Below are 54,656 nucleotides of genomic sequence, written 5' to 3' on the forward strand. Positions count from 1 at the left end.
GAAGGACGAGTACAACCACCACCGCCGGCACTCCTCGCTCGGCTACCTACCCCCAGCCGAGTACGCTCGACAGTGCACCCATCAAATGGAAACCGACGACTCACAGAGCGTCCGGACCGAATGAAGGGGGCGGCTCACCCGGAATGCCGGCGGTGCCGAAGAACAGCGCGTACAACGACCACAGCAGCGCCACTGATGTTCCCATCGAGATGAGGGTGTCCATCGTGGCAGCTCCGTGTCGGAGGTTGATCCACGCTGCTTTGTGGAACGGCCACGCACCCCAGACGATCACGGGGCCGGCAAGCGCCAACGAGGCCCACTGCCAGTACGTGAACTGCAGCACGGGCACCATGGCCATCGCGATCACCGGGACGGTCAGCACGATCGACCCGATCAACCTGCGGCGCAGCGACACGAGCTCGGGGTCGTCCGCAAGGCGGTCGCCCTCGGATGCGTCCCGCCGCGGCTCAGGTGCAGGGACGATCGCGGTGTAGCCCGCGCTCTCCACTTCAGCGATCAGAAGCGCAGGGTCGTACCCGGCAGGAACGCTGACCTTGGCTTTCTCAGTGGCGTAGTTCACCGTCGCCTCGACGCCTTCAAGCTTGTTGAGCTTGCGCTCAATGCGATTCGCGCAGGAGGCGCAAGTCATCCCGCCGATCGCGAGCTCCACACCGCTGTCGTTCGCCGATTGCGCAGAGGCATTCATCGCCGTTCGCACCTTTCCTTGCTCAGTTGTCATCGGGCATTCCGCGCCCTCGCCGTTACCTGTTGCGGCCCAACTCGTCAGCGCTGATCCGGGTGCTCCCCCTGAATCGGCACGGAGCTACTGTCTTCCCAGTGAGATACGAAGCCGTCGGGGACGAACGCTCCGGCCGCGTAGAACGCAACTCCGAACACTGCTGCCAGCGTCGCACCGTAGAGCGCAATCCTTCCACCGGCTCTCATTAGACCCGCGCTGCTGAGTAGCCTGCCTCTTCGACCGCCGAGATGACGGCAGAAGCACCGATCTCAGTCGCAGCGTGCACGACGAGGCGTCCGGTCTGGGCGTCGACCTCGACGCTCTCAACGCCGGCGATGCCGCCGACTTCCTCCCGGACTGACATCTCGCAGTGTCCGCACGTCATTCCGGTCACCTTGTACTCGCTGGTAGCCATCGTGATTCTCCTTCTGCTTTCGATACCCCCGGTGGGTATCTGGTAACGTGAACCATATACCCCCTGGGGGTATTCCCACAAAGGGGCCGACGCCAGCCGCGTCGAGTACAGTGACGAGCACAGAAACGGAGCCCGCATGACTCGCACAACACGTCTGTGCGACGGCATGACGCCGCCGCGGCGCGTGGCGTTGGCAGTGCTGGTCTCCCTGCTCGTCGCGTTCGGACTGCTCGGCATGCACGCGCTATCGGTCGGACACAGCGTTCCGTCCCTCAGTGCTGCGACGTCAGAGCAAGTTCTCGCCTCGCACGGCACGCACTCCGTCGAGCCAGAAGCGCATACAGACTCCGAGACAAAACATCTGAACACTTCACCACCGGATTGTGCCGACGAGGCGTGCGGGAGTTCTCACCCGGATCACTCGATGGTCATGACGATGTGCGTGATTGCGCTGCTTGCCGCCCTTCTGGTTCTCGCCGCGCCGGCGAGGACCGGCGGATGGGTATCCCCTCGCCCGCACTTCTACGCCGGCGGCATCGATTTTCTGCTGACCAAGGCAGAGCCGCGGCCCCCTTCCCTGCATTTCCTGTCGATCAGTCGAACGTGAGCTGACGCCTGCTCGCGAGCGTGCCCGTGTGCACGCCGACGGCCCTGCCGTACCCGAGCACTGCTTCATTCCTATTTCGCCACTGAAACGACAAGGACGCATACTCATGCGAATTCGCACTACTGCTCTGTTCACCGCCGCGCTCGCTGCGACTCTCGTGCTCGGAGGCTGCTCGGCCGCCAGCGAAGAAGCCACGCCGGACGTGGACCACAGCACCCACGGAGACACCACAGCTTCATCGGCCCCCGTCGGCACTGCCAACGCCGCTGATGAGACGTTCGCGACGATGATGATTCCGCACCACGAACAAGCCGTGGAGATGGCGGACATGATCCTCAACAAGGACGGCGTGGACACGCGGGTGACGGAACTCGCCCAGCAGATCAAGAACGCGCAGGCTCCGGAGATCGAGACGATGACGGGCTGGCTCAGCGAGTGGGGCGTCTCGCTTGACTCGGGTATGGCCGGTCACGACATGGGCGATGACGGGATGATGGATGAGTCGGCGATGACGGCGCTCGACGACGCGGACGGTGCGGACGCCGCTCGATTGTTCCTCGAAGGCATGGTCATGCACCACGAGGGTGCGATCGACATGGCCGAGACGGAGCTCGCGGACGGACAGTTCCCTGACGCGCTCGAACTCGCACAGCAGGTGATCGACGGGCAGAGCGCCGAGATCACGACGATGAACGACATCCTCGACACGCTCTGACTCGACGACAGCGGGTGCGGGGCATGAGTGCCCCGCGCCCGCGCCGATCCCGAAGGACAACACGATGAATAACAACCATGTGACCGCTCGCCGCGCGAAGGTCCTCACTTCTGTCGGAGCCATGCTGATGGCGGCGAGTGTGCTCGTCGGTTGCTCCGCGAATTCGTCTCCGACGTCGCCAGCGCCCGAAGCGGAAGCTCCGCTCACTGTGACGATCGAGGGAGCCGATGATCTTGCAGGCCTCGATGCCCGCACGATCATCGACAGTCTGGACAGCACGCCCATCGCGGACCGCCCGACGGATTTCACCGCACAGGTCCACCCGGACGCGCTCGTCATCACCGACGATTCCGGCGAGACAGAACTCCCGATGCCGGACGATCAGGTCTACGTCGCGATCGCTCCGTATGAGCAGCAGACGCACGACTGCTACTTCCATGCACCGGTCAACTGCATCGGAGAGCAGAGCGATACCGACTTCGAGGTGACCGTCACGGACTCCGACACCGGCGACGAATACGTCGACCAGTCGATCCGGACGTTCGACAACGGCTTCCTCGGCATGTGGCTGCCTCGTGGCGTCACCGCTGAGGTCGTCATCGAGAAGGATGGCCGCACTGCGACCGGCACCGTATCGACTGTCAATGATGATGACGCCACCTGCATCACCACGATGCAGTTGACCTGAGCCGTCTGGTTGCCCCTTTCGTCGCCGCGGCGCAACAGAAAGGGGCAACCACAGCTCTATCCCTGGCGCACCAGGTCTGCGGCGAGCCCGCGAACTTTCTCGGCGATCAGATCCCGGATCGCGCGGGTGCGGTTACCACCACCGTTGTCGGAAGCGTCCTGGTCTGCGAAGGTCCAGGTCTCAATCACACCGGCCATGCCGTCGACCGGGGCGACCTTCGCCTCGTCGCCGAGCACGATGACCCGATCCACGCTGCGGAGGATCTCCGGGTCGATGGGCTTCGGGTAATCGCCCTCCATCGACGCGCCGACCTCGATGATCGCTTCCTCGGCGAGAGCACTGAGCTTGTCGCTCGGCGCGGTGCCGGCCGAGTACACGGTGATCGCGTCGCCGGCATGCTGGCGCATGAGGGCTGCGGCCATCTGCGACTTGCCGCCGTTCTTCTTGCAGACGAACAGCACCGACGCGCTCATGCGCCGGCCGCCTTTGCCGCTGCGGGCTCGAGCGACGCGATGAGCTCTTTGATGCGGCGGCGGATCTCGTCACGGATCGGGCGCACCGACTCGATGCCCTGCCCGGCGGGATCGTCGAGCTTCCAGTCCTCGTAGCGCTTACCGGGGAAGAACGGGCAGGCGTCGCCGCAACCCATCGTGATGACGACATCCGAGTCCTGCACCGCCTCCGTGGTGAGCACCTTCGGCGCCTCGCCCCGGATGTCGATGCCCTCCTCGAGCATCGCTTCGACGGCCACGGGATTGATCTGGTCGGCGGGGATCGAGCCGGCCGAACGGACCTCGATGCGACCTGCGGCGAGATGACGCAGGTAGCCGGCGGCCATCTGGGAGCGGCCGGCGTTGTGCACGCAGACGAACAGGACGCTGGGCGTGGTGGTGGTCATGATCGGAAGTCTTCTTTCTCTCAGTTCTTCACGAGGGTGTCGATGAGGCTTCGGACGCGTGCTTCGATGTCGTCGCGGATGGCGGCGACGCCTTCTTCGGAGGCGAGGGCGGGATCGCCGACCGCCCAGTCGTCGTAGGTCACGCCCGGGATGACCGGGCAGACATCGCCGCAACCCATGGTGACGACGACATCCGCCGCGCGGACCGCGTCGTCGGTGAGCGGCTTCGGGAACGCGGCCGCGGCGTCCTGCTCGCCTTCGATGTCGGCGAGGATCGAGCGCACGTGCGGGTGCACCTCGGATGCCGGCGTCGAGCCGGCGGACCGGGCGACGACCGCGCCGCCGGAGAGCTGGTTCACCAGGGCGGCGGCGAGCTGCGAGCGGCCCGCGTTGGCGACGCAGACGAACAGCACCTGCGGCTTGCCTGCCTCGCGGTCGCGGGCGATGTCGGCGAGGCGCTGGCGGGCGAACCGCTCGGTGAGCGGGATCATGTGGGTCGTGAGCTTCGCCGAGCGGACGAGACCGGCGAACGATTCGCGCACGATCGTGATGACGAGATCGCGGTTCAGGTGCGGCATCTCGTCGGCGAGCTCGGCGGCGAGGTGCTCGACCTTCGCGTCGAGCGCCGCGAGCGCCGCCGCGCGGTCTTCCTGCTCGGCCTGCGCGTCGGCGACCGCGGCGGGCGCGAACGCGTCGAGCAGCGCGGTGACGGCCTGCCTCCGCGACGGCAGGATGCTGTAGTACACCCAGGTGCCACGCCGCTCGGAGGCGAGGAGCCCCGTGTCCTTCAGCTTCTTCAAGTGATACGAGACGGTCGGTTGGGAGACGTCGGCGAGCTCGGCGAGGTCGCACACGCAGGCCTCGCCTCGCGGGTCGGTCGCGATCGCAGACAGCATGCGCAGCCGGAACGGATCGGCGAGCGCCTTGAGCGTCGTCGCGACGGCGTCGGCGGCGTCCTCGCCGATCGCGTGCGTCGGAGTCGGAGTACAGATCTCGGTGGTCATGATGCCCTCGATTCGGTGGCAGCGGGAACAGCATACGGATCGGTGTCGAACCACTTCCGCGCCGCCCACAAGGAGACGTAGACGAGGCCCACGAGCACGGGAACTTCGATGAGCGGGCCGACGACGCCCGCGAGGGCCTGGCCGCTGGTGGCTCCGAACGTGCCGATCGCGACGGCGATGGCGAGCTCGAAGTTGTTGCCCGCCGCGGTGAAGGCGAGCGTGGTGGAGCGGGCGTAGTTCAGGCCGATGCCCTTGCCGAGGAGGAGGCCGGCGAACCACATGATCGCGAAATAGGCCAGCAGCGGCAGCGCGATGCGGGCGACGTCCCACGGCCGCGAGGTGATCGCCTCGCCCTGCAGGGCGAATAGCAGCACGATCGTGAACAGCAGGCCGTAGAGCGCGAACGGGCCGATCACGGGGATGAACTTCGCCTCGTACCAGTCGCGGCCCTTCGCCTTCTCACCGAAGAAGCGAGTGAGGAACCCGGCCGCGAGGGGAACGCCGAGGAAGACGAGCACGTTGATCGCGATCTGCCCGATCGAGACGTCCAGGCCCTGGGAGTCGAGGCCGAGCCAGCCCGGCAGCACGGTGAGGTAGAACCAGCCGAGCAGTGAGAACGCGACGACCTGGAACACCGAGTTGATGAACACCAGCACGGCGGTCGCCTCGCGGTCGCCGCAGGCCAGGTCGTTCCAGATCACGACCATCGCGATACAGCGAGCGAGCCCCACGATGATGAGTCCGGTGCGGTACTCGGGCAGGTCGGGCAGGAAGATCCACGCGAGGGCGAACATCACCGCAGGTCCTGCGATCCAGTTCAGGATGAGCGAGGAGACGAGGAGCTTCTTGTCTCCGGTGACGGCGGCGACCTTGTCGTAGCGGACCTTCGCCAGCACGGGGTACATCATGATCAGCAGGCCGAGGCCGATCGGCACGGAGATGCCGCCGACTTCCATGTGCGCGAGCACGTCGGACAGCGCCGGGATAAACCGGCCGAGAAGGAGGCCCGCGACCATGGCGAGCCCGATCCACAGCGGCAGCCACCGGTCGAGGGTGGAGAGCTTCGCGGGCTTTGCCCGGGTTGCAGTGGCGGTGCTCATGCGATCAGCTCGTCGATCTTGCCCGCGATGACGGGCTTCGGGTTCGCGCCGATGAGCACGTCGACGCGCTCACCGCCGCGGTAGAAGCCGAGGGTCGGGATCGACGTGACCCCGGCAGCCATCACGGTTTGCGGGTTGGCGTCCGCGTCGAGCTTGACGATCTTCACCCGGCCGTCGTACTCGCCGGCGAGATCCTCGAGGATCGGGGCGATCGCCTTGCACGGGCCGCACCAGGTCGCCCAGATGTCGACGAGCACGGGGATGTCGGACTGCAGCACTTCGGCCTCGAACGTGGCGTCGGTGACGGTGACGGTCGCGCTCATGCGGATGCCTCCAAAAGATCGGTCTCGGTCTCGTCAGCGGGCAGGCCGGAGAGGAAGTGCTGGGCATCGAGGGCTGCGGCGCAGCCGGTGCCGGATGCGGTGATCGCCTGACGGTAGCGGCGGTCGACGAGATCACCTGCAGCGAAGACGCCCGGCAGGTTCGTCGCGGTCGTGGGGTGATCGACGAGCACGTAGCCCTCGTCGTCGAGATCGACCTGCCCGGTCAGCAGCTCCGAGCGTGGGTCGTGGCCGATCGCGACGAACACGCCGGACACGGGCAGGACGCGCTCAGCACCGGTGACGGTGTCGCGCAGGCGGAGCGCTTCGACGGTGTTCTCGCCGACGAGCTCGGCGACCTCACTGTTCCAGGCGATCTCGATCTTCGGGTCGGCGAGCACGCGCTCGGCCATGATCTTAGATGCCCGGAACTCGTCGCGGCGGTGCACGATGGTCACCTTCGACGCGAAGCGCGTGAGGAACAGCGCTTCCTCCATCGCGGAGTCGCCGCCGCCGACGACAGCGATCTCCTTCTCGCGGAAGAAGAACCCGTCGCAGGTTGCGCACCACGACAGGCCGTGACCGGAGAGCCGCTCCTCTTCGGCGAGGCCGAGCTTGCGGTACGCGGAGCCAGTGGTGAGGACCACGCTGCGTGAGCGGAACGTCTCGCCCGAGCCGGTCTCGATCGTCTTGACGTCGCCTGCGAGATCGAGGCGGGTCGCATCGTCGTAGAGGATGCGCGCACCGAAGCGCTCGGCCTGAGCGCGCATCGCCTCCATCAGCTCCGGGCCCTGCACGCCGTCGGTGAAGCCCGGGAAGTTCTCAACCTCGGTGGTCGTCATGAGCGAACCGCCGGCGGTCACCGCGCCAGCGATCACGACGGGAGCGAGCCCCGCCCGAGCCGCGTAGACCGCGGCTGTGTATCCCGCCGGGCCGGACCCGACGATCACTACCTGTTGCATCGACATGTTTCTATATTGATGCACTTCTAAACAGTCGGCAAGTGGAGCAGGCTGGTTCAGGGAGTTGTTCGCCGGATGTTCATCCGAACCAATCTGCTTCTCGCGACGCGCACGACGCGAGAAGCGGATAGCTCACCTGCGAAAGCAACCGCTTCGTGAGATCCTTCAGACGTCGGCATGGGTATCAGGTATCGGTACGTCCGCTGTCGCGCCGCGCATCTTTCGTATTGCCGCCCTCGAGCGATGCGAGGTACTCGTTGTACGCTTCCAGATCGATCTCGTCCTGAGTCTGTCGGCGCGACGCGAGCTTCGCATCCCGTTTGCTCCATCGCGACAGCGTAACGATGAGCACGATGAGCAACGGCAGCTCCGCGTACGTCCACATCATCGTCCCCGCGACGATCTGGTCTCGCATCGGATCGATCGCCCAACCGTCGCGTGTCACGTCGTATGCGCTGAACAACGGGGCAGCGGAAAGCAGCATCACCAGGCCCAGCACAGCGTGGACTTGAATCTCGACGACGACCTCAACCAGGCGGCCGGCGAACGACGGCGGCCTCGGCACGGGGTCTGAGGACCAGAGCGGAACCGCGGCGACGACGCCCAACGCGAATATCGCCAACAAGAGGACTTCATGGCCGAGGGGCACACGGACGAGCAGGCTCACCAGATCGGTGAGGTAGAGCCCCGGGTACAGCAGGATCGCAATCAGGATCGCGATGCCCGGTCGCACCAGAACTCGGCTGACAGGGGACCTCAAGCCGCCGAGTGCGAGCCGGAGCGCGGTTCTGCCGACCCCCCGATGGGGCGTCGCATGCAGCAGCAGACGGCCAGGCGTCCCGAGCACCAGCAATGGCGCAACGATTGTCATCAGGGTGATCTGCTGGAACAGCAGCGCGGAGATGAGAACCTCGGCGTATGCGTGTACGCCGAGACAACCTGTCGCAGCCAGCAGCGCGCATCCGAGCAGGAACGCGATCGATCTGCCGATCGGCCAGCGTCGGCCGGCGCGCCGTAGCCGAATCACTCCGAGCAGGTACAGAACCGCCCCGATCCCGGCGATGACGACGAGAATGGACACTCCGTTGGGCGAGAACGAGACCAGAGACGGCCACGTTGGAGCCGGTAGATTCTGCGCGTCGATGTTCATCCTGTTGGTGTTACTCCTCGTCAGGATCGTCCCCGGCATCACGCCGGGACTTCGTGTAGGAACGGAGCACAAAGACCAGCGCGATCAGGATGAGTACAACGATGAAGCCTGCAAATACGAACAGCCCGCCCATACCGGTGCCCGTGTCGGCGCTGGATTCCTCTTGAGATTCCCGGGCACCATTGCGAGGGGCCTCCGTGGTCGGTATCGGAGCGGCTTCCTCCGGCGTCTCTGCATCAGGAGCCGTCGTCTCCTCCTGATCAACGTCTTCGCTGCCCGGCTGCACGCGCTCATCCTCATCGTCGCAAGCGGGGAGATCCCATCCCAGTGCCGGAGTCCCGCCTGAGACAGGCTCATAGTCGAAGTCGAAGGCTTCCGAGACCGGGTGGCCGTCGCTCGACACCGCGTTCCACGTCACTGTGTAGGTCCCGGCTTCACCGAGCTCAACGGGAGTGGAGAGTACGTTCCGTTCGATCGTCGAGCATGCGGTCTCGTAGTAGAGACCATCCGGCCCCTCGACCTGCGCAAAACTCGCCTGACCGAAGTCGATCAGCTCGCCGCTGAAGGTAAGCGCGACCTCATCAAGAGTCGACACCGTCTCTCCGTTCGCGGGGGTCGACTCGAGCATCGTGTCGTGTGCCGAAGCGGCCTGCGTCGGGATGAGTACCGCAGCGGCAAGCACTGCGCCACCCACCAAGGTTCGTCCGAGCGTGAGTTTCATCGCTTTCCTTCCACTACTGCTTTTCCTGTGTCGATCTGTTCCTGAGCGCCTCGCGCAGGTGAGCGCGATGAGCGAAGCATGACGGGAGCGACGAGCATGACGCCCCCACCGAGGAGGAATGCCACCGCGGCGATATCCTGATCCGCTACCGGCTCCGGCCCCCATGCCCGCCCCATCGCGCCGAACCATTCGGCAGCGATCAGCCCTTGTTGGAAGCCGACCCATGCCGCGAAGCTCAGCAATGCGACCAGAGCGATACCGATCGCGGCCAGTCGCTGACCGGCTTGCTCCCGACCGCTCCCGGACGCGTTCAGCGCCGCCATAATCAGTGCTCCGCCGACAAGCGATACGACGATCATCATTTGATGTCCGAGCTGGTTGGACAGAGTCCAACGGAAGATCCCCGGCGCCGCGCCGCCCCAGACGATGGCGGCGAACACCAGCGCCGCAACAATCGGCGCAGAGAGCGCGGTGCGCACTCGAGAAGCACCGAGCCGCATGATTGCCTCGCGCGGACCGAACGAACCGTCTGACCGAGGAAAAATCGTGCGGATCGCCAGCTCGTACGGCGCCGCCGATGCGAGGAGAAGCGGAACCGCGGTGAGAAGCAGCACTCGACCGAGTGCGTTCATACTGTGCATGTAGTCGCTGTAGACAGCGCTCGGACCCGACGTCACCCAGGCGAGCAGGGCGAGACCTGCCATCCACGCCGTCGTACGCCGACGCGACCATCGCGCTCCGGCTCGACGGATTCGATGAACACCGAGTGCGTAGTACGCAGCTGCTGCGCCGGCGAGCACTGCCCAAAGCAGATCCAGCTTCCATTCGCCGAGCCACGTGGTCCCGTCGATCGGCGCGGGCAGGGGTGCGTCCGTCAAGAATTCAGCTGGCGTCACAAGTACGGGAGCAGAGCTGTCCGCAGGTGCAGGTGTGCGCGAAAGGGCGGTCGCCGTTCCCATAGCGACTCCCATGATCAGCAGTTCGAAGGCCACCAGCATCCAGAAAGCCGTGCGTCGGGCGAGACGTGTGATCATGCGGCTTCTGTAGTACGCGCCGAGCACGGCGAGCCCTGCCAACGCTGCTGTCTTGATCCCGAGCAGTGCGCCGTATGGGCTCCACAAGTCCGCCAGTGCCGTGATCGACGTCAGCGCACGGGCCACCCCTGACAGAAGCACGAGCATGAAAGAGGCCAGGGCGAGAGAGGAATACCTGGCGACAACAGCTCCGATGCTCTCGCGCGGGATCAACGGTCGAACCAGGATGAGGGTGAGCAGCCCGCCCACCCATACGGCAGCGCCGACGACATGCAGGATGAGGGCCATCACAGCGGCATCGTGGTTCGCGAGGCTTCCCGCGTGCCCCTGAGTCGACAGGGGTACGAGGCATACCAGGGCGAGGATCATGAGGACGGTTTCGGCAATAGCACCGCGCGCAACGACCGCGAACGTAGAGATGATCGCCGCGCCGATCACTGTCAGCAGCCACGCGAGCCCGAGTTCCGTCTCCGTCAGGAAGCGGCCGAGCTGCTCGCCGAATCCGATGTCCAACGATAGTTCCGGAGCGAGCGTCGAGAGATACGTCAGAAAGCCGGCCCCGGTCGCCGCCGCAGTCAGGACGATCGCCGCGGCCGCGGCGATCACTTGCGACGCTTCATATGGCTTGGAACCGCGCGGCAGGGCGAAAGCGCGCAGAATGAGGGAGCCCGCCATGACGGCGCCGGCAAGGTTCACGATGAGCTTCGCGAACGGGAGCCCCCAGCGCACGAACGCTCCGGGATCGGAGACGAGACGTTCGGCGGCGCCTGACCCCAGCACCAATCCGAACGCCGTCATGAGCACTGCGAACACGAGCAGTCCCACTGGGCCGATGAGCCGCAACAGGCGGAGCGTCATGAGCTGCTCCCCTCGTCCGCATTCGCTCCTTCGCGTACATCCGCCTCCGTGCATTGCCCGGTTGACGGCAGCTGCTGAGCTGCCACAGCAAGGCGATCGAGAACGTCGTCTGCCGAGAGCACGGTTGTATCGACGACGACCTCGGCTGCCGGGTTACGACCGAACGTCGCGAGAGTCAGCTGAGGTGAACGCGACTCGTCCACGGTCCAATCGACTCCTCCGATACGAACGCATTGCTTGTCGTCCGATGCCACTGGGTCTGTCCCGCAGGTGAAGGTCACTGCCGTCGGATCGCCCCATGCCCCTGTAGCCTGGGCGTTCGTCCATCGACGGGTCTGCTCACCGATCGCGTTCGGCAACCGTACCGAGGCAGCGGCGCATTCGACCTCGTTCGCACCCTGCGCGGGGGTGAGCGGAACCGTATCGGCGCAGGCTGTGAGCGCAGCAGCGAGTGCGAGCAGGGCAATAGCCGCTCCGGTGGTTCGTGTTCCTGTTTTCATGACTTCCGTTCTGCTGCGGCCGAGCGGCTGCTCAACCGAACGAGCCCGAGTGAGATGAGCGTGCAGATCGCGAGCACCGCGAGGCCCGCGATTGGGATCGGTCCGATGACGACAGCCGGAGTCCGGCCCGCGTACAACGGAACATCCGATACCGACGCAGCAGACTCGCCCGGAGCCGCGGCGTCGATCACGGAGCCGTCCGGCAGCACGACCTGGCTCGTGCCGGTCGTCGACACGTTGACGACAGCCCTACCGGTTTCGAACGCCCGGAGACGAGCGATTGCCATCTGCTGCAGGTTCTCGTCAGTACCGCGGAAGTCTGCGTTGTTCGTTTGAAAGATATAGACCTCCGCGCCGCCTTCCGCGCCGGCTCGGATCACGTCGTCGTAGATCAGGTCGAAGCAGATCCCGACGCCGATCCGAACGCCGTCGACATCGAGCACGGGCTCAGTCCTCCCAGCCGTGTACTCGCGTTGTATGAGCCCCACCAGTCCCGGGACGAGCCGTTCGTAGAACGCACGGTCGGGCACGTACTCACCGAACGGAACGGGATGGCGTTTGTCGTAGTACTGCACGCTGTCCCCTGTGCCCCAGAGGAACGATGTGTTGTAGGTCTCGCCCGAACGTGTGACGGCGGCGTTAGCCAGCAGCGGAGCGTCTGCGGCGCGAACGACGGCGTCGAGCCTGCGCGCAGTCTGCGGGCTCTGGTACGGATCGCTGTCAACGGCTCCCTCGGGCCATACGATCAGATCTGCGCCGCGCCCGTAGAGCGCCTCGCTGCGTGCCTCGTGCAGTTCAAGGATCTCGCCGGGCGAACGGTCATCGAAGTACCCCGATGGTCCGTTCGCCTGAACCCACCCGATCGCCATCTGCCCGGTCTGTCGTGTCGGGAAGGCCGGGATCAGCGCCAGCGCACAGGCGAGCGACACAGGGAGCGCCAGCATTCTGAACCGCCGCGCCCAGAGACATTCGATCGTCAGAGCGCACACCGCAACGATCGCGAACGAGACCCCGTCGACGCCGATCCACGACACCGCCTCTGCGAACGGTCCGTTCGCTTGACTCGTCGCCACCCGCGCCCACGGGAATCCGGAATACGGCCAGGTACCCGCCACCATTTCCCGTGCAGACCACAGTCCGGCCACGAGACCGGGGCGCACCAGGAAGCGCGCGCGGACACCGAGCTTCTCTGTCCATCGATAGGCAAGGGCGATTGCGATGCTTCCCGCCGCTACGAGGGCACCTTCCAGCCCGACGAGAGCAACCCAGGGCAGCGGCCCCAGGAACTCCCCCACCCAACTGAGATGAATCGCGAAGAAGAAGACGCCGAATACGGTTCCGATGAGGATTGCGCCGAGGACACTTCGACCGCGCAGCGCCATCAGCGTCAGCATCACAGCGACGAACGCCGCCGGCCAAAGTCCTACTGCGGGGTATGCGACATCGAGCATCACGCCTGCCAGTACCGTCGAGGGTATCGCCCAGCACAATCGGAGCACGCCTGTCCGTACCGCAGCCGCCCGCGGCGCAGACACCGGCTCAGTCTGCGAGAGCACGATCGATGGCGTCGGTCAGATCGCTGAGCTGAGTGAGCTCGAGCTGTTCCCCGTCGAGGAAGAACGTGGGCGTTCCGCCTACTCCCAGGGCACGCCCCTCCGAGAAGTCTTCCTCGACGCGCGCTTGGGTCCCCGGGTCAGCGACCGCGGCATCATAGGCGGCCATGTCGAGTCCGAGCTCCTCCGCGTATGAACGGAACCTCGCGGCTTCGGACGTCTGACCCTCTCCCCACTCGGCCTGCGTCTCGAACATGAGATCGTGCATCTCTTCGAAGCTTCCCTGCTGGGCGGCGGCCTCGACGGCGACGGCAGCGTTCATCGAATTGAAGTGGCCCGGGATCGGGAAGTATCGCACGACATAGTTGATGTCGCCGTCGTACTGCTGCCGGATCTCTTCGACATAGGGAGCGAAAGCACCGCACACCTCGCACTCGAAATCGAGGAACTCGACGAGAGTCGGTGCGTCTGGGCCCACGTAATCAAGAACGTGCGAGTCGCTCCGAGTGATCGGCAGCTCGCCACGGTCTGGAGCGACCTCGTCCGGCGCTGACGTCTTCACATAGACAACGGCTGCGATCACGATGATCACAGCGATCACAGCCGAAATCAGCAGCGCAACGACGACGGTCGGCAGCTTCTTCGGCGTACGGCGGGCGTTCATCTGTTCCTCCAGTGCGGCGGGTGGGGCGCCGTACATACGACGGCATGATGCGCAGCACCATCGCTCGCCGCGGCCGGAGCCGTATAGGGGCCGGAGGCGATAGATGTGCCGTGCGCTTTTCTCGATCGGAAGGCGTCTGCGTCTGCAGGCCCCGATCCGCACAGGAATCAGATTCTTGAGATACCCAGAAGAAGAGGTGTAGGAGCGGGAATCGGAACCACTCTCCGGGCGCGCAGCGCGAGCATGCCCAGGAGCGGCCCGAGCTTCACGACGAGCCGCGGCCCAGCGAGGAAGAGCAGGCCGGCGAAAGCGAGAGATACCGCGCAGCACACCCCGAGCAGGCAGAGCGCATCGGCGGCTTCCCCCGACTCGTCAGCGCCGGCCGTCACAACGTCGCCGGAAGTCGCATCGACTGCTTCCGCCCCGTAGGCGGCGGCGATCTCATTGCCTTGGGCAACGAACCCATGCTGCTCAGCGGCCTCATGCATGCACAGAGCAAGCGCGCCGAAGAGGAGAAAACCGATGAGCGCCAGGATCAGTGAGCGCCTCGCAACCGCCGAACCGCCCTCTGCGGGCGCGACGGATGTACGAGGAGGGATCACCAGGGCACCATATCCAACTTGAATATGCAATGGCCGGGAGGGGAGATCAGCTATGAAGTCCATCCTCGTCGCCGTATCCGACTGCTTCCAGCTGGAACGTCGAGTGTTCAATATGCACGGGAAAATGCTCGCCGACGCACGACTGCAGGTCGCGCAGGAGCGCGTCGCGACCAGCATCGTCGATGACGGTCTCGTCGATGACGACATGCGCCGAAAGCGTTGGCAGCTGGCTTGAAACGAGAGATGCGTGGAGGTCGTGCACTGCCACCACGCCTGGGCGGGACAAGATATGCGCACGAACTTCGGCGAGATCCAAACCGGGCGGCGTTCGTTCGAGCAGAACGCCGACGGATGCGCGGATGAGGATCAGCGTGCGCGGGACGATGAGTGCGGCGACCGCGATGCCCGCGACTGCGTCGGCGCGCTCCCAACCGAGCGTCGCGATCAGCACGGCGCTGACGATCACTGCCACTGACCCGAGCGCGTCGTTCACGACTTCGAGGAACGCCGCCCGCATGTTGAGGTTATCGCCACGTCCTCCGGCAAGCACGGTGATCGAGGCGATGTTCGCGACGAGGCCGACGACTCCGAATATCAGAAGTGCGGTCGATGGCACCGCTGGGGGCTCGAACAAGCGCCGTACCCCTTCGACCAGCGCGAAGAGACCTACTCCCAAGAGCAATGCCGCTTGTCCGAGTGCGGCGAGAATCTCGCTGCGTTTCAAACCCCAGGTGTAGCGATCCGACGGCGGCTTCTCCATCAGCAGTGCCGCCGAGACCGCGACCGCAAGGCCGACGAGGTCAGTCAGCATGTGCGCGGCGTCAACCAGCAGCGCCAAGCTTCCCGTCAGAACTGCTCCGACGACTTCGACGACGAATACGGACCCGGTGATGCAGAGCGCGATCGCGAGGCGCCGACGCGGCGCCGCGGCATGACTGTGGTCGTGATGATCTCCCATGATTCCTTCTAACGGGTCGCGGTCTGTATTGCGGCGTTCGGTGCTTGCACAGAGTTCCTCGAAAGCCGGCGCCTCGTCTGCGCAGCGCGCAAACCATTGGCAATGACGACGACTTCGGCGACTTCATGCACGAGCACGACAGCGGCAAGCCCCAGCACTCCCGTGATCGCGAGCGGCAGCAGAACGATGATGATCGCGAGCGACAGCACGATGTTCTGGTTCATGATCGCCCGGCCGCGGCGTGCGTGGCGCAGAGCCTGCGGGATGAGGCGCAGGTCGTGACCGGTGAAGGCGACATCAGCGGACTCGATCGCGGCATCGGAGCCAGTTGCGCCCATCGCGATCCCGACCGTCGCCGAGGCGAGAGCGGGAGCGTCGTTGATGCCGTCACCGATCATGCCGGTGGGGCGCTGTGCGACTGATGCGGTCACCTCTGCGGCTTTGTCCTCGGGACGCAGCTCGGCACGCACGTCGGAGATACCGGCGATTTTCGCCAATGCCATGGCAGTGCGCGCGTTGTCGCCCGTGAGCATGACGACCTCGACGTTCTGCGCGCGGAGAGCAGCGACAGCCTCCGGTGCCTCGGCGCGCAGTTCATCGCGGACGCCGATCGCACCGGCCACGCTGCCGTCGCGCGTGACCATGACGCAGGTCTGTCCGTCAGCTTCCATCGCCGCGACCCGGTCGGCCAGCACGCCGGGAGCGATCCAGCGCGGGCTGCCGACAGTGATCTCATGGCCATCGACCTGCCCGGCCATCCCATGCCCAGGCTGCTCGATCACACGAGCCGCGGCTGGTCCGCCCGGGGCCGCCTCAGTGATGGCGGCGGCAAGCGGATGCGTGCTGTGCTGCTCCAGTGCAGCGGCCCAGCCGAGCACGTCCTCGCGGGAAAATGCAGTAGCCGCGGCGACGTCGGTCACCACGGGCTCGTTGCGCGTCAAAGTGCCGGTCTTGTCGACCGCGATCCGGCGGAGCGAGCCAAGCTGTTCAAACGCGGCCCCGCTCTTGATGATGACGCCGAACCGGGTGGCTGCACCGATGGCCGAGACCACGGTGACCGGAACGGCGATGGCAAGGGCACATGGCGAGGCGGCCACGAGCACAACCAGGGCGCGAGTGATCCAAGTCTGCGGGTCACCGCTGAGCAGCGAGCCGAGCACGCCCACCAGCAGTGCGAGAACGATCACGCCGGGGACCAACGGACGCGCAATCCGGTCGGCGAGACGCGCCCTCTGCCCACGCTCCTGCTGCGCCTGCTCGACGAGCCCGACCAGGGTCGTCAACGAGTTGTCCGTCCCGTCGGCCGTGGCGGTGATCTCGAGTGCACCGGAAGTGTTGATCGACCCAGCCGCGACCTCGTCGCCCACACCAATGTCTACCGGGATCGATTCGCCGGTGATTGCCGAGGTGTCGAGGCTGCTACGACCCGACGCCACAGTGCCGTCGGTTGCCACGCGCTCACCAGGTCGGACCCGAATCACGTTGCCGATCTTCACCTCCCTGGCTGCGACCTCGACGGCGGTGCCACCTCGTACAACGGTGGCCGTCTCGGGTACGAGCCTGAGCAGAGCACGCAGTCCTGAGCGGGCACGGTCCATCGCCTTGTCTTCCAACGCCTCCGCAATGGAGTACAGGAACGCCAGAGCTGCGGCTTCCTCGACGTAGCCGAGAATCACCGCGCCGACGGCGCTGATCGTCATCAGCAGCGCGATCCCGACTTTTCCTCGGGTAAACAGACCACGCACTGCCCCAGGGACGAACGTCCATGCGCCCAACAGGAGTCCGGACCAGAACAGCACGAGCACCGTGATCTCGGCAGCGACGCTGTCGCCGGTCATCCACCCGGTGAGCAGCCCCGACACGAAGAAGATGCCTGATGCGATCGGGACGAGGATCGCGGGGTCGCGCCACCATGGGCGCTCGACATCTTCAAGCTCTTCGACCGCGCTGGGAACGTCATGCTCGCAACCGCACGCCGCGCTCATTCTCCGGCCCCCTCGCCTGCGTCGCAGCAGCCGGGGATTGAGCAGGCCGGGTCGATGCACGGCGCACTCTCGTCGACTGCCAAGGTCACGTCGACGAGTGCCGTCAGCGCCGCGGCAAGATGCGGGTCCGCGATCTCGTATCGGGTCTGCCGCCCTTCCAGCTCTGCGACCACGATGCCGCAGTCACGCAGACAGGTCAGATGGTTCGAGACGTTCGAACGGGTCAGATCAAGCTCACGCGACAGCACCCCCGGATAGTTGGGACCGTCGAGGAGCGTCATCAGAATCCGGGAACGCGTCGGGTCCGCCATAGCCCGGCCGAGCCGGTTCATAACGTCGAGACGCGAGGCAATGGTCAGCATGCAGTGAACTATACACTGATTACTGAACACTCCACTGCGTCGTCCTGCTCCGATTCTCTCCCCACGGCGTGCTTCTGCGCACCTGGACAGCATGAAGCTTCGAGCACGCCCATCACTTCCTGCCTCCTTGCCGCGCGGCATTATCAGAGTCGAGTCGGGAGGTGAGATCGTCGCCACGCTCGATGGCGAGATCGTGATGCCTCCGGATGCCGGCTCTCCCTGGAGCCGTCCACGAATCGACGAACTGCTGGATGCGATGACGATGCACGGCACGCGCGCAGTATGGGTAACGCTGTATGAAATCGACGGCCAGGTTTTCACCGAGATCGTCCAAGGCGGCGAGCGCTTGGCGGCAGAGCCCCCGCGACGTGCACGGAAGCGATCGTCTCACGGGAGCGCCGTGTCGCACCTCGAGCTCACAGGTGACGGTTTCTTTCCAGGAGAGGAGGTGCTTGCCGCTGTCGGTGTATGCGTCCGTGCGGAGAACGACGAAGGGCACGTCGTCGCCATCGTCGACCGCCGGGATCTTCCCGCGGGCGCCGCTGTCTCGTTGCTTTGCGGTCGTGAGTCCGGCCACACGGTCGTTCAGGATCTGCGATGACCACGCCAGCGGGACGACAGACAGGCTCTTTCGGTGATGAGCTGACGAACGCGCTCATGATCGGATTGGTCGCCCTGTTCGGGCTCGCGATCGTACTGCGTGCGGGCGGGAGTATCGCCGCATGGCTCACGCGCACGGCCCAGCCCGACGGCGGTCTTCTCGCGGGGCTCAGTGTCCTGACGAACGCAAGCCACCCAGGTGCTGCGTTGGGCGCGCCGGCGCTGGCAACGGTCGCATACTGGGTCGTCACCGGACTACTCCTCATCGTCGTGATCGTCGGCGGTGTCTGGGGCTGGGTACTGCTCCGGCGCCATAGCCGCCGAGCAGCTATGGACCCGCACAACAGCGCCGGTGTCGCCACCCGCCACGAAGTTTCGCTCGCCGCGTCGCGGAAAGCTCTGCTCAGGCGCGCCAGGAACCTGCGCCCCTCACTCGACAGTCCCGCGCCCAACGATGTCGGCTATCGCATCGGTACTTCGAAGGGGATCGAGGTGTGGGCCTCTGTCGAGGACTCGATCCTTCTGATCGGACCACCACGTTCCGGCAAGGGCCTGCACGTCGTCATCCCCGCAATCCTCGATGCCCCTGGTGCGGTCATCACGACGAGCACGCGCCCCGACAATCTCACGGCCACCCTGCGCGAGAGGAAGCGTTCAGCAGGTCCGGTAGCAGTGTTCGATCCGCAGCATCTGGCGGAGGGCGTTCCGGCAGGACTGCGCTGGTCGCCTGTGCGTGGCTGCGAGGACCCGTTGACCGCGATGATCCGTGCAACCGGGCTCGCTGCCGCCACAGGTCTGTCCGCAGGCGGAGTCGAAGGCGGCGGGTTCTGGGAGGGGAAGACTCGGACCGCGCTTCAGTCGCTCTTGCACGCAGCCGCGCTGGATCAGCGTCCGCCCGTCGAGTTGTTCCGTTGGACGCTCGATCCCTCTGCCGCCGCGGACGCTGTGGCGATCTTGGAGAGCCATCCGCAAGCAGCGACCGGCTGGGCCGACTCTCTGCAGTCGATGATCGATTCCGATCCACGCACCCGGGACTCGATCTGGCAGGGCGTTTCGCTCTCCCTCAGCTCCCTTGCTGATCCTCGCGTTCTTGACGCTGTCTCACCGGCGCCCGGCGAAGCGTTCGATCCGGAGTCATTCATCCGGGATCGAGGCACGCTCTACCTGCTCGCCACCGGCGCCGGCGCCGGCGCTTCCGCATCACTCGTCGCCGCGTTCGTCGAAGACCTCGTCGAAGTCGCCCGCAGGATGGCCGCACGCTCCCCTGGCGCTCGCCTCGACCCGCCGGTGCTGCTGGCTCTGGACGAGATCGGAAATCTTTCTCCGCTGCCATCCTTGCCGATGCTGATGGCAGAAGGCGGTGGCACCGGAATCACGACGATGCCTGTCCTCCAGTCGCTTGCGCAAGCCCGTGACAAGTGGTCGGACGATCAAGCTGGCGCGATCTGGGACGCCTCAATCGTGAAGATCGTTCTCGGCGGTGCCTCGAACTCGAAAGATCTCCAAGATCTGTCCACGCTCATCGGGGAACGCGACGAATACACAGACAGCATCACCCTGGGCGACCACGGCACCCGCTCGAACCAACGATCAGTAAGGCGCATCCCAGTTTTCCCGCCGGACCGCATCCGGACTCTCCCCTTTGGCACAGCGGTGACGCTGTTGCGCTCCGCACCTCCGATCGTCACCGATCTGAAGGCGTGGCCCAGTCGCCGCGATGGCCGACAGCTCGCCCAAGATCGTCACGCGATCGAGGACCAGCTGAGCCGACAGTGACGGGAAGCGCACCTACTGACAACACAGGCGTCGGATGCGACGTCCACAGGATGAAGGAGCAGAGAAATGTCCATCCAGACCAGGGACGCGGTCGCGGGGTTCATCGCCACCGATCCCCAGCTGACAACGTCGGAGGCCGGTCGGGCGCGCTTCTACGCCAGGTTCGGACAAGAGCACTTCCGCAAGGAAGAAGATGGATCGTTCACGAAGCTGGAGACGTCGTTCCACCACCTCGTGATGTTCGGGAAGTCCGCAGAGCACGCGGCCGAGCGTTTCGCCAAGGGCGACAACTTCATCGCTGACGGCTACGTCCGCACGAGCACGTACGAGAAGGACGGCGGCATGGTCGAGAGCGAAGAGTTCGTCGCCAGCCGCATCGGCCACGACGCAGCCCGCACGCGGTACGAGGTCGACCGCTCGCCCCGACGCGACGCGGTGAACGCCAGCTCATTCGCACCTCCCGCCGCCCGATCAGCGCCTGCCACGGTCGGGCTCTGACATGGAGCAGCCGATGAACGACGATGACTTCCCGATCCCGGAATGGGACGAAGACTCCGACGTCGATGTTCCCGGTCCGATCCACCCGATCAATTGGTGGCTGCTGACAGCCGAGGAGCTGCAGACCGAGTTCTATGAACTCAATCGCTTCGTCGATGAGCTCCGGCACGAGCGCGGCCTCCCCGTCAGCGTGATCCCGCCCTTCTGGCACCGCCACTGGGAACTCGTGCGTGAGCTCTCCGCTCTGCACCTCCACTACCTCGTCTGCCACGACGGCGAGCAGAGCGGATCTGCACCCATGGGCTGGGAGCGCGACTTCGAAGACTCCTGCCGTCGCCTCCGCGACAAGGTCGCCGCCTGCGGTAGCCGCGGCGACAGCGACCGGCCCACTCGCCAAGCCATCTGGCCCGGCGAAGAAGAGCCGCCGCACCAGATCCCCGTGATCCTCGACAACCGCGCCAAAGACTTCGTCGCCTACGTGTCCTCGCTCGTCACGGAACGCAAGCAGCGCGAGGAAGCCTTCTACGCGAGCCTTGACCTCCGAACGGGTGAGCTGGCCTGAATCACCACGGCGCCCCGGCATCCTCGATCGGATGCCGGGGCGCCGTGTCCGATTACGCGTCTATTCCCGCGAACACCTTGTCGAGCGCGTCCGCCGCGCCAACGACGATCAGCTCGGGCCGTTTCGCGTAGTGCCCCTCGGTAATCGACTCGTCGCTGTGCCCCAGCAGGTCTCGCGCGACCTCAACACCAGCCGCACCGGATACTGCCGCGGCGACCGCCTTGCGCAGGCTGCGGAAGGTGAGATGGTCCGCATCGACTCCGATCGCCAGCAGCTCGGGCTCGAACTCGCGACGGAACATCCGCATCAGCTGGCTGACCGCGCTCGGGTCGCGCGGACGGCCCCGCTCGCTGGTGAACAGCACGTCATCCGGATTCAGCTCAGGATTGGGCACGTGATTCGCGACGAGTTCGCTGAGGACCTTCGCCGCGAACTGCGGCGCCCGGACCCAGCGCTTCTGCCGCTCTGCTTTCGGGGAGTCCTGTCGGAACAGTCCTCGCGATCGCGTGCGAACCATCGTGCCGCCGACCCAGACCAGTGTGTCCATCGTCAAGCTCCCGTCCGGCTGCTCGACCGCCTCGAACCGGACGTCCTGGAAGCGGATGGCGATCGGCTCCGCAGTCCGCTCGGAAGTCCCGAGCGTGATGAGGATGTAGTCGGCGAGCAGCTTGAAATTCGGCCGCCTCCCGACGGGGAAACGTGCCCGATGCCGCTCGGGCCACACCTCGCGAATCAGATGAAGGATGTATTTGACCTGCACCGCGTCGAGTTCGAAGTAGACCGTTGACGGTTCATCCGCTCGCCGAGTCGCCCGGATCGGATTCGCGACGACGACTGCACCATGCCGCGTCTGCTGGATCGACCCAGCGGCCGAAAACACCCCTTGCTGGATGGCCCAGTCGTACATCAGCGACAGCACATTTCGCACCTTGTTCGCCGTCATCACCGTCTTCTCCCGCGCTACGTCCATGAGAAGCCCGTCTGCGCGGTCAGCGGTCATATCTGTGATGGCGATCGCTCCCGCACGTGGAAGAATGTGTGCTCGGATCACCGACGCATACCCGTCGACCGTCTGCTCGCGTCGCTGATGCAGCACCCGCGGATCATCATCGTGGTAGGCGACTTTCAGCCACGCTTCCGCCAGCTGCGCGATCGTCACAAGCTCTGTTCGTTTGGCGAGGACTCGTCCGCCGATGAGGTCGGCGGCTTCCTGCAGCGCTGCTAGCGCTTCCGCCGCCGTCGCACCACTGCCGTTCGGACGCCGTTCTTTTCCGCCGCCGTCGAAAACACGAGCCCGTGCAACGACAAGCCCATTCGGTTCGACGCTGTAAGTCACCTTGCCGAGTTCGCCGAGCGCCCGTTTCGGCCGTGCCATCAGTCGGCCCTCCCAACGCTCGGAGCGACGAGGTGAGACGTGATGAACGCCTCGACGTCCTCGTCTCGGTATCGAACGTTGTGCGACGAGAGCACGACGAACGGCAACCCGAGCCCTCGGCTGCGCGCTCGCTCAGTGCGCCAGTCAGCAAGTGTCCTGAGAGGGATGCCGGTGTAGTCGGCAAGTTCGCTCGGCGTCCAGAGGCGAGGGCGGTCATCGTTCATACCTGGAAGGTGAGCAACCACCTCCGTGGATCTCCAGGAACATCCGTATGTCGACCGGACGGCGAGTAAACGGACGGGTTTTCGGACGGATGGGGTAGCGAGACGTTCCATGCTGAGCATGTGACTCCCCTGTCGTTTCAAGGGGAGGCGACGGCCAGGGGACTTCTTCGACCTCAACAACCACCAGGACGAGCTGTACTACGGCGTCTGATCCGCGCCCACGCATTCGTCGCGCGCCCCGGGGTTTCTCCCGGGGCGCGCGCCGCGTATCTGGCAGGATCCTCGCATGAGCGCTCGGATCATCACGGTCTACAGCACGAAGGGCGGCGTCGGGAAAACGACGACCGCCGTGAACCTCGCCTGGCTGGCGGCGGCGGACGGGAACCGGACGCTGCTCTGGGACCTGGATCCCCAAGCCGGTGCGACCTGGCTGCTCGACGTGCGCCAGAAGGTCCGCGGGGGCGCCGAGGCGATCATCGTCGGTGACAAGTCGATCGCCAAGGCCATCCGGTCCTCGTCCATCGCGGGGCTCGACGTCCTGCCGGGAGACGGCACCTACCGAGACCTCGACATCACGCTCGACGGGGCGAAGAAGTCGTCGAGCCGTGTCGCGCGGGCCCTCAAGCCGCTGCGCGACGACTACGACGTGATCGTGCTGGACTGCCCGCCGGGATCCTCGCTGGTCGCCGAAAACGCCGTCCGCACGGCCGACGTCGTCGTCTCCCCGCTCTCCCCCGCGTTGCTCTCGCTCCGCGCGCACGATCAGGTCGGCGCGTTTGTCGAGGAATCGGCGCCGGGGACGCCCGTGATCGCGTTCCTCAATCTGGTCGACCGGCGCAAGAAGAGCCACCGCGAAGCCGCCGACGCGCTGCCCGGCCGGACGCGCGCGATCAGCGACATCGTCGTTCCCGCCTCCGTCGTCGTCGAGCGCATGGCCGAGCGTCACGCCGCGCTCGGCGACTACGCTCCGGGATCGCCCGCCGGGCGCGCGTACGCCGCGCTGTGGCACGCCGTGGCTCACGCCCCCCGCGCGCGTCGCTAGGGGTGTGCCGCGCGAAAAGCGCGGAGCGGCCTAAAGGTCGTAGAACACGCGCTCGTAGGTGCGCCGCGCGCGGCGGGCCGTGCGGAGCCACGTCTCCTCGACGAGCGGGCCGGAACCGGGCGGGTACTCCAGGATCCGGCCGATCCCGTCGAGCTCGCCGTAGTCGGTGGGCAGCGCGTCGCTCGTCGCGCCGGTGAGGAGGGTGTTCGCCGACCTCAGCCGCGTCGCGAGCCGCCACGACGCGCCGAGCTGCTGTGCGTGCTCCTCCGCGAGGAGCCCGGCGTCGTAGGCGGCCTGCAGCGCGTGGAGCGTGCGCGGAGTCCGGAGCGCCTCGACGCGATGGCCGTGCTCGAGCTGGATGAGCTGGACGAGCCACTCCACGTCGCTGAGCCCGCCCGGGCCCAGCTTGAGGTGGCGCGACGGATCCACGCCCTTGGGCATGCGTTCGTTCTCGACGCGCGCCTTGATCCGCTTGATCTCCCGCACGTCCTCGGGTCGCACCTGCGCGGGGTACCTGACGGCGTCGACCATCGCCATGAAGTCGGCGCAGAGCGCCCGCGTGCCGGCAACCGCCCGCGCCCGCAGGAGCGCCTGGGCCTCCCACGACACCGACCACCGGGCGTAGTAGGCGCGATACGCGTCGAGCGTCCGGACGATCGGGCCGTTCCGGCCCTCGGGGCGCAGGTCCGCGTCGAGCTCGAGGGGCACGCGATGGTCCTCGGCGGCGTCGCGCAGGGTCGTCACGATCTTGCGCGCGTATCGATCCGCGACCTGCGGGTCGATGTCCGGCGCGCGATAGACGAACAAGACGTCGGCGTCGGAGCCGAACCCGACCTCCGCGCCGCCATACCGCCCCATGCCGATGATCGAGAACTCGAAGTGCTGGTGTTCCTCGGGCACGACCTCCCGCCTCACCGCCCTCAGCGTCGCCTGCAGCGCGACGTCGGTGATCGTCGTGAGCGCCGTCGTGACGTCCTTGATCGTGAGGTCGCCCGTCATGGATCCCATGGCGGTGCGGAGGAGCTCTCGCCGGCGGATCCCGCGAACCGCGCGCATGGCGTCGTCGAAGGACGTGCGGCGGGACTGGATCGCGCGCGCCTCCTGATCCAGGACCTCGTACGCGCGCGGGCGAAGCTGCTCGCCGCCGTCCAGCCACGCCACCGACTCGGGGATCCATTCCATCAGCTCGCCGACGTACCGCGAGCCGCTGAGCAGCGTCGTGAGAGACTCGGCGGCGCCCGAGGAATCGCGCAGCATGCGGAGGAACCACGGGCTCGTGCCGAGGCGCTCGCTCACGCGTCGGAACGCGACGAGACCGTAATCCGGGTCGACTCCCTCGGCGAACCAGCGCAGCATGACGGGCATGAGCGTGCGCTGCACGGTGGCCTTGCGGCTCACGCCGCGCGTGAGCGCGGCGATGTGGCGCAGGGCGCTGCCCGCGTCGCGAAAGCCGATCGCGGCGAGACGATCGTGCGCCTCGGCCCCCGTGAGCGCGCGGGCGTCGTACTCGGTGGCGGCGACGGCCGACAACAGCGGGCGGTAGAAGAGCCGCACGTGGATGTCGCGCACCTCGCCGCGCACCCGTTCCCACGTCGCGCGGACGTCGACCGCCGTGCCCCCGGCGACCCCCGCGGCGGGGTCGTAGAACGCCGTCGCGCGCGCCAGGACGCGCAGGTGCTCGTCGTCCTCCGGCATGAGGTGCGTGCGGCGGAGCTGCTGGAGCTGCAGGCGGTGCTCCAGCACCCGGAGGATCCGGTAGTCGGTCGCGAAGGCGGCCGCGTCGGCCCGCCCGATGTAGCCCCCGTCGACGAGCTGGTCCAGCGCCGCGAGCGTGCCGCCGGCGCGGACCGACGAATCGGATGCCCCGTGCACGAGCTGCAGGAGCTGCACGGTGAACTCGATATCGCGGAGCCCGCCCGGTCCGAGCTTCAGCTGCCGGTCGACCTCGCCGGGCGCGATGTTGTCACTCACCCGCTGGCGCATGGTCTGCACGCTGTCGACGAAGCCCTCGCGCGAGGAACTGGACCACACGAGCGGCGCCACGGCGTCGACGTAGTCCCGCCCAAGCCCGGCATCGCCCGCGAGCGGGCGCGCCTTGAGGAGCGCCTGGAACTCCCACGAGTGTGCCCAGCGGCCGTAGTAGGCGAGGTGCGAGTCGAGCGTGCGGACGAGGGCCCCCTGTTTGCCCTCCGGGCGGAGATTCGCGTCGACCTCCCACAGAGGCGGCTCCGTCTCGAATGAACTGATCCCCCGCATGGTCTGCACGGCCAGGCGCGTCGCGATGTCGATCGCGCGCGACTCGGACAGGCTCGCGTCGTCCGCCACGCCGGCGACGAAGATCACGTCCACGTCGGAGACGTAGTTCAGCTCGCGCGCGCCCGCCTTCCCCATGCCGATGATCGCCAGCCGGGTCTGGGCCACCTCGCCCGCGGGGAACAGGCCGCGGGCGCCAACCCCCTCCGACACGCGCGCCCGCGCGACCGCCAGCGCCGCGTCGAGCGCGGCGCCCGCCGCGTCCGCGAGCGCGGCCGAGACCTCGGCCACGACCTCGACGGCGTCGGGCGCGGCCAGGTCGTAGGCCGCGATGCGCAGGAGGGCGCGCCGATAGGCGACACGGAGCGCAACCCAGGCGTCCTCGCCGTCGCTGGAGGCGACGTGATCGTCCCACCCGACGGCCGCCCGGAGGTCGCTCGTCATCTCGTCGCGGGTCGGGAGCCGGGATCCGGCGCCGCGGAGCTCACGGACCGCGTCGGGGTGACGCAGCAAGAACTCCGCGAGCCCCTGCGACGCGCCAGCGACGCGCCACAGGTGCGCCGCCGGCTGCGCCTCGGCGAGCACCTCGGCGACGGGAACCGCGTCCCGGCGCGCGACCTGGAGGATCCCCCGCACGGCGGCGTCGGGATCCGCCGCGCGCGCCGCGCCCGCGATCAGGGCGTCGCGGTCGATCTGCGTGAGCGCGGCCAGCTCATCCAGGGCCTCGGACGAGCCGGAGAGGTCCGCGAAGCCGGCGCGAGCGAGGACGGAGCGGCGCGAGGCCCGAGCGGGAGGCGTCACGGATCCGTCAGATGATGTCGAGCGTGCTCGCCAGTTCGAGCGAGGTCACCTGGGCGCGGTACTGCTCGAACTCGCGGCGCTTGTTGTCGAGAACGTAGCGGAACACCTGCTCGCCGAGCGTCTCGGCGACGAGCTCGCTCTCCTCCATCCGTGCGATGGCGTGGTCGAGGCTCGACGGCAGCGGGCGGTAGCCGAGCGCGCGACGCTCCGCCTCGCTCAGCGCCCAGATGTTCTCCTCGGCCTCGGCCGGGAGCTCGTACTCGTTCTCGATGCCCTTCAGGCCCGCCGCGAGCAGCAGCGCGTATGCGAGGTACGGGTTCGCGGCGGAGTCGATGCCGCGGTGCTCGATGCGCGCCGACTGGCTCTTGCCCGGCTTGTACATCGGCACGCGGATGAGCGCCGAACGGTTGTTGTGTCCCCAGGCGACATAGCTCGGCGCCTCGTCGCCACCCCATACGCGCTTGTAGGAGTTCACGAACTGGTTCAGGACGAGGGACATCTCCTCGGAGTGGTGCAGCAGCCCCGCGATGAAGTGCCGCCCCACGGCCGACAGCTGATGCGGGTTGCTCTCCTCGTAGAAGGCGTTGCGGTCGCCCTCGAACAGGGACATGTGGGTGTGCATGCCGCTGCCCGGCTGTCCCGCGAGCGGCTTGGGCATGAACGACGCGTGCACGCCCTGCTCGATCGCGACCTCCTTGATGACCGTGCGGAAGGTCATGATGTTGTCGGCCATCGTCAGGCCGTCGGCGTAGCGTAGGTCGATTTCGTTCTGACCCGGGCCGCCCTCGTGGTGGCTGAACTCGACCGAGATGCCGAGGTCCTCGAGCATCCGCACGGCGCGCCGCCGGAAGTCATGGGCCGTCCCGCCAGGCACGTTGTCGAAGTAGCCGGCCGAGTCGACGGGCACCGGGGTCTCGCCGCGCCGCCCGGGCTGGAAGAGATAGAACTCCATCTCCGGGTGGGTGTAGAACGTGAACCCAGCATCGGCCGTCTTCGACATGGCGCGCTTGAGGACGTAGCGCGGGTCCGAGACACCGGGCTGGCCGTCGGGGGTCGTCAGGTCGCAGAACATCCGCGCCGTCGGATCCACATCACCGCGCCACGGCAGCAGCTGGAACGTCGTGGGGTCTGGATGAGCGAGCAGGTCGCTCTCGTGAATGCGCGTGAGCCCCTCGATGGCGGATCCGTCGAACCCGATGCCCTCACTGAAGGCGCCCTCGACCTCGGCGGGGGCGATCGCCACGGACTTCAGCGTCCCGATGACGTCCGTGAACCACAGTCGGACGAACTTGACGCCACGTTCCTCGATCGTGCGGAGCACGAAATCCTGCTGCTTGTCCATGGCCCTCAGCCTAGTGGCAGGGGCGCCCGGAACACGCCGTCAGGCACGCCCTTCGCGCCACTCGGCCTCGCGCGCGTCGTCGTCGTCCCACGCGCGCGAGCGCTCGCGGAGGATCTCGGGGGCGCGCCCGGCCTCCTCCGCCGTGTCGAAGGGCCCCGCCCGATCCGCGCCCGGCGACTGCGCGCCGTACTCGACCTCGCCGGTCTTGAGGTTGTACCAGTAGCTGTCGGCCATGTGGACAGGCTACGCCCCAGGCTCCGCCCCGGCACCCATGCGGCGCAGCCGATCGGCGAGCGCACCCGCGATCGCGAGCCCCGCGAGGGGGAACCACGTCAGCACGGCGCGGATCCCGCCGCCCGCGGCCACCGCAGGCGTGGTGCCGTCGCGCAGCTCCACGTCCGCCACGATCGCGCCCGCCTCGTCCGCCGCCAGGGAGGCGATCGCCGTCCCGTCGGGGGCAATGACCTGGCTCGTGCCGACCGTTGAGACGTTCACGACGCTCCGCCCGGTCTCGATGGCGCGCATGCGCGCGACCGCGAGCTGCTGGACGTTCTCCTCCGTCCCGCGGAAATCGGCGTTGTTCGTCTGGAAGGCGAGCACCTGGGCTCCCCCGTCGATGCTCTCGAACACGAGGTCGTCGAACAGGACGTCGAAGCAGATCGCCAGGCCGATCCCGACGCCGTCGACCACCATGTTCGGCGCGTCCGTACCCGGGGTATATTCACGGCCGATCATCGCGACGAGAGACGGCGCCAGGCGCTCGTAGAGGTCCCGCTGGGGGACGTACTCGCCGAACGGCACCGGGTACCGCTTGGAGTGCTCCGCGGCGGGGCCGTCGGCCGTCCACAGCAGCGATCGGTTGTACACGAGGTCGCCCTCGTCGATCGCGGCGTTCACGAGGAGCGGCGCGCCGAGCGCCGCCACCTGTGCGTCGAGCTGTGCCGCGGCCGCGGGGTCCCTCAGCGGATCCGCGTCGACACCGCCCTCGGGCCAGACGACGAGGTCGACGTCCTGCCCCACGACCGGCGCGGTCGCCGCGATCTGCGCGTCGAGGACGTCGTAGGGGCCGCGCGCGTCGAGGTACGCGGCGGGGCCGTTCCCCTGCACGGCCGCGATCGACATCTCTCCCGCGGCGGTCGTCGGAAACGCGGGGACGAGCGCCAGCGCAACGCCGCCGAGCGCGGGAATCGCGAGCCCGCTCCACGAGCGCGGCGCGCGCGGGTCGCGCTGCAGCGCGACGCGCACGGCTTCCACGAGGGCGGCGGCGAGCAGCACGATGAGGAAGGACAGGCCCGAGACGGATATCCACGACGCGACGGGCGCGAGGGGGCTCTCGGACTGGCTCATCCCGATCCGGCCCCAGGGGAAGCCCCCGTAGGGCCAGGACCCCATGACGATTTCGCGCGCCGTCCACACGCCGGCCACGAGGAGCGCCGTCAGGATAGGCCGCAGGGTGCCGGGCGCGGTGACGCGCGGCAACCAGCGGTACGTCGCCGCGATGGCCAGGGCGCCGAGCGCCATGAACACCGTTTCGATGCCCGCGAGGGCCGCCCACGGCACCCACGCGAGCGGGTTGTCGCCCAGAAAACGGGCCGCCCAGTCGATGTGGGGGAAGTAGAAGGCGGCGCCGAAGAGGGCGCCGACGAGGAACGCGGATCCGTAGGTGCGTCCGACGAGTGACGACAGCGACAGCGCCACCGCCACGAATGCGAGCGGCCAGACCCCTGCGGAGGGAAAGGATAGGTCGAGGGCGAATCCGCCGGCCGCGGCGGCAAGCGCCGCCGCCCACAGCGGAAGCCCGCGCGCGGACGGATCCGCCACGCGGTCAGTCCTCATCGGCGACATCCTCGAACAGCCCCGCGGGTGGGGTCATCACGACGCGGCCCGCGGCGAGGTCCACCTCGGGAACGATCGCCGACACGAAGGGCACCATGACCTCGCGCTCGCCCACCTCGACGATGAGGAGGTCCTGCGACGGGAAGTGGTCGACGCGAGCGACACGGCCGACGACCTCGCCGTCGCGGACGGCGTCGAGGCCGACGAGCTGATGGTCGTACCAGGCGTCGTCCTCGGGCTGCACGGCGGCCTCGTCGTGGTCCACCCAGAGGATCGCGCGCACGAGGCTCTCGGCCTCGGTGCGGTCGTCGATGCCCTCGAAGAACACCACGGGGCTCTGGTTCATCCAGCGAAACTCGCGCACCGTGATCGTCTCGCGATGCCACTTCGAGTGCTCCGGCACCTGCAGGGTGAACGACGCGCCGGGGCGAAAGCGCCCGTCCGGGTCATCGGTGTACAGCTCGAGCTTGAGCGCGCCCTTGAGGCCGTGCGCCTTGAGGATGCGGCCGACGCGGAGCTGATCTCGGGGAGTCTGGGGTGCGGCGGACATCAGTCGTCAGCCACGTCGACGCGCACGCGCCGCCCGTTGGCCAGGGCGGACACGACGGTCCGCAGGGCCTTGGCCGTGCGTCCGCCGCGCCCGATCACGCGCCCGCGGTCGCCCTCGGCGACGTGCACTTCCAGCACGTCCCCGCGAGGACCGGTGGACTCGTCGATCCGGACCTCATCCGGTTCGTCGACGATTCCCTTGACGACGTGTTCGAGCGCGGCGGAAAGCACGAGGGATTACTCCGCTGCCGCGTCCGACGCCTCGGCGGGCGCCTCGTCGGCCGGGGCGGCCTTCTTCGCGACGGGCTTGACGACCGACTTCTTCGAAGAGTCGGCCTCATATGCCTTCTTCTCGTCGGCGACGCGGAGCGTGCTCACGGCGTCCTTGTCGCCCTGGAACGTGCCCCAGTCGCCGGTGATCTTCAGAATGGCGCGGACCTGGTCGGTCGGCTGCGCGCCGACGGACAGCCAGTACTGAGCGCGCTCCGAGTCGACCTCGATGAACGAGGGCTCCTCGGTCGGGTGGTACTTACCGATCTCCTCGATCACGCGACCGTCGCGCTTGGTGCGCGAGTCGGCGACGACGATGCGGTAGTAGGGGGCACGGATCTTGCCCAGGCGCTTGAGACGGATCTTGACAGCCACGATTCTCCTGTGGTGTTGACAGAGATGAACGAACCAGTCGCCCTGCGCGTGGGGTGATGCACGCTGGCGGAAGCTCAAAGGGTGGACCGCGACGCCGGATAGAGGGTCGAGCGCGCGCTCCGACGGTCTATTCTGCCAGATCCTCTTGGGGAGCGCGAACCTCGCGCGCCGCGCGTCGCGCGCCGCGAGTTGCAATTCCGGTTGATTTAGGTAAGCCTTTCCTCGGTCAATTTCCCGGCCGCCCCCTGTCGAAAGGCACGCCATGTCCGCACGCCCCCTCCTCGCCACCGCGGCCCTCGCGGCGACGGGCCTCGTCCTCGCCTCCTGCGCGTCCGGCTCCGACGACGCGGCAGCGCCGGCGGACGCCGCCAGCGACGCGATCGTCATCGAGCACGCGCTCGGCGAGACGACGATCGAGGGCACGCCGGAGCGCGTGGCGGCGATCGGCTGGGGCAACCACGACGTCGCGCTCGCCCTCGGCGTCGCGCCGGTCGGCGTCGACGACCAGACCTGGTCGGCCGACGGCAGCGACGGGCTCGGCCTGTACGAGTGGTCGCTCGACGCGTACGCCGACCTGGGCGCCGACGAGCCGGTCATTTTCGACACGACCGACGGCATCGACTTCGAGGCGATCGCGGACTCGGCGCCCGATGTCATCCTCGCCGCGCAATCCGGTCTGACGGAGGAGGACTACGCGACCCTCACGGAGATCGCGCCGACCGTGGCGTACCCCGACATCCCCTGGTACACGCCGTGGCGCGACGCGGCGACCCTCGACGCCGCCGCTCTCGGCATGGCGGAGGAGGGCGAGCAGCTCGTCGCGGACGTCGACCAGCAGATCGCCGACGCGACCGCCGGATCCGACTTCGCCGGCAAGACCGCCGCCTTCTTCTACATGTCCGCAGCGGACCTGTCGACGGTCTCGGTGTACGCCGAGGGCGACTCGCGCACCGCTTTCCTCGGGGACCTCGGATTCGACTTCCCCGAGGTCGCCGTCGCCGCGGGCGAGGACGGCGCGTTCTACGCCGACATCAGCGCGGAGAACGCGGACCAGCTCGACGACGTCGACGTCATCGTGACCTACGGCGACGACACGCTCCTCGACGCGTTGCAGAGCGACGAGCTGTGGAGCACGGTGCCCGCCGTCCAGAACGGCGCCGTGGTCGTGGTCGGAGACGGCGACGCGACCTCCAGCGCCGTGTCGCCCTCGGTCCTGTCGATCCCGTGGGTGCTGAACGACTACGTCGCGATGCTCGACGAGGCTGTCGCGGCCTCCGAGTGACCCGCGTCACCCCGTCCCGCCGCGCGGCCGCCCCTCGGGTGGCCGCGCGGCGGCGTTCCCTGCTCGTCGGCGCCTCGATCCTCGCGGTGGCGCTCGCGATCGCCGCGTCGCTCGCGTTCGGCTCGCGGCCCGTGACGCTGTCGGAGATCGCGGACGGGCTCGGATCCTTCTTCCGCGGGGAGGTTCCGGGCGAGATCGGCGCGATCGCCGTGTACGAGCGGATCCCCCGCACGGTCCTCGGGCTCGTCGCGGGCGCGGCGCTCGCGATGTCCGGGGCGCTCATGCAGGCGATCACGCGCAACCCCGTCGCGGACCCCGGGATCCTCGGCGTGAATACGGGGGCCGCGCTGTTCGTCGTCTGCGGCATCGCGTTTCTCGGCATCTCCAGCGTGTACGAGTACCTCGGCCTCGCGCTCGCCGGCGCCGCGCTCGCGGCCGCCTTCGTGTACGCGGTCGGCTCCGTCGGGGCCGGCGGCGCCACGCCGATCAAGCTCGCGCTCGCCGGCGCCGCGACGACCGCCGCGCTGTCGTCGCTCGTCAGCGCCGTGCTCCTCCCCCGCGCGCAGGCCATGAACGAGTTCCGCTACTGGCAAGTGGGCGGCGTCGGCGGCGCCGAGTGGGACACGCTCGGCACGGTCGCCCCGCTCCTGGTGATCGCCGCCCTCGCCGGCATCGCCGCCACCCCCGCGCTCAACGCGCTCGCGCTCGGCGACGAGGTCGCGTCCGGCCTCGGCGTGAGCGTCGGGCGCACGCGCCTGATCGCGGCGGCGGCCGGCGTCGCGCTGTGCGGCGCCGTGACGGCGCTCGCGGGCCCCATCGCCTTCGTGGGCCTCATGGTGCCCCACGCCGTCCGCCTCCTCTCGGGGACCGATCAGCGCTGGATCCTGCCGCTCTCGGCGGTCGGCGGCGCTGTGCTCCTCACGCTCGCCGACACGATCGGGCGCGTCCTCGGCGCGCCGGGAGAGGTCGAGGCCGGCATCATCACGGCGTTCCTCGGCGCACCCGTCCTCGTCGTCATCGCGCGGCGCACCCGGATGCGGGCGCTGTGATGACCACCGCTCTGATGAATGCGCCGCGCGAGGCGCTGCGTGCCGGGCGCCGGCGGCGCCACCGCCGGCGTCTCGCCGGGATCGTGACCCTCGCCCTCGTCGTCGCAGCCCTCGTCGTCGCCATGCTCCTGCTCGGCCAGACCATCTATCCGCTCTCGGACGTGTGGGCCGTCCTCCGCGGCGAGCAGGTTCCCGGCGCGAGCTTCACCGTCGGCAGCCTGCGCCTCCCCCGCGCGCTCACCGGCCTGCTCGCGGGCCTCGCGTTCGGTGTCGCCGGATCCACCTTCCAGACACTCCTGCGCAACCCCCTCGCGAGCCCCGACGTTATCGGCATCACCTCCGGCGCGAGCGTGGCGGCCATCGTCGCCCTCGTCGTCCTGCACCTCTCGACGGGCGCCGCCATGATCCTCGCGCTCGTGTTCGGCGTGGCCACCGCGGCGGTCATCGCGCTCGCGGCGCGCGGCGGCGAATCGACGGGCGGGCGCCTCATCCTCATCGGGATCGGGGTGGGTGCGATGCTCGACGCCGTGGTCTCTTTCGTCGTCCAGAAGGCGGCCGAATGGGACGTCGCCGTGGCCATGCGGTGGTTGACGGGAAGCCTCAACGGCTCGCGCATGGAGGACGTGTGGCCGCTCGCGGTCGCGGTCGTCGTCCTCGTGCCGGTCGCCGCGCTCCTGGCGCGCGACCTGTCCGCACTCGAACTCGGCGACGCCTCCGCGATCGCGCTCGGCGTGCGCGTCGATCGTGCGCGCATCGGCCTCGTGATCGTCGCCGTCGCGCTCGCGTGCTTCGCGACGGCCACGACCGGGCCCATCGCCTTCGTCGCGTTCCTCGCAGGCCCGATCGCGCGGCGCATCGTCGGCGCGAGCGGATCTCTCGTGATCCCGTCGGCGCTCGTGGGCGCCGCGCTCGTGCTGGCCGCCGACCTGCTCGGGCAGTTCGCGTTCGACACCTCGTTCCCCGTGGGCGTCATCACGGGCATCGTGGGAGCGCCCTACCTCCTGTTTCTCCTCGTCCGCACCAGCCGCCTCGGAGGCTCCTCATGACCACGCACCACAGCCTCGAAGCGCACGCCCTGCGCGCGGGCTACGGCGGCCGCGTCGTCGTCGACGGCGTCGACCTCTCGCTCCCGCCCGGACAGATCAGCGTCATCGTCGGCTCGAACGCCTGCGGCAAGTCGACTCTGCTCAAGGCGCTCGCGCGGCTGATCCCCGCGCGCGAGGGCAGCGTGATCCTCGACGGAGCGCGGATCGATTCGATTCCCACCAAGCAGCTCGCGCAATCCCTCGGCCTGCTCCCGCAGCAGCCCGTCGCGCCCGAGGGAATCGCGGTCGCCGACCTCGTGGGCCGCGGTCGGCACCCTCACCAGAAGCTGTTTCGCACGTGGTCCGGCGAGGACGAACGCGCCGTGGCCGCGGCGCTCGAGTCGACCGGCATCGCCCACCTGGCCGACCGCTCGGTCGACGAGCTCTCCGGGGGGCAACGGCAACGCGTGTGGATCGCCATGGCCCTCGCGCAGGAGACGGACCTCCTCCTGCTCGACGAACCCACGACCTTCCTCGACCTCACCCACCAGGTCGAGGTCCTCGATCTGCTCACCGACCTCAACCGCGAGCGCGGAACCACGATCGTGATGGTGCTGCACGACATCAACCTCGCGGCCCGCTACGCGGACCATCTCTTCGCGATGCACGCCGGGCGGATCCTCTCCAGCGGGGCGCCGGCGGACATCGTCGACGCGGGCCTCATCCGCGACGTGTTCTCGCTCGACGCCCAGGTCATCGAGGATCCCGTCTCGGGCACGCCCCTCGTTCTCCCCCGCGGTCGCCACCACGTGCGCGCCGCCGACACCTCAGGAGCCACCGCATGAGCACCGCCACTTCGACCGACACCCGCCCGATGCGCTTTTTCCGCACGCGCGTCGCGCGCGTCGAAGCCCTGACGCCGAGCTTTCGGCGCATCACGCTGACCGGCGACGACCTCGACGATTATGGGGACCCGGGATACGACCAGCGCGTCAAGGTCGTCTTTCCGACCCCCACGCTGGGGCTCGACGCGATGCCCACGCACGACGACTGGTACACCGCGTGGCGGGAATTGCCGCCCGGCTCCCGCCCACCGTTCCGGACCTACACGACTCGCGCCGTCCGCCCCGAGGCGCGCGAGGTCGACATCGACATGGTTGCGCACGAGGTCGACGGACCCGCCTCGGCGTGGATCGACCGGGCGCAGCCGGGCGACGAGCTCCTCGTCCTCGCGCCCACGATCCACCACGCAGGCGTGAGCCTCGGGATCGACTTCGTGCCGCCGGCGCGGACCGAAAACATCCTCCTCGTCGGCGACGAGACGGCCGCGCCCGCGATCGCCGTCATCCTCGAGCAGCTCCCACGGGATGCGACGGGCGTCGTCGTGCTCGAGGTGCCCGACGACCACGATGTCGCGTACCTGCCGCCGCACCCGGGGTTCCGCGTGGTCGCCTCCGGCCGCGCGGCCGGCGCGAGACACGGCCATCTCCTCGACGCCGTCGCCGCCCACGCCGGCGCGCTCTGCCCCGACGGCCGCGGCGCGGACGTCGAGGAGATCGACGTGGACGCCGGCCTCCTCTGGGAGGTCCCCCGCACGGCCAAGGGCGGGGCCGCGCTGAAGAGCGCCCCGCTCTACGCCTGGGTGGCGGGCGAGGCCGGCGCGGTGAAGGAGATCCGCCGCCACCTCGTGCGCACCGTCGGCGTCGATCGCCGCGCCGTGGCGTTCATGGGCTACTGGCGCCTCGGCCGCTCGGAGAACGACTAAGGCTCACGTCTCGAGGAGGCGCGTGGCGAGGTCCTCGTCGAGGACGACGTCCGTGACGTAGCCCGCCCCGAGCGCCGCGCGCAGGCTCGGGAGCTTGTGTTCGCCCGCGGCGACGCAGACGCGCCGGGGCACCCGGGCGAGCCGGTCGAGCTCCGGACCCGTCGCGCGCGCGTTCAGGACGATGTCGCGCCAGGATCCGTCGGCCCGATAGAACACCGTGGCGATGTCGCCGACCGCCCGGTCCTCCGCGAGGCTGCGGTAGTCCGAGCGCTCGAGGTAGCCGCCCACGTAGACGTGGCTCGGGACGTCGGCGGAGGGCGAGCCGACGCTGAAGACCACCGCGTCCATGCGCGCCTGCATGTTGAGCACGCGCCGCGTCATGCGCTCGCGCCACATCGCGTCGCGGGTCGCGGGGTCGTCGAAGAACGCGGGCACGGGGAACCGCTGCACCGTCGCGCCGAACGCCGCGCCGAACCGCTCGAGGATCTCGCTCGAATACTCCACACCGGTCGAGTGCGTGTTCCCGGCCCCGTTGAGCTGCACGATCGTCGTCCCGCGGGTCGGCTTGAGCGGGAGGTGTCTGCTCACGACGCTGAGGGTCGACCCCCACGCGACCCCGACGATCATGTTCGATTCGACGAACTGCGACAGCACGCGGGCCGAGGTCATCGATACGCGCTCGAGGCGATCCGCCTCGCTCACGCCCCGAGGGACCGGCACGACGTGCGCGGTGGCACCGAAACGATCGTGCAGGCGCTGCTCGAGGTGGCCGGCGAGCGCGAGCGGCGAGGCGATGCGAATGTCCACGATGCCCGTCTCCCGCGCGTGGGCGAGCAGCCGCGAGACCGAGGACCGCGACACGCGCATCTCCCGCGCGATCGCCTCCATCGTGCGGTCCTGCAGGTAGTACAGCTGGGCCGCCGTGAGCGCCTGCTCGGTGCGCGATGGCGACGCATTTTTCGTCATGAGCGGCCCCTCCCGGCACGCGACACCCCGAAGTGCACATATGTGCAGCCGAGTTGCTCGTTCGTTCTCTGGAAGATCAGGCTAGAGGAACCCGCTGGAAAGGTTGTGTCATGTCACGCGTCGCTTCGTCCCCCGAACGCCCCTCCGTCCGCGCCGTGCGCGAGGCCGGGCGCGCCTCCGTCGTCGTCGTCGGCGGCGGCATCAACGGGATCTCCACCTTCCGCGACCTGGCACTGCAGGGCGTGGACGTCGTCCTCGTGGAGCGCGGCGACTTCGCCTCGGGGGCCTCGTCGGCGTCGAGCCACATGGTGCACGGCGGGATCCGCTACCTCGAGAACGGCGAGTTCCGCCTCGTCAAGGAGTCGGTTCAGGAGCGCAATCGCCTCCTGAAGCTCGCGCCGCACTTCGTCAAGCCGCTCGAGACGACCATCCCGATCTACTCGACCTTCTCCGGAATCCTGTCCGCGCCGCTGCGCTTCCTCACGCACCGCTCGGGCAAGCCGCAGGAGCGTGGCGCCGCGCTCATCAAGCTCGGCCTCATGATCTACGACACCTTCTCGCGCGACGGCGGGAGCGTGCCCCGACACCGCTTCCTGCGGCGCGAGCGTTCCCTGACGGAGCTCCCCCGGCTCGACGACAAGATCGCCTACACGGCGACCTACTTCGACGCCTCCATGCACGACCCCGAGCGCCTCGCGCTCGACGTCCTGCTCGACGGCGTGCGCGCCCACGACGGCGCCCTCGCGCTGAACTACGTCGAGGCCGTCGGCCGAACGCCCCGCGGCGTCACGGTGCGCGACCGCGAGACCGGGACGACCTTCGATATCGAGGCGGACGTCGTCGTCAACGCCTCCGGCCCCTGGACCGACCTCACGAACAAGGCGTTCGGCACGCCCACCCGCTACATGGGCGGGACGAAGGGCTCGCACATCGTGCTCGACCACCCCGAGCTGCTCGCCGCGACGCGCGGGCGCGAGATCTTCTTCGAGCACTCCGACGGCCGCATCGTCCTGATCTACCCGCTGAAGGGGCGCGTCCTCGTCGGCACAACCGACATCGATGCGGATCCGGCCGAGCCCGCCGTGTGCACGGAGGAGGAGGTCGACTACTTCTTCGACCTCATCCGCCACGTCTTCCCGACGATCGCCGTCGAGCGTTCGCAGATCGTGTATCGCTTCTCCGGGATCCGGCCCCTGCCCCGTCACGAGGACACGGCGCCCGGCTTCGTCTCGCGCGACTACCGCGTTGAGGTCGACGAGTCCGGCGCGGTGCCGTTCCTTAGCCTGGTCGGCGGAAAGTGGACGACCTTCCGCGCCCTCGGCGAGACGCTCGCGACGCGCGTACTCGGGCTGCTCGGGCGCGAGCGCGGCGTCGACACGACAGAGGTGCCGATCGGCGGCGGGCGCGAGTTCCCGACGACGGACGCCGAACGCGACGCGTGGGTGGAGCGCCACCTGCCCGGCGCCGGCGACCGCGCCGCGCGCCTGCTCGCGCGCTACGGCACGCGCGCGGCCGATGTCTGGCGCTTCGTCTCGGAGGGCGAGGACGCCCCGCTCGCGGATGGCGACGTCTCGACCCGCGAGCTCGAGTGGATGGTCCGCGAGGAGCACGTGGTCCACCTCACGGACGTCGTGCTCCGCCGCACCAGCCTCGCGTTCACCGGTCACGCCTCGGACGACGCGCTGACGGGCATCGCCGGCGCCCTCGCCGACCTCCTCGGCTGGGACGCGCTCACGCGCGACGCCGAGGTCGACGAGGTGCGTCAGCACGTCGCGCAGCGCGACGGTCGCGGTCGCGTCAGCGCCTAAGACGCGCGCGGCTGCGGCGCGGCGCCCCCGCGGGGGCGCGAACGGCGGCGTTTCACCCCTCCCCATCGGCGCGCCGACGTCTGGCGTGCCCGGAAGGTCAAAGAAGACACATGACAGAACTGAATCCCGGGCTGTACTTCCTCTCCGAATTCGTCGGGACGGCCATGCTCGTCCTGCTCGGATGCGGGGTCGTCGCCAACGTCGTGCTCGCGCAGACGAAGGGCTTCGCGGGAGGCACCCTCATGATCAACTGGGGATGGGGGCTCGGCGTGTTCGCCGGATTCCTCGTCTCCGCATACTCGGGCGCGGTCCTGAACCCCGCCGTCGGCCTCGGGCTCATGATCGCGGGCACGATCACGCCGTGGATGTTCGCGCTCGCGACCGTCGCCGAGGTGCTCGGCGGTATCGTCGGAGCCGTGCTGTGCTGGGTCTCCTATAAGAAGCACTTCGACGCGGAGCCGGACGCCGCGAACAAGCTCGGCGTCTTTTCGACGGGCCCCGCCATCCGCGGCGCGGGCTTCAACCTCGTGACCGAGATCATCGCGACCTTCGTCCTCGTGTTCGTGATCTTCGCGTTCGCGGACTACGGCGACATCTCCGTCGGCGTCCCGGGAGGCCTCGGGCCGCTCACCGGCCTGCCCGTCGCCCTCCTCGTCGTCGGCATCGGCGCGTCGCTGGGCGGGCCCACGGGATACGCCATCAACCCGGCGCGCGACCTGGGCCCGCGCATCGCGCACGCCTTCCTCCCCATCGCCGGCAAGGGGTCGAGCGACTGGGGTTACGCCTGGATCCCCGTCGTGGGTCCGCTCGCCGGCGGCGCCCTCGCCGCCTTCGCCGCCCCGCTTCTGCTGGGCCTCGCCGCCTGATACCGTCACCAACCGCGTTCAAAGGAGAAACTATGGGCGAATACATCCTCGCCATCGACCAGGGCACGACCTCGAGCCGAGCCATCGTTTTCGACAAGAAGGGGTCGATCGTCTCGGTCGGCCAGAAGGAGCACGAGCAGATCTTCCCGCGGCCGGGTTGGGTCGAGCACGACGCCGTCGAGATCTGGCGCAACGTGCAGGAGGTCATTGGCCTCGCCCTCAGCCGCGCGGACCTGACGCGCCACCACATCGAGGCCGTGGGCATCACGAACCAGCGCGAGACGGCGGTCGTGTGGGACCGCCGCACGGGCGAGCCCGTGTATCACGCGATCGTGTGGCAGGACACGCGCACGCAGGCGATCGTCGACCGCCTCGCGGGCGACGAGGGCGTAGACCGATACGCCTCGATCGTGGGCCTGCCGCTCGCCACCTACTTCGCCGGCACGAAGATCGCCTGGATCCTCGACAATGTCGACGGCGCCCGCGAGCGCGCCGAGGCGGGCGACCTCCTCTTCGGCACGACCGACACCTGGGTGCTCTGGAACCTGACGGGCGGCACCGACGGCGGCGTGCACGTCACGGACGTCACTAACGCCTCGCGCACGCTGTTCATGGACCTCGAGACGCTCGAGTGGCGCGACGACATCCTCTCGGACTTTGGCGTGCCGCGCTCGATGATGCCGGAGATCCGCTCGTCCTCCGAGGTGTACGGCTACGCCGAGGATTCCTCGCTGCTGCGCGAGACGCCCATCGCGGGCATCCTCGGCGACCAGCAGGCGGCGACGTTCGGGCAGGCGGCCTTCGCGAAGGGCGAGAGCAAGAACACCTATGGCACGGGCAACTTCCTCATCTTCAACACGGGCGACGAGATTGTGCGCTCGGAGAACGGGCTACTCACGACCGTCGGGTACAAGCTCGGCGACCAGCCCGCGCAGTACGCGCTCGAGGGATCCATCGCCGTGACGGGATCCCTCATCCAGTGGCTCCGCGACCAGCTCGGCATCATCTCCTCTGCGCCCGAGGTCGAGGAACTCGCGCAGGGTGCCGAGGACAACGGCGGCGTGTACTTCGTGCCGGCCTTCTCCGGCCTGTACGCGCCGTACTGGCGCCCCGATGCCCGCGGCGCGATCGTGGGGCTGACGCGCTACGCCAACAAGCACCACATCGCGCGCGCCGCGCTCGAGGCCGTCGCCTTCCAGACGCGCGACGTCCTCGACGCCGTCAACGCCGACGCGGGCGTCGAGCTCAGCGAGCTGCGCGTCGACGGCGGCATGGTGGCGAACGACACGCTGATGCAGTTCCAGGCGGACGTCATTGGCGTGCCGGTCGTGCGCCCCGTCGTGGCCGAGACCACGGCCCTCGGGGCGGCGTACGCGGCGGGCCTCGCGGTCGGGTTCTGGTCGGGCCTCGAGGAGGTCCAGGACAACTGGCAGGAGGACTCCCGCTGGGAGCCCGCGATGGCCGAGGACGAGCGCGAGCGGCAGGTCCGACTGTGGCGCAAGGCCGTCACGAAGTCGATGGACTGGGTCGACGACGACGTGAAGTAATCGAGCAGCACACGACAGCGGGGCGGGGCCTGATGGCCCCGCCCCGCTGTCGTGTGCGCCGTTAGTTCTTCCCGAACAGCTTCTGGATCTCCGCCAGCTCCGACTCGCTCGGCGCTCCCTGGGAGGCGCCCAGGCCGAAACCCGACCCTGCGGGGGCCGCGGCGGGTGCGGGCTCCGCGGCGCGCTTGGCCGGGTTGCCGGACTGCGGCGCCTGGTAGCGCTTCTTGCCCTTCTTCTGGCGCTTCGTCGACGCGCCGGGCTTCTGGCCGGGCATCGCGCCCATGCCGGGAATACCGGCGTTCTCGCCCCGCGCGACCTTTTTCATCATCTTCGCCGCCTGCTCGAAGCGGTTGACGAGCTGGTTCACCTCGGTCACCGTAACGCCGGATCCGCGCGCGATGCGGGCGCGACGCGAGCCGTTCAGCACCTTCGTGTTGTGGCGCTCGCCGGGCGTCATCGACCGGATGATCGCCTCCGTGCGGCCGATCTCGCTGTCGTCGAAGTCCTGCAGCTGCTGCTTCATCTGGCCGCCCATGCCCGGCAGCATGCCGAGCATCTTCTTCATCGACCCCATCTTCTTGAGCTGCTGCATCTGCTCGAGGAAGTCGTCGAGCGTGAAGGCCTCGGTCGCGAGCTTCTCGGCGACCTTGCGTGCCTCCTCCTCGTCGAAGGCCTGCTGCGCCTGCTCGATCAGCGTCAGGATGTCGCCGAGGTCGAGGATCCGGCTCGCCATGCGGTCCGGATGGAACTCCTCGAGGTCGTCGAGCCCCTCTCCCGTCGAGGCGAAGATGATGGGGCGCTCCGTCAGCGAGGCGACCGACAGGGCCGCGCCACCGCGCGCGTCGCCGTCGAGCTTCGAGAGCACGACGCCCGTGAAGTCGACGCCCTCCTGGAAGGCCTTCGCCGTCGCGACGGCGTCCTGCCCGATCATCGCGTCGATGACGAACAGCACCTCGTCGGGCTGCGTGGCGCGGCGGACCTGCGCCGCCTCCTTCATGAGCGCCTCGTCCACGCCGAGGCGGCCCGCCGTGTCGATGATCACGACGTCGTGCTGCTTCTGCCGCGCGTGCTCGACGCCCGCCTTTGAGACCGTGACGGCGTCGCCGACGCCGTTGCCGGGCTCGGGCGCGAAGACGACGGCGCCCGCGCGCTCGCCCACGACCTGGAGCTGGTTCACGGCGTTCGGGCGCTGCAGGTCGGCCGCGACGAGGAGCGGCGTGTGCCCGTCGCGCTGCAGCCGGCGCGCGAGCTTGCCGGCGAAGGTCGTCTTACCGGATCCCTGCAGGCCCGCGAGCATGATCACCGTGGGCGCCGTCTTCGCGAACTGCAGCGGCCGCTGCCGACCGCCGAGGATCTCGATGAGCTCCTCGTTGACGATCTGCACGACCTGCTGGGCCGGGTTCAGCGCCCGGTTGACCTCGTCGCCGAGCGCGCGCTCGCGCACCCGGGCCGTGAACGCCTTGACCACGGGGAGCGCCACGTCGGCGTCGAGGAGCGCGCGTCGGATCTCCCGCACGGTGCCATCGACGTCGGCCGCCGACAGCTTGCCCTTCGTCCGAAGGTTCTTGAAGGTCTCGGTGAGGCGCTCAGAGAGGTTGCCGAAAGTAGCCATGATGAGCCGATTTTACCGCGTCGGCACGTAGGCCGTCGCACGCGCGAGGTGCGTGGCGAACGCCGAGGCCCCCGCGCCGTCGTGCGCCCACTCCCGCAGGGCCGCGAGAACCGCCGCGCCGTGCGCCCCGCCGCGAACCTCGGCCCCGAGCGGGTCCTCCCCCACGGCGCGCAGTCCCCGCGCCACGACCCGCGCGATGCGGTACCCGCGCACCGCCGACTCGAGGTCGACGTGGTCCGCCATCCGCATCGCGTCAGCCTGCGCGAGGACGAGGGCCAGCTGGTCGGGATGGAAGCCGTCGGCGAGGCCCCGGAGCGCCTCGGCGACCGACGCGCCGCGATCGATGGCGGCCTCCAGCCCCGCGATGCGCTCGTCGAGCGCTCCCCACACGAGCTCGGCCTTGCCTGCGGCGTAGTTGAAGAAGCTCGAGCGCGCGATGCCCGCGCGGGACGCGATGTCGCCCACGGTGGTGGCGTCGTAACCGCGCTCGAGGAAGAGCTCGCAGGCCGCCTCCGCCAGCATGCCGCGCGAAATGGCGCGCGGGCGCCCCGGGCGGCCGGTGGGTGCGGTCCTCATGCCCCTAGCCTATGGCGCGTCCGCGCCCCGCGTGCCCTATTGTTGGATCCCGTCCAATAATCAAGGGAGGCGCATCGTGGAGCTCATCGAGGCGGGGTTCGCCCCGCGAACAGTCGAATACCGGGCGGGGTGGGATCTGCAGCGCCGGATCCACGCCGACGTCGTGTCGGGGATCCGGGACGACACGCTCGTTCTGCTCGAACACGAGGCCGTCTTCACCGCCGGGTCGCGGACGGAGCCGGCCGATCGCCCGCGGAAGAGCGCCACCCCCGTCGTCGAGGTCGACCGCGGCGGGCGGATCACCTGGCACGGACCGGGCCAGCTCGTCGGGTATCCCATCGTGCGCGTCGGCGGCGCCCGCGAGGTCGTCGGGCACGTCCGCCGGCTCGAGCGCGCCCTCCTCGCGCTCGTCGGCGACCTCGACATCGCGGGGCGCCGGATCCCGGGCCGCACGGGCGTCTGGGTGGACGGCGAGAACGGGCCCGCGAAGATCGCCGCGATCGGCGTCCGCGTCGAGCGCGGCGTCACGCTCCACGGCTTCGCGCTCAACTGCACGAACGCGCTCGCGCCGTTCGACGAGATCGTGCCGTGCGGGATCGCGGACGCCGGGGTCACGACGATCGCGCGGGAGACGGGGCGGGACCTGTCGCCCGCGCGCCTCGCCTCCGCCGCGGCCGACGCCGTCGCGGCCGAGCTCGCGGGGGTGCCCGCATGAGCGCCGCACCCGAGGGACGGCGCCTCCTCCGCCTCGAGGTGCGCAACGCGCAGACCCCCATCGAGAAGAAGCCGCCGTGGATCAAGACCCGCGTACGCCAGGGGCCCGAGTATCGCGGACTCCAGGAGCTGGTCAAGGGCGAGGACCTGCACACGGTGTGCCAGGAAGCGGGGTGCCCCAACATCTTCGAGTGCTGGGAGGACAAGGAGGCGACCTTCCTCATCGGCGGATCCCAGTGCACCCGGCGGTGCGACTTCTGCCAGATCGACACGGGCCGACCCGCCGCCTACGACACGGACGAGCCGCGCCGCGTCGCCGAGTCGGTGTCCCGCATGGGCCTGCGATACGCGACCGTCACCTCCGTGGCCCGCGACGACCTGGCCGACACGGGAGCATGGCTGAACGCCGAGACCGTGCGGCAGATCCACCAGCGCAACCCCGCCACGGGCGTCGAGCTGCTCGCGAACGACCACGGCGGGAACCCCGACCACCTCGGGGAGATCTTCGCGGCGCGCCCCGAGGTCTTCGCACACAACGTCGAGACCGTTCCTCGCGTGTTCCGGCGGATCCGACCCGCGTTCGCGTACGAACGCTCGCTGGGCGTCGTCCGTCAGGGGCACGAGGCGGGGCTCATCACGAAGTCGAACCTGATCCTCGGGATGGGCGAGCGGGACGACGAGATCGAGCCCGCGATGCGCGACCTGCGCGACGCCGGCTGCGACATCCTCACGCTCACCCAGTACCTCCGGCCGTCTCCGCGCCACCTGCCGGTGGACCGCTGGATCCGCCCGGAGCAGTTCGTCGCGCTCCGCGAGACGGCGGAGAGCCTCGGGTTCCTCGGCGTTCTCGCCGGCCCCCTGGTGCGATCGTCCTATCGGGCCGGGCGCCTTTGGGCGCGCTCGATGCGCCGGAAGGGGCGGGAGATCCCTCCCCACCTCGCGCACATCGCGGACGACGCGTCGGCCGACTTCGCGCAGGCGGTCTGAGAGCGCGCCCGGCGGGGATAGGATCGGACGCGGTCCATTTCTTGGACCGCGTCCGACATCGCCAGAGAGTTTCCATGCGCCCTTCCCTCCGCCCCCTGTCCGCGGCCCTCGTGGCCCTGGCCGCGCTCGCCGCGAGCGCCTGCGCCGCGGATCCGTCCGCCGACACCCCGCAGGCGACCGCCGGGGGGACGCTCGTGTACGCGACCGGCGACGCGGAGCCGACGTGCCTCGATCCTCATGTCGGCGGCAACTACCCCCAGGGGCTCCTGTCCACCCAGTTCCTCGAGCCGCTGTTCGGCCGCGACGCCGACGGCGAGATCGTCCCGTGGCTCGCGGAGTCGGGCGAGCCGTCGGACGACGGCCTCACCTGGGACATCACCCTGCGCGACGACATCTCGTTCACCGACGGGACGCCCTTCGACGCCGAGGCGGTCGCCGCGAACATCGTGCACCTGCAGGATCCAGACACCGGGTCGTCCACGGGGTACCTCGCGGTGGAGCAGGTCGAGCGCGTCGAGGTCGTCGACGCCACACACGTCCGCCTGCACCTGTCGACGCCAAAGTCGGCGATGCTTGAGGTCCTCAGCCAGCAGTGGGCGGCCATGGAGTCTCCGGCCGGGATCGAACGCGGGATGGAGGCGAACTGCCAGGCGCCCATCGGCACCGGCCCCTTCGTCGTGGAGAGCTGGACCCCGCAACAGTCGGTCACGCTCGCGCGCAACGAGGACTACGTCGCGACGAATCCCGAGGCCGATCACGAGGGAGCGGCCCTACTGGACGGCATCGAGTGGCGGTTCGTGCCCGACGCCGCCACGCGCCAGGCCGCGCTCGCCTCCGGCGAGGTGCACGTCATCGACAACCCCCTGCCGACCGACATCGCCGCGGCCGAGGCGCAGGGCTTCGGACACATCGACCAGCCGCGCCCCGCGGCGTCGAACCGCATCGAGCTGAACGCCTCCCAGGCGCCGTTCGACGACGACCGGGTGCGCGAGGCGTTCCTGCTCGTCGCGGACCCGTCCCCCGGCATCGAGACCCTCTTCGCGGGGACGACCTCGCGCTCGTACGCCGTGCTCTCGAGCGCGGAGCCGCTCGCGCTGTCGGATCCGGACGCGTTCCCGACGGATCCGGAACGGGCCGCCGAGCTGCTCGACGAGGCGGGCTGGGTGCGCGCCGACGAGGACGGCATCCGCACCCGGAACGGCGAGCGCCTGGTCGTGCGTTTCCCCGTCTCGACGAACCAGTCCACCCCCGCCGAACAGTCGCTGTTCGAGCAGATCCAGGCGAACGCGGGCGCCGTCGGATTCGACGTCGAGCTCGATCCCGTGGACCTGTCCGCCTGGTACGGCGCGCTCGCCGAGAACGCCTATGACGCCGTCTCGGCGCCGTACACGACCGTCGGGCCCGACGTGCTCCGGATCCTGTATCACTCCGACGGGATCACGCCGGCCCCTTCCGGGTACTTCGCGAACCACGCGCAGCTGTCCGACCCCGACCTCGACGCGCTGCTCGACGAGGCGATGGCGACGACCGACGCCGACGAGCGCGCCGAGCTGTACACGGCGGCGCAGCGCATCATCCTCGACAGCCACACCGTGCTCCCGCTGTACGACCAGCAGAATCACTTCCTCACGCGCGGCGTCGAGGGCGTCGGCACGATCCACACGATCTCGACGCCCACGTTCGTCAACGCGCGCCTGACCGAATGACGGCGCCGCGTCGGATCGCCGGCGTCGTGGCGGGGCGCGTCGGATCCGCCCTGCTCGTCGTGTGGGTCGTCGCCACCGTCGTGTTCTTCGCGCTGCGCGCGACGGGCGATCCGCTCGAGGCGATCCTCGGCGGGCCGGGATCCCAAGCGGGTCCCGACGCCGTGCAGGCGGCGACCGAACGCTACGGCCTCGACGAGCCGCTCTGGGCGCAGTACCTGCTGCAGCTGCGCGACGTCGCCACCCTGAACCTCGGCGACTCGTACGCGCGCCGTGTCCCCGTGACGGACCTCCTTCTCGAGAACCTCGGGACCACGCTCGTGCTCGCCGCGCTGTCCTTCGCCCTCGCGTGGATCCTCACCCTCGCGGGATCCTTCATCCGGGCGTTCTCCCGCGGACCCGCCGGCCGCGCCGCCCAGGCGGCGCTCAGCGGGCTGGAGGTGGTCGCCGCCGTCACGCCGCAATTCTGGCTCGGCGCGGTTCTCATCATGGTCTTCGCGACGTCGCTCGGGTGGCTACCGGCGACGAGCGCGGGAGACGACCCCGCGGCGCTCGTCCTCCCGGTCGCGACGCTGGCCGTTCCGATCGCGGGGTTCCTCGCGCAGGTGACGAGCGACGCCCTCGCGGACGCCGACGCGGCGCCGTTCGCGACGAGCGCGCGCGCCCGCGGCGCGGGCGAGGCGCGGGTTCTGCTCGCGCACACGCTGCGGCACGCCGCGCTGCCCGGCCTCGCGCTGTCGGGCTGGGCGCTCGGCAGCCTCCTCTCGGGCGCGGTCGTCGTGGAGGTGCTCTTCGCCCGGCCGGGGCTCGGGCGCCTCCTGCAAGAGGCGGCGCTGCAGCGCGACGTGCCGGTCGTCATCGGGACGGTGATCGTCGTGGCGCTGGTGTACGTCGTCGTCGTGACCGTGACGGATCTCGCCGAGGCCTGGCTGGATCCGCGCCTCGGCGGTCGCCACGCCCCGACGCCCGAGATCGCGGCGGGGGTCGGCCAGTGACCCGCGCGCGACGCCTCGGAGCCGTGGGGATCGTCGCGGCCGTCGTCACGGCGGTCGTCGCCCTCGCCGCGGTCTGGCCGGGCCTCGTGGCGTCCGGGGATCCGCTCGCGATCGCGCCGGCTGAGGGATTCGGACCGCCCGACGCGGAGCACCCGTTCGGCACCGACGAGTCGGGGCGCGACGTGTTCACGCGCGTCGTGCACGGCGCCCGCGCGTCCGTCGGGATCGGCCTAGCCGCGACGGCGCTCGGCGTCGGCCTCGGCGCCGCGATCGGCTTCGCCTCCGGGCTCGGCCCCCGGGTGATCGACCGCGCTCTCACCCGCGTCGTCGAGGTGCTCTACGCGCTCCCCACCCTCGTGATCGCCCTCCTCTTCGTCGCCGTTCTCGGCGCCGGAACCGGCAGCTCCGTCCTCGCGATCGGCCTGGCCACCGCGCCCGGTTACGCCCGCATCGTCCGGGCCCGCGTACGCGTCGTCGGGCAGAGCGAATACGTCGCGTACGCCCGGCACGAGGGCCTCTCGGCGCCCCGGAGGTTCGGGCGCCACGTGCTCCCCAATACGTTGGGCCCCCTCGTGGCCATGATCACGCTCGGCGTCGGCCAGGCGATCGTCTGGGTCGCGGCGCTCAGCTTCCTCGGGCTCGGCCAGGCACCGCCGAGCCCCGAGTGGGGCGCGATGCTGAACGCGGGCCGCCCCTACATCGGCACCGCCTGGTGGATGACGCTCTTCCCCGGGCTTGGGATCGTGTGCGCCGCGACCGCCCTGACGGTCCTCGGGCGCGCCCTCACGACGGGAGGCCGCACGTGAGCGCGCTCGCGAGCGTGCGGGGGCTGAGCGTACGGCTGGCCGCGGCCGGTAGCGTGCTCGACGGGGTCGATCTCGACGTCGCCGCCGGCGAGATCGTCGCCCTCGTGGGGGCCTCGGGCGCGGGGAAGTCGGTGCTCGCGCGCACACTGTTGGGGCTGACCCAGGCCGAACCCGGGGCGCGGGTCGACGCCTCGCGTCTGCAGATCGACGGATCCGACCTCCGCCGCGCGGGCGCCCGCCGCTGGCGCCGGATCCGCGGATCGCGCGTTGGGCTCGTCCTGCAGGACGCGCTTCAGTCGCTCGACCCGCTGCGCACGATCGGCGCGGAGGTCGGCGAGACGCTCGCCGCCGCGGGCGTCCCGCGACGCGCGCGCGAGCCCCGCGTCGAGCGGGCCCTCGCCGACGCGGGGCTCGCGGAGCCGCGGGCCATCGCCCGGCGCCGCTCCGGCGAGCTCTCGGGAGGGATGCGCCAGCGCGCGTTGATCGCGTCCGCCGTCGTCGGCGGCGCGCGCCTGATCATCGCGGACGAACCGACGACGGCGCTGGATGCCACGACGGCCGCGCGGGTCCTCGATCTACTCGACGCCCAGCGAGCCGCCGGCGCCGGGATCCTCCTCATCACGCACGACATGCGACAGGCCGAGCGCGTCGCCGACCGCGTCGCCGTGATCGACGCCGGGCGCATCGTCGAGGCCGGCCCGACGACGGCGGTCCTCGGCGCGCCGCAGCACCCCGCGACGGCGGCGCTCGTCGCGGCCGTGCCGCGCGGGCCGAACCCAGCGCCCCGCGGCGCGGCGCGCCCGCGCGGCGAGATCGTCCTGTCCGGCAGCGCCCTCCGCCGACAGTACGGGCCGGTGGCCGCGCTCGGCGGCGTCGACCTCGACCTCCGCGCGGGCGAGGTCGTCGGCCTCGTGGGGGAATCCGGCTCGGGCAAGTCGACCCTCGCCCGCCTGCTGATCGGCGTCGAGCGCCCCGACGGGGGGCGCGTGCGGCGGCTCGCCGAGCCCGTGCGACTCGTGCCGCAGGATCCGCTCGGCTCGTTCGACCCGCGCCTCCGCGTGGGCCGGATCCTCTCCTCCGCGCGGCGGGACGGCGCGGAGACGCCGGAACGCCTACTCGCCCGCGTCGGGCTGCCCGCCGCCGTCCTCGCGCGGCGACCCGCCCAGCTGTCCGGCGGCCAACGCCAGCGGGTCGCGATCGCCCGGGCTCTCGCGGCGCTCCCCCGCGTCCTCGTGTGCGACGAGCCGGTCTCCGCGCTCGACGTCACGACGCAGGCCGGCATCCTCGACCTGCTCGTCGATCTCGCGCGCGCGGACGACGTCGGGATCGTGTTCATCTCGCACGACCTCGCCGTCGTGCGGCGCGTCGCCGACCGCGTCGTGGTCCTGCGAGGCGGCCGCGTCGTCGAGGAGGGCGAGGTCGAGGAGGTCTACGCGCACCCGCGGGACGCGTTCACGCGGGCGCTGATCGCGGCCTCCGCATAATGTCGGTCAGTCGGCGCTCGTGGCAGACTGCACCGTGCCGTCGCTCGCGAAGTTCACGAGGAGAACGTCGTCCGTTTCGTCGGGATCCAGCGCGTACTCGAGCACCGCGAACGGGTCGGATCCCCCGTGCTCGTCGGCGAGGATCGTCATGCTCATGAGCTCGAGCGAGCGGATGATATCGACGGGGGCGTCGCCGGACACGTCGACGAGGATGTCCTCGATCTCGTCGCCGTAGCGGTCGGTCATCATGAGGATGAACTCCGTGACGTCGCTCGCCCGGTTGTCGACCTCCGCGAGCATGGCGTCGCGCGCGCGGCGATCGATCTCGTCGAGCGCCGTCACGAGCGAGGCGGCGGCGTCGAGCGCGTCGAGCGTGACGTCGTCCTGATCGGGCGCCGTCAGGTCGACCGTCACGCGCATATCCCCGAGGTCGACGTTCTCCGACCAGAAGATCGCCCCGTCGGGGCCCGACTCGAGCAGCCCGAAGTAGTCGTGTTCGATCGCCATGCCCCTACTCAACCACGAGCGGGGCCGATCGTGGGGGGCGGTCCGCCATTAGCCGACGAGTTGCGCCGCGAAAGCGTGGGGCGCGAAGCCCGTGAGGTCGCCGATCCCCTCGCCCTCGCCGAGCAGCTTCACGGGGATGCCGGTACGCTCCTGCACCGCGAGGACGAATCCGCCCTTCGCGGATCCGTCGAGCTTGCTGATGACGAGGCCCGTCACGCCGGCGTGCTCGAGGAACGCCTCGGCCTGCAGGACGCCGTTTTGACCCGTCGTCGCGTCGAGGACGAGCAGGACCTCGCTGATGGGCGCCTGCTTCTCGATCACGCGGCGCACCTTCGTCAGCTCGTCCATCAGGCCGGCCTTCGTGTGCAGGCGTCCGGCCGTGTCGACGAGCACGATCTCCGTGCCCGTCCGCTGGGCGTAGTCGATGGTTTGGAACGCGACCGACGCCGGGTCCTGGCCCTCCCGCTCGGGGCGCACGATCGCCGCGCCGCCCCGCTCCGCCCAGGTCGCCAGCTGCTCCACGGCGGCCGCGCGGAAGGTGTCCGCGGCGCCCACGACGATGGAGCGGCCGTACCGGCGGAGGAAGTGGGCGAACTTGCCAATCGTCGTCGTCTTGCCGACGCCGTTGATCCCGACGACGAGCACGACGGCGGGGCGCTCGGTGAGCTTCAGGGTCGTGTCGAACTTGTCGAAGCGCTCCTCGAGGCTCTCGACGAGCATCCGCTTGAGGTCCTTCGGGTCGGTGGTCCCGTAGCGATCCACCTTGTCGCGAAGCTCCTCGACGATCCGCTCCGTGATGTCCGGCCCGAAGTCCGCCGTGATGAGCGCCGTCTCGAGGTCGTCCCAGGTGTTCTCGTCGATCGTCTCTTTCACGAACATGCCGCGCAGGGCGCGACCGAGGGACCACTTCTCCGCCATGGGTTCCAGCCTAGCCGCCCCGCCGGGTGGACGCCGTCACGGTGAAGGTCGCATCGCGCGCGACCTCGCGCGTCGGGCCGACGAGGCGCTCGAGCTGCGGGCGGTACCGCATGTGCGAGTTCCACACCGCCCACAGCTCGCCGCCGGGGGCGAGAACCCGGGCGGCGTCGCGGAAGAGCTCGGGCGCGATCGTGTCGGTGACGGCGGCCCCCGAGTGGAACGGCGGGTTCAACAGCACGAGTCCGAAGGCGGCGTCCGCTTGCGACGCCGCGCCGACGTCGCGCACGACCTCGACGCGGGCGCCCAGCCCGTTCGCACGCACGGTCGCGCGCGCGGACTCCACGGCCGCCCACGAGCGGTCGGTCGCGAGGACGCGGGCCGCGGGCCGGGCGGCGGCGTACGCCGACGCGAGGATCCCCGTGCCGCACCCCAGGTCCATCACGGATTCCGCATGCGGCATGTCCCCGAGGCGGCTCAGGAGAAATCGCGTGCCGATGTCGACGGCGGGGCCGGCGAACGCAGCGCCGTGCGCGCGGATCTCCAGCCCCACGGCGTCGTCGCGGGCCGCCCTCGGCCACGCACCGGCGGTTCCGGGTCGAGGCGCGCGGGCCCGCAGGACGCGGGACTTGCCGACCGCGCGCTCGGCGATCACCGTCCGAAAGTGGCGCCCGAGCACGGCGTTCATCCGCGGCGTCATGTGCTTCGTCCGCCCCACGGCGACGAGCTCGACCGCCGGGTCCGCGGCCCCCGCCACGACTCCGGCGATCTCGTCGAGGGCGTCGAGCCCGCGCGGGAGCTGCAGGAGCACGAGGCCCGCGCCCGCGGCGAGGCCGGGCTCGAGGCCGTGCCAGGTCAGCCCGCCCCGCGCGACGCCCGTCCGGCGCGCGTTCTCGGCGAGCGCGCGCTCGCCCGTCAGCGGATCCTGATGCGCCCGAATCCGCGAGCCGGGGTGCGCGGCGAGGATGCTCAGCGCGATCGCGCCGTACCGGTCGCCGATCACGACGGCGTCCGAGACGGCGCCCGCCGCCTCGAGGAGCACCCGATCGCTCCGGTCCGCCGCCACGAGGTCGTGCGCGGGCGCGTCGGGCCACCGATCGAGCCGGGAGGCGAGGGCGTCGAAGGCCTCCGCGGGCGAGGACGCCATCACGCGCCCTGCCGCTCCACGATGCGCTGCCCGACGACGGCGGAGACGCCGTCCTGCCGCATGGAGACGCCGTACAGCGCGTCCGCGATCTCCATCGTTCGCTTCTGGTGCGTGATCACGAGGAGCTGGCTGTTCTCCCGCAGCTTCTCGAAGACGCCGAGCAGCCGCCCGAGATTCGCGTCGTCGAGGGCGGCCTCAACCTCGTCCAGGATGTAGAACGGGCTCGGACGGGCCTTGAAGATCGCCGTCAGCAGCGCCACGGCGGCGAGGGATCGCTCGCCGCCCGAGAGCAGCGACAGGCGCTCGATCTTCTTGCCCGCTGGTCGCACCGCGACGTCGATGCCGGTGGTGAGCAGATCCTCCGGGTTCGTGAGGGTGAGCGAGCCCTGCCCGCCAGGGAACAGGATCGGGAACATCTCGTCGAACGCCGCGCGGGTGTCCTCGAACGCGTCGGCGAAGATCGTCTGCATGCGCTCGTCGAGATCGGCGATGATCGTGCGCAGGTCGGCGCGCGTCTGCACGAGATCGTCGAGCTGCTCGGTGAGGAACCGGTGGCGCTGCTCGAGGGCGGAGAACTCCTCGAGCGCGAGCGGGTTGACGCGGCCGAGCTGCGCGAGCCGCCGCTCCGCCGCGCGGAGGCGCTTCTCCTGCCCCGCGCGGTCGTACGGGGCGTCGTCGGCCGGCTCCCCCTCGCCCGCGTCGTCCGCGGGGTCGGCCGGAACCGGCTGGTCGGGCCCGTATTCCGCGACGAGGATGTCCTCCCCCATCCCGAGCTCGGACTGCGCGCGCTCGATGAGGTTCGCGAGGTGCAGCTTCTTCTCGTGGATCTGCATCTCGAGCCCGTGGACGCTCGCGGTGAGCGCCGCGAGCCGCTCGCGGATCCGCGCGTCGCGCTCGCGGAGCTCCCGGAGCTCCCCCGAGACGGCGCGGCGCGCCTGCTCCGCCTCGTGCAGCGCGTGCCGCGCCTCGGCGACGGATCGATCGACCGAGTCGAGCACGGCGGGCAGCTCGTCGGCCACCCCCTGGGCAATCTCGCGCTGGCGGCGGCGCAGGACCGCCCGGCGCGCGGCCTCGTCGGCCGCGGCCTGCTCCCGCTCGCGCTGGCGGACGAGGCCGTCGGCGTGCGCGCGCGCCGCCCGGACGCGCTCCCGCGTCGTCTCGACCTCCAGGCGGGCCGTCATCTCGGCCTCGCGCGCGAGCTCGAGCGCCGCGGCGAGCCCCTCGCGCGCCGAAGCGTCGAGGATCGGACGGGGCTCCTCCCGCGCGCGCTGCAACTCGTCGTCGGCGCGGTCGAACGCGCGATCCGCCTCGCCCACCTGGGCCTGGGCGCTCGCGAGCGCCTCCGTCAGCCGCTCGCACTCCGCGGCGGCGGACTCGTACCGAACGGTGACGCGGTTGACCTCCTCGGCCCGGCGGGCGAGGTCGGCGTCGTGGGCGCGAAGGCCGGCGAGCGCGTCCTTCTGCGCGGCCCGGGCCGCGCGCAGCCGCTCGGCCTGCTCGCCCCGGCGCGCATCCAGCCGCTCGACGTCCGCCTCCACGGCGGCGAGGCGCGTCGCGGCGCCGT

Annotated in this window: 54 protein-coding genes and 2 pseudogenes; 23 read left to right on the plus strand and 33 right to left on the minus strand. The window is 69.4% G+C overall.

Annotation, left to right across the window (positions count from 1 at the left end; genetic code table 11):
• A pseudogene (locus GJQ66_RS10295) lies at window positions 1–124 on the plus strand (IS3 family transposase); the annotation flags it as partial.
• Window positions 125–136: 12 nt separating this feature from the next.
• Here GJQ66_RS10295 and GJQ66_RS10300 read toward each other — a convergent pair.
• Both GJQ66_RS10300 and GJQ66_RS10305 read right to left on the minus strand, forming a co-directional pair.
• Window positions 137–706 (minus strand): annotated as a pseudogene (locus GJQ66_RS10300) (cation transporter); the annotation flags it as partial.
• A gap of 238 nt (window positions 707–944) precedes the next feature.
• Window positions 945–1,154 (minus strand): heavy-metal-associated domain-containing protein, encoded by a 210-nt coding sequence (locus GJQ66_RS10305; protein ID WP_155049292.1) that lies wholly within the window; start codon window positions 1,152–1,154, stop codon window positions 945–947.
• 136 nt (window positions 1,155–1,290) lie between these two features.
• On the opposite strand from GJQ66_RS10305, the gene GJQ66_RS10310 reads away from it, so the two are divergent.
• From GJQ66_RS10310 to GJQ66_RS10320, 3 genes are all read left to right on the plus strand, one after another.
• Window positions 1,291–1,761, plus strand: coding sequence for a DUF6153 family protein (locus GJQ66_RS10310; protein WP_155049293.1), 471 nt, complete (start codon window positions 1,291–1,293; stop codon window positions 1,759–1,761).
• A gap of 106 nt (window positions 1,762–1,867) precedes the next feature.
• The gene (locus GJQ66_RS10315; protein ID WP_155049294.1) at window positions 1,868–2,476 is read left to right on the plus strand and encodes a DUF305 domain-containing protein; all 609 of its coding nucleotides are present in this window, start codon (window positions 1,868–1,870) and stop codon (window positions 2,474–2,476) included.
• 64 nt (window positions 2,477–2,540) lie between these two features.
• On the plus strand, window positions 2,541–3,164 hold the full coding sequence (locus GJQ66_RS10320; RefSeq protein ID WP_155049295.1) for a CueP family metal-binding protein: 624 nt from the start codon (window positions 2,541–2,543) through the stop codon (window positions 3,162–3,164).
• A gap of 56 nt (window positions 3,165–3,220) precedes the next feature.
• On the opposite strand, the gene GJQ66_RS10325 is transcribed toward GJQ66_RS10320, so the two are convergent.
• The 16 genes from GJQ66_RS10325 to GJQ66_RS10400 form a co-directional block, all read right to left on the minus strand.
• On the minus strand, window positions 3,221–3,637 hold the full coding sequence (locus GJQ66_RS10325; protein ID WP_155049296.1) for a low molecular weight phosphatase family protein: 417 nt from the start codon (window positions 3,635–3,637) through the stop codon (window positions 3,221–3,223).
• Window positions 3,634–4,062 (minus strand): arsenate reductase ArsC, encoded by a 429-nt coding sequence (locus GJQ66_RS10330; RefSeq protein WP_155049297.1) that lies wholly within the window; start codon window positions 4,060–4,062, stop codon window positions 3,634–3,636. Before GJQ66_RS10330 ends, GJQ66_RS10325 begins: the two co-directional genes overlap by 4 nt.
• Window positions 4,063–4,082: 20 nt before the next feature.
• A complete protein-coding gene (locus tag GJQ66_RS10335; RefSeq protein ID WP_155049298.1) occupies window positions 4,083–5,066 on the minus strand; it encodes a metalloregulator ArsR/SmtB family transcription factor in 984 nt (327 codons plus the stop codon).
• Window positions 5,063–6,166, minus strand: coding sequence for an ACR3 family arsenite efflux transporter (gene arsB, locus GJQ66_RS10340; protein ID WP_155049299.1), 1,104 nt, complete (start codon window positions 6,164–6,166; stop codon window positions 5,063–5,065). The genes GJQ66_RS10335 and arsB overlap by 4 nt, the downstream gene beginning before the upstream one ends.
• Window positions 6,163–6,489 carry a thioredoxin gene (gene trxA / locus GJQ66_RS10345; RefSeq protein WP_155049300.1) on the minus strand — a complete coding sequence of 109 codons (327 nt, stop codon included), beginning with the start codon at window positions 6,487–6,489 and terminating at the stop codon, window positions 6,163–6,165. The genes arsB and trxA overlap by 4 nt, the downstream gene beginning before the upstream one ends.
• The gene (trxB, locus tag GJQ66_RS10350) at window positions 6,486–7,454 is read right to left on the minus strand and encodes a thioredoxin-disulfide reductase (RefSeq protein WP_155049301.1); all 969 of its coding nucleotides are present in this window, start codon (window positions 7,452–7,454) and stop codon (window positions 6,486–6,488) included. The genes trxA and trxB overlap by 4 nt, the downstream gene beginning before the upstream one ends.
• 178 nt (window positions 7,455–7,632) lie before the next feature.
• Window positions 7,633–8,598: a cytochrome c oxidase assembly protein gene (locus GJQ66_RS10355; RefSeq protein ID WP_155049302.1), complete on the minus strand. Its 966-nt coding sequence runs from the start codon at window positions 8,596–8,598 to the stop codon at window positions 7,633–7,635.
• 10 nt (window positions 8,599–8,608) lie between these two features.
• Window positions 8,609–9,319, minus strand: a complete 711-nt coding sequence (locus GJQ66_RS10360) for a copper resistance protein CopC (protein WP_196215859.1) — start codon at window positions 9,317–9,319, stop codon at window positions 8,609–8,611.
• A complete protein-coding gene (locus tag GJQ66_RS10365) occupies window positions 9,316–11,211 on the minus strand; it encodes a cytochrome c oxidase assembly protein (RefSeq protein ID WP_196215860.1) in 1,896 nt (631 codons plus the stop codon). Before GJQ66_RS10365 ends, GJQ66_RS10360 begins: the two co-directional genes overlap by 4 nt.
• The gene (locus tag GJQ66_RS10370; RefSeq protein ID WP_155049305.1) at window positions 11,208–11,711 is read right to left on the minus strand and encodes a DUF3515 family protein; all 504 of its coding nucleotides are present in this window, start codon (window positions 11,709–11,711) and stop codon (window positions 11,208–11,210) included. The genes GJQ66_RS10365 and GJQ66_RS10370 overlap by 4 nt, the downstream gene beginning before the upstream one ends.
• A complete protein-coding gene (gene lnt / locus GJQ66_RS10375; RefSeq protein WP_155049306.1) occupies window positions 11,708–13,162 on the minus strand; it encodes an apolipoprotein N-acyltransferase in 1,455 nt (484 codons plus the stop codon). Before lnt (GJQ66_RS10375) ends, GJQ66_RS10370 begins: the two co-directional genes overlap by 4 nt.
• Window positions 13,163–13,250: 88 nt before the next feature.
• Entirely contained in the window at window positions 13,251–13,964 is a 714-nt protein-coding gene (locus GJQ66_RS10380) for a thioredoxin domain-containing protein (protein ID WP_155049307.1), read from the minus strand.
• A gap of 131 nt (window positions 13,965–14,095) precedes the next feature.
• Window positions 14,096–14,530 (minus strand): hypothetical protein, encoded by a 435-nt coding sequence (locus GJQ66_RS10385; protein WP_155049308.1) that lies wholly within the window; start codon window positions 14,528–14,530, stop codon window positions 14,096–14,098.
• Window positions 14,531–14,576: 46 nt separating this feature from the next.
• Window positions 14,577–15,488: a cation diffusion facilitator family transporter gene (locus GJQ66_RS10390; protein WP_155049309.1), complete on the minus strand. Its 912-nt coding sequence runs from the start codon at window positions 15,486–15,488 to the stop codon at window positions 14,577–14,579.
• A gap of 8 nt (window positions 15,489–15,496) precedes the next feature.
• On the minus strand, window positions 15,497–17,473 hold the full coding sequence (locus GJQ66_RS10395; protein ID WP_155049310.1) for a cation-translocating P-type ATPase: 1,977 nt from the start codon (window positions 17,471–17,473) through the stop codon (window positions 15,497–15,499).
• Window positions 17,470–17,835 (minus strand): helix-turn-helix transcriptional regulator, encoded by a 366-nt coding sequence (locus GJQ66_RS10400; protein WP_114116930.1) that lies wholly within the window; start codon window positions 17,833–17,835, stop codon window positions 17,470–17,472. The genes GJQ66_RS10395 and GJQ66_RS10400 overlap by 4 nt, the downstream gene beginning before the upstream one ends.
• 91 nt (window positions 17,836–17,926) lie before the next feature.
• Between GJQ66_RS10400 and GJQ66_RS10405 the strand changes: the two genes are divergently transcribed.
• The 4 genes from GJQ66_RS10405 (at window position 17,927) to GJQ66_RS10420 (ending at window position 21,271) form a co-directional block, all read left to right on the plus strand.
• Window positions 17,927–18,436, plus strand: coding sequence for a hypothetical protein (locus GJQ66_RS10405; RefSeq protein WP_155049311.1), 510 nt, complete (start codon window positions 17,927–17,929; stop codon window positions 18,434–18,436).
• A complete protein-coding gene (locus tag GJQ66_RS10410) occupies window positions 18,433–20,211 on the plus strand; it encodes a type IV secretory system conjugative DNA transfer family protein (protein WP_155049312.1) in 1,779 nt (592 codons plus the stop codon). Before GJQ66_RS10405 ends, GJQ66_RS10410 begins: the two co-directional genes overlap by 4 nt.
• A 66-nt stretch (window positions 20,212–20,277) precedes the next feature.
• Entirely contained in the window at window positions 20,278–20,709 is a 432-nt protein-coding gene (locus GJQ66_RS10415; RefSeq protein ID WP_155049313.1) for a single-stranded DNA-binding protein, read from the plus strand.
• A gap of 13 nt (window positions 20,710–20,722) precedes the next feature.
• Window positions 20,723–21,271, plus strand: a complete 549-nt coding sequence (locus GJQ66_RS10420; protein WP_155049314.1) for a hypothetical protein — start codon at window positions 20,723–20,725, stop codon at window positions 21,269–21,271.
• A 52-nt stretch (window positions 21,272–21,323) separates the two neighbouring features.
• On the opposite strand, the gene GJQ66_RS10425 is transcribed toward GJQ66_RS10420, so the two are convergent.
• Complete coding sequence (locus tag GJQ66_RS10425) at window positions 21,324–22,646, minus strand: tyrosine-type recombinase/integrase (RefSeq protein ID WP_155049315.1); 1,323 nt, start codon at window positions 22,644–22,646, stop codon at window positions 21,324–21,326.
• 510 nt (window positions 22,647–23,156) lie between these two features.
• Here GJQ66_RS10425 and GJQ66_RS10430 point away from each other — a divergent pair.
• A complete protein-coding gene (locus tag GJQ66_RS10430; protein ID WP_155049316.1) occupies window positions 23,157–23,912 on the plus strand; it encodes a ParA family protein in 756 nt (251 codons plus the stop codon).
• A 30-nt stretch (window positions 23,913–23,942) separates the two neighbouring features.
• Here GJQ66_RS10430 and GJQ66_RS10435 read toward each other — a convergent pair whose 3' ends face one another.
• Genes GJQ66_RS10435 through rpsP form a run of 7 tightly spaced genes read right to left on the minus strand, consistent with a single transcriptional unit; the run spans window position 23,943 to window position 31,338 of the window.
• A complete protein-coding gene (locus GJQ66_RS10435) occupies window positions 23,943–26,966 on the minus strand; it encodes a bifunctional [glutamine synthetase] adenylyltransferase/[glutamine synthetase]-adenylyl-L-tyrosine phosphorylase (protein ID WP_368732876.1) in 3,024 nt (1,007 codons plus the stop codon).
• Between the two features lie 7 nt (window positions 26,967–26,973).
• Entirely contained in the window at window positions 26,974–28,308 is a 1,335-nt protein-coding gene (locus GJQ66_RS10440) for a glutamine synthetase family protein (protein WP_155049317.1), read from the minus strand.
• Window positions 28,309–28,347: 39 nt separating this feature from the next.
• On the minus strand, window positions 28,348–28,542 hold the full coding sequence (locus GJQ66_RS10445) for an SPOR domain-containing protein (RefSeq protein WP_155049318.1): 195 nt from the start codon (window positions 28,540–28,542) through the stop codon (window positions 28,348–28,350).
• 9 nt (window positions 28,543–28,551) lie between these two features.
• Window positions 28,552–30,144, minus strand: a complete 1,593-nt coding sequence (lnt, locus tag GJQ66_RS10450) for an apolipoprotein N-acyltransferase (RefSeq protein WP_196215861.1) — start codon at window positions 30,142–30,144, stop codon at window positions 28,552–28,554.
• Window positions 30,134–30,694, minus strand: a complete 561-nt coding sequence (gene rimM, locus GJQ66_RS10455) for a ribosome maturation factor RimM (RefSeq protein WP_155049320.1) — start codon at window positions 30,692–30,694, stop codon at window positions 30,134–30,136. The genes lnt (GJQ66_RS10450) and rimM overlap by 11 nt, the downstream gene beginning before the upstream one ends.
• A complete protein-coding gene (locus tag GJQ66_RS10460) occupies window positions 30,694–30,924 on the minus strand; it encodes a KH domain-containing protein (RefSeq protein ID WP_368732877.1) in 231 nt (76 codons plus the stop codon). Before GJQ66_RS10460 ends, rimM begins: the two co-directional genes overlap by 1 nt.
• A 6-nt stretch (window positions 30,925–30,930) precedes the next feature.
• The gene (gene rpsP, locus GJQ66_RS10465) at window positions 30,931–31,338 is read right to left on the minus strand and encodes a 30S ribosomal protein S16 (RefSeq protein ID WP_166318434.1); all 408 of its coding nucleotides are present in this window, start codon (window positions 31,336–31,338) and stop codon (window positions 30,931–30,933) included.
• 262 nt (window positions 31,339–31,600) lie between these two features.
• On the opposite strand from rpsP, the gene GJQ66_RS10470 reads away from it, so the two are divergent.
• From GJQ66_RS10470 to GJQ66_RS10490, 5 genes are read left to right on the plus strand one after another with little or no spacing between them, the layout of a single operon-like run.
• Window positions 31,601–32,620 carry an iron-siderophore ABC transporter substrate-binding protein gene (locus GJQ66_RS10470; protein WP_155049322.1) on the plus strand — a complete coding sequence of 340 codons (1,020 nt, stop codon included), beginning with the start codon at window positions 31,601–31,603 and terminating at the stop codon, window positions 32,618–32,620.
• Complete coding sequence (locus tag GJQ66_RS10475) at window positions 32,617–33,669, plus strand: FecCD family ABC transporter permease (protein WP_368732878.1); 1,053 nt, start codon at window positions 32,617–32,619, stop codon at window positions 33,667–33,669. The genes GJQ66_RS10470 and GJQ66_RS10475 overlap by 4 nt, the downstream gene beginning before the upstream one ends.
• On the plus strand, window positions 33,669–34,715 hold the full coding sequence (locus GJQ66_RS10480) for an iron chelate uptake ABC transporter family permease subunit (protein WP_155049340.1): 1,047 nt from the start codon (window positions 33,669–33,671) through the stop codon (window positions 34,713–34,715). Before GJQ66_RS10475 ends, GJQ66_RS10480 begins: the two co-directional genes overlap by 1 nt.
• A complete protein-coding gene (locus GJQ66_RS10485) occupies window positions 34,712–35,539 on the plus strand; it encodes an ABC transporter ATP-binding protein (protein WP_155049323.1) in 828 nt (275 codons plus the stop codon). Before GJQ66_RS10480 ends, GJQ66_RS10485 begins: the two co-directional genes overlap by 4 nt.
• Window positions 35,536–36,459 carry a siderophore-interacting protein gene (locus GJQ66_RS10490; RefSeq protein ID WP_155049324.1) on the plus strand — a complete coding sequence of 308 codons (924 nt, stop codon included), beginning with the start codon at window positions 35,536–35,538 and terminating at the stop codon, window positions 36,457–36,459. The genes GJQ66_RS10485 and GJQ66_RS10490 overlap by 4 nt, the downstream gene beginning before the upstream one ends.
• Before the next feature lie 3 nt (window positions 36,460–36,462).
• On the opposite strand, the gene GJQ66_RS10495 is transcribed toward GJQ66_RS10490, so the two are convergent.
• On the minus strand, window positions 36,463–37,425 hold the full coding sequence (locus tag GJQ66_RS10495; protein WP_155049325.1) for a sugar-binding transcriptional regulator: 963 nt from the start codon (window positions 37,423–37,425) through the stop codon (window positions 36,463–36,465).
• Window positions 37,426–37,535: 110 nt separating this feature from the next.
• Between GJQ66_RS10495 and GJQ66_RS10500 the strand changes: the two genes are divergently transcribed.
• The 3 genes from GJQ66_RS10500 (at window position 37,536) to glpK (ending at window position 41,646) form a co-directional block, all read left to right on the plus strand.
• Complete coding sequence (locus GJQ66_RS10500; RefSeq protein ID WP_155049326.1) at window positions 37,536–39,233, plus strand: glycerol-3-phosphate dehydrogenase/oxidase; 1,698 nt, start codon at window positions 37,536–37,538, stop codon at window positions 39,231–39,233.
• Window positions 39,234–39,343: 110 nt separating this feature from the next.
• Complete coding sequence (locus GJQ66_RS10505; protein WP_155049327.1) at window positions 39,344–40,099, plus strand: MIP/aquaporin family protein; 756 nt, start codon at window positions 39,344–39,346, stop codon at window positions 40,097–40,099.
• Between the two features lie 32 nt (window positions 40,100–40,131).
• On the plus strand, window positions 40,132–41,646 hold the full coding sequence (gene glpK / locus GJQ66_RS10510; RefSeq protein WP_155049328.1) for a glycerol kinase GlpK: 1,515 nt from the start codon (window positions 40,132–40,134) through the stop codon (window positions 41,644–41,646).
• A 61-nt stretch (window positions 41,647–41,707) separates the two neighbouring features.
• Here the strand turns inward: glpK and ffh are convergent, their stop codons facing one another.
• Together ffh and GJQ66_RS10520 are read right to left on the minus strand one after the other, a co-directional pair.
• On the minus strand, window positions 41,708–43,258 hold the full coding sequence (ffh, locus tag GJQ66_RS10515) for a signal recognition particle protein (protein ID WP_155049329.1): 1,551 nt from the start codon (window positions 43,256–43,258) through the stop codon (window positions 41,708–41,710).
• Window positions 43,259–43,270: 12 nt separating this feature from the next.
• Window positions 43,271–43,834 (minus strand): TetR/AcrR family transcriptional regulator, encoded by a 564-nt coding sequence (locus GJQ66_RS10520; protein ID WP_155049330.1) that lies wholly within the window; start codon window positions 43,832–43,834, stop codon window positions 43,271–43,273.
• A 73-nt stretch (window positions 43,835–43,907) separates the two neighbouring features.
• Here GJQ66_RS10520 and lipB point away from each other — a divergent pair, with 73 nt between their 5' ends.
• The 6 genes from lipB to GJQ66_RS10550 all read left to right on the plus strand — a co-directional run bounded on the left by lipB (window position 43,908) and on the right by GJQ66_RS10550 (window position 50,523).
• Window positions 43,908–44,549: a lipoyl(octanoyl) transferase LipB gene (gene lipB / locus GJQ66_RS10525; RefSeq protein ID WP_368732881.1), complete on the plus strand. Its 642-nt coding sequence runs from the start codon at window positions 43,908–43,910 to the stop codon at window positions 44,547–44,549.
• Window positions 44,546–45,535, plus strand: a complete 990-nt coding sequence (gene lipA, locus GJQ66_RS10530; protein WP_155049332.1) for a lipoyl synthase — start codon at window positions 44,546–44,548, stop codon at window positions 45,533–45,535. The genes lipB and lipA overlap by 4 nt, the downstream gene beginning before the upstream one ends.
• Window positions 45,536–45,609: 74 nt before the next feature.
• Window positions 45,610–47,241, plus strand: a complete 1,632-nt coding sequence (locus GJQ66_RS10535) for an ABC transporter substrate-binding protein (protein ID WP_155049333.1) — start codon at window positions 45,610–45,612, stop codon at window positions 47,239–47,241.
• On the plus strand, window positions 47,238–48,233 hold the full coding sequence (locus tag GJQ66_RS10540; protein ID WP_155049334.1) for an ABC transporter permease: 996 nt from the start codon (window positions 47,238–47,240) through the stop codon (window positions 48,231–48,233). Before GJQ66_RS10535 ends, GJQ66_RS10540 begins: the two co-directional genes overlap by 4 nt.
• Window positions 48,230–49,039 (plus strand): ABC transporter permease, encoded by an 810-nt coding sequence (locus GJQ66_RS10545; protein ID WP_368732879.1) that lies wholly within the window; start codon window positions 48,230–48,232, stop codon window positions 49,037–49,039. The genes GJQ66_RS10540 and GJQ66_RS10545 overlap by 4 nt, the downstream gene beginning before the upstream one ends.
• Window positions 49,036–50,523: an ABC transporter ATP-binding protein gene (locus GJQ66_RS10550; RefSeq protein ID WP_368732880.1), complete on the plus strand. Its 1,488-nt coding sequence runs from the start codon at window positions 49,036–49,038 to the stop codon at window positions 50,521–50,523. The genes GJQ66_RS10545 and GJQ66_RS10550 overlap by 4 nt, the downstream gene beginning before the upstream one ends.
• Window positions 50,524–50,529: 6 nt before the next feature.
• On the opposite strand, the gene GJQ66_RS10555 is transcribed toward GJQ66_RS10550, so the two are convergent.
• The 4 genes from GJQ66_RS10555 to GJQ66_RS10570 all read right to left on the minus strand — a co-directional run.
• Complete coding sequence (locus tag GJQ66_RS10555) at window positions 50,530–51,030, minus strand: DUF2004 domain-containing protein (protein WP_155049335.1); 501 nt, start codon at window positions 51,028–51,030, stop codon at window positions 50,530–50,532.
• Between the two features lie 48 nt (window positions 51,031–51,078).
• Window positions 51,079–51,948, minus strand: a complete 870-nt coding sequence (ftsY, locus tag GJQ66_RS10560; RefSeq protein ID WP_155049336.1) for a signal recognition particle-docking protein FtsY — start codon at window positions 51,946–51,948, stop codon at window positions 51,079–51,081.
• A gap of 10 nt (window positions 51,949–51,958) precedes the next feature.
• The gene (locus GJQ66_RS10565; protein ID WP_155049337.1) at window positions 51,959–53,092 is read right to left on the minus strand and encodes a class I SAM-dependent methyltransferase; all 1,134 of its coding nucleotides are present in this window, start codon (window positions 53,090–53,092) and stop codon (window positions 51,959–51,961) included.
• Window positions 53,092–54,656, minus strand: a 1,565-nt coding sequence (locus GJQ66_RS10570) for an AAA family ATPase (RefSeq protein WP_155049338.1), incomplete at its 5' end; no start/stop codon positions are given. The genes GJQ66_RS10565 and GJQ66_RS10570, both read right to left, overlap by 1 nt.

This window comes from Microbacterium sp. ZXX196, assembly GCF_009709595.1.
Taxonomy (GTDB): Bacteria; Actinomycetota; Actinomycetes; order Actinomycetales; family Microbacteriaceae; genus Microbacterium; species Microbacterium excoecariae.

Bases quoted from the DNA above. Each gene is read 5' to 3' on its own strand.
- GJQ66_RS10305 (WP_155049292.1), bottom strand. From the start codon at position 1,154: ATGGCTACCAGCGAGTACAAGGTGACCGGAATGACGTGCGGACACTGC.
- GJQ66_RS10310 (WP_155049293.1), top strand. From the start codon at position 1,291: ATGACTCGCACAACACGTCTGTGCGACGGCATGACGCCGCCGCGGCGC.
- GJQ66_RS10315 (WP_155049294.1), top strand. From the start codon at position 1,868: ATGCGAATTCGCACTACTGCTCTGTTCACCGCCGCGCTCGCTGCGACT.
- GJQ66_RS10320 (WP_155049295.1), top strand. From the start codon at position 2,541: ATGAATAACAACCATGTGACCGCTCGCCGCGCGAAGGTCCTCACTTCT.
- GJQ66_RS10325 (WP_155049296.1), bottom strand. From the start codon at position 3,637: ATGAGCGCGTCGGTGCTGTTCGTCTGCAAGAAGAACGGCGGCAAGTCG.
- GJQ66_RS10330 (WP_155049297.1), bottom strand. From the start codon at position 4,062: ATGACCACCACCACGCCCAGCGTCCTGTTCGTCTGCGTGCACAACGCC.
- GJQ66_RS10335 (WP_155049298.1), bottom strand. From the start codon at position 5,066: ATGACCACCGAGATCTGTACTCCGACTCCGACGCACGCGATCGGCGAG.
- arsB (WP_155049299.1), bottom strand. From the start codon at position 6,166: ATGAGCACCGCCACTGCAACCCGGGCAAAGCCCGCGAAGCTCTCCACC.
- trxA (WP_155049300.1), bottom strand. From the start codon at position 6,489: ATGAGCGCGACCGTCACCGTCACCGACGCCACGTTCGAGGCCGAAGTG.
- trxB (WP_155049301.1), bottom strand. From the start codon at position 7,454: ATGTCGATGCAACAGGTAGTGATCGTCGGGTCCGGCCCGGCGGGATAC.
- GJQ66_RS10355 (WP_155049302.1), bottom strand. From the start codon at position 8,598: ATGAACATCGACGCGCAGAATCTACCGGCTCCAACGTGGCCGTCTCTG.
- GJQ66_RS10360 (WP_196215859.1), bottom strand. From the start codon at position 9,319: ATGAAACTCACGCTCGGACGAACCTTGGTGGGTGGCGCAGTGCTTGCC.
- GJQ66_RS10365 (WP_196215860.1), bottom strand. From the start codon at position 11,211: ATGACGCTCCGCCTGTTGCGGCTCATCGGCCCAGTGGGACTGCTCGTG.
- GJQ66_RS10370 (WP_155049305.1), bottom strand. From the start codon at position 11,711: ATGAAAACAGGAACACGAACCACCGGAGCGGCTATTGCCCTGCTCGCA.
- lnt (WP_155049306.1), bottom strand. From the start codon at position 13,162: ATGCTCGATGTCGCATACCCCGCAGTAGGACTTTGGCCGGCGGCGTTC.
- GJQ66_RS10380 (WP_155049307.1), bottom strand. From the start codon at position 13,964: ATGTACGGCGCCCCACCCGCCGCACTGGAGGAACAGATGAACGCCCGC.
- GJQ66_RS10390 (WP_155049309.1), bottom strand. From the start codon at position 15,488: ATGGGAGATCATCACGACCACAGTCATGCCGCGGCGCCGCGTCGGCGC.
- GJQ66_RS10395 (WP_155049310.1), bottom strand. From the start codon at position 17,473: ATGAGCGCGGCGTGCGGTTGCGAGCATGACGTTCCCAGCGCGGTCGAA.
- GJQ66_RS10400 (WP_114116930.1), bottom strand. From the start codon at position 17,835: ATGCTGACCATTGCCTCGCGTCTCGACGTTATGAACCGGCTCGGCCGG.
- GJQ66_RS10405 (WP_155049311.1), top strand. From the start codon at position 17,927: ATGAAGCTTCGAGCACGCCCATCACTTCCTGCCTCCTTGCCGCGCGGC.
- GJQ66_RS10410 (WP_155049312.1), top strand. From the start codon at position 18,433: ATGACCACGCCAGCGGGACGACAGACAGGCTCTTTCGGTGATGAGCTG.
- GJQ66_RS10415 (WP_155049313.1), top strand. From the start codon at position 20,278: ATGTCCATCCAGACCAGGGACGCGGTCGCGGGGTTCATCGCCACCGAT.
- GJQ66_RS10420 (WP_155049314.1), top strand. From the start codon at position 20,723: ATGAACGACGATGACTTCCCGATCCCGGAATGGGACGAAGACTCCGAC.
- GJQ66_RS10425 (WP_155049315.1), bottom strand. From the start codon at position 22,646: ATGGCACGGCCGAAACGGGCGCTCGGCGAACTCGGCAAGGTGACTTAC.
- GJQ66_RS10430 (WP_155049316.1), top strand. From the start codon at position 23,157: ATGAGCGCTCGGATCATCACGGTCTACAGCACGAAGGGCGGCGTCGGG.
- GJQ66_RS10440 (WP_155049317.1), bottom strand. From the start codon at position 28,308: ATGGACAAGCAGCAGGATTTCGTGCTCCGCACGATCGAGGAACGTGGC.
- GJQ66_RS10445 (WP_155049318.1), bottom strand. From the start codon at position 28,542: ATGGCCGACAGCTACTGGTACAACCTCAAGACCGGCGAGGTCGAGTAC.
- lnt (WP_196215861.1), bottom strand. From the start codon at position 30,144: ATGAGGACTGACCGCGTGGCGGATCCGTCCGCGCGCGGGCTTCCGCTG.
- rimM (WP_155049320.1), bottom strand. From the start codon at position 30,694: ATGTCCGCCGCACCCCAGACTCCCCGAGATCAGCTCCGCGTCGGCCGC.
- GJQ66_RS10470 (WP_155049322.1), top strand. From the start codon at position 31,601: ATGTCCGCACGCCCCCTCCTCGCCACCGCGGCCCTCGCGGCGACGGGC.
- GJQ66_RS10480 (WP_155049340.1), top strand. From the start codon at position 33,669: ATGACCACCGCTCTGATGAATGCGCCGCGCGAGGCGCTGCGTGCCGGG.
- GJQ66_RS10485 (WP_155049323.1), top strand. From the start codon at position 34,712: ATGACCACGCACCACAGCCTCGAAGCGCACGCCCTGCGCGCGGGCTAC.
- GJQ66_RS10490 (WP_155049324.1), top strand. From the start codon at position 35,536: ATGAGCACCGCCACTTCGACCGACACCCGCCCGATGCGCTTTTTCCGC.
- GJQ66_RS10495 (WP_155049325.1), bottom strand. From the start codon at position 37,425: ATGACGAAAAATGCGTCGCCATCGCGCACCGAGCAGGCGCTCACGGCG.
- GJQ66_RS10500 (WP_155049326.1), top strand. From the start codon at position 37,536: ATGTCACGCGTCGCTTCGTCCCCCGAACGCCCCTCCGTCCGCGCCGTG.
- GJQ66_RS10505 (WP_155049327.1), top strand. From the start codon at position 39,344: ATGACAGAACTGAATCCCGGGCTGTACTTCCTCTCCGAATTCGTCGGG.
- glpK (WP_155049328.1), top strand. From the start codon at position 40,132: ATGGGCGAATACATCCTCGCCATCGACCAGGGCACGACCTCGAGCCGA.
- ffh (WP_155049329.1), bottom strand. From the start codon at position 43,258: ATGGCTACTTTCGGCAACCTCTCTGAGCGCCTCACCGAGACCTTCAAG.
- GJQ66_RS10520 (WP_155049330.1), bottom strand. From the start codon at position 43,834: ATGAGGACCGCACCCACCGGCCGCCCGGGGCGCCCGCGCGCCATTTCG.
- lipA (WP_155049332.1), top strand. From the start codon at position 44,546: ATGAGCGCCGCACCCGAGGGACGGCGCCTCCTCCGCCTCGAGGTGCGC.
- GJQ66_RS10535 (WP_155049333.1), top strand. From the start codon at position 45,610: ATGCGCCCTTCCCTCCGCCCCCTGTCCGCGGCCCTCGTGGCCCTGGCC.
- GJQ66_RS10540 (WP_155049334.1), top strand. From the start codon at position 47,238: ATGACGGCGCCGCGTCGGATCGCCGGCGTCGTGGCGGGGCGCGTCGGA.
- GJQ66_RS10555 (WP_155049335.1), bottom strand. From the start codon at position 51,030: ATGGCGATCGAACACGACTACTTCGGGCTGCTCGAGTCGGGCCCCGAC.
- ftsY (WP_155049336.1), bottom strand. From the start codon at position 51,948: ATGGCGGAGAAGTGGTCCCTCGGTCGCGCCCTGCGCGGCATGTTCGTG.
- GJQ66_RS10565 (WP_155049337.1), bottom strand. From the start codon at position 53,092: ATGGCGTCCTCGCCCGCGGAGGCCTTCGACGCCCTCGCCTCCCGGCTC.